This is a genomic window from Oceanobacillus sp. CAU 1775 (genome assembly GCF_054482815.1).
The window spans coordinates 115,343-173,013 of sequence record NZ_JBTLRO010000005.1 but is presented as its reverse complement, the minus strand read 5'-3'; the positions used below and the strand labels follow the sequence as shown (position 1 = coordinate 173,013).

The following is a 57,671-nucleotide window of genomic DNA, read 5'->3' as shown; positions in this document are numbered from 1 at the left end:
CTTTTCTGGGTTTGAACATTAGAAATAAAAATAAACAAGAGAAGATGAAACGAAGTTTTATTTTCCGTCTGAGTACGCTAATTGTTATTTTATCAGCCATCATCTATGTGCTGTTTATGAATATAACAAGTGACAGCAGTAAGTTGAAGACTGGGAGTAAAACATCTGATTTTGAGTTAACTCAGTTAAATGAGAATCATGAAGAAACGCTTATGCGGCTTAGTGAATTAGAAGGCACAGGTGTCGTGATTAATTTCTGGGCAAGTTATTGCGAGCCCTGTGAATCACAATTGGCTTATATGGAAGCATTATATAGAGAATACCAAGATGATATTGAGCTCAACTTGTTTGCAGCAACAGGTTTTGTTATTGTCTCTACCACATTTAATGCTTTGGATTATAATGTTTCGTTTTTAGTCCCAGAAGAAGGGGATGTGAAAATAGAAAAGTATAATATGCCAGCAATCGTCAGTCCAACTAATGGTGAGATGGCACAAGACAAAATGGAACCACTATTTGAAACACCTAGCCGGTTTAAAGGAGAAAACGCAGCCAGAAAACTAAATACAATTATATGGTCATTTTCAATAGGTTTTATTATGTACATCATCACCCGACTTATTTTACGAAAAAGAGTGGCGGCAGGTATACAACCACTTCTTAAAGGATTAGTCCAAATTTAATGGATGAGATTGTTTATCGTTCCGTCGCGATTGGTTTCCCACTATTCACATTGGGAGGATTAATCTTCGCCTCCATTTGGGCAGAAGCTGCTTGGGTGCGTTTTTGGGGATGGGGTCCGAAAGAAGTATGGGCGCTTATCACCTTTTTCTTCTATGCTGCATTCTTTCATCTAAGATTATCCAGAGGATGGCATGGGAAAAATCAGCTTGGTTAGCGGTTATTATGTTTAATATTATTGTTGTTAACTTGGTGCTGGCTGGTATACATTCATACGCTTAATTTAAATTTTATCGAAACTAAGTGATGTGGCTTTGCTAGAGAAGAAACGACAAAAATTAAAAAGTAGTACACCAAAAAGGGTCGTACTACTTTTATATTCTCTTTTTCTAAAAAGAATAGAATAAATCAGTTGACAACTTACCCGTGGGGGTATATTCTAGGTATTGTATTAATAATACCGAGGGGGGTAATTTTATGATTAAGGTGAATCATCATCTAGATACAAAAGGGCTTGCTTGTCCAATGCCAGTTGTAAAAACTAAAAAAATAATCACAGATATTGAAAATGGTGAAGTTTTGGAAGTTCAGGCAACTGACAAAGGTTCAAAAGCAGACTTAGCTGCCTGGGCTCGTTCGGTTGGCCATCAATATCTTGGAACAGTGGAAGAAGGCGAAACTCTTCTTCACTACATTCGCAAGGGCTCGGATGAGCTAGAAATTGAAGAACCATTTGATTCTACTATCTCACCTAGTGAATTAGATTCTCGTACTGGATTAATTTTAGATGTACGCGAAGCAGCCGAATATGCATTTGGTCATATTGAAGGTGCACATTCCATTCCTTTAGGAGAACTAGAATCTCGCATCGTAGATCTGGATAAAGAGCAAGAGATTTATGTGATTTGCCGAACAGGAAGTCGCTCTGACTTAGCGTCAAAACTTTTAGCAAATAATGGATTTACAAAAGTGTATAACGTTCTACCAGGCATGAATGAGTGGAACGGTAAAATAAAAAAAGAAATCTAGGAGGAATTTATTATGTCAGAAAAAGTAGCGATCATCGCATCAAATGGTGGATTGTTTGATGCATATAAAGTATTCAATATTGCAACAGCGGCGGCAGCGTCAGAAAAAGAGGTACAAATCTTTTTCACGTTTGAAGGGCTGAACTTAATACACAAAGAGGGTATGAACCATTTAGAAATGCCAGAAGGAAAGGAACACTTTGCTGAAGGTTTTAAAAAATCTAATACACCTACCATTCTAGAACTAGTTGGTATGGCGCAGGATCTCGGAGTTACATTTGTTGCATGTCAAATGACAATGGACGTAATGGGGCTAACAAAAGAAGACTTCGTTGAAGGAATTAAAGTTGGTGGAGCAGTAACATTTATTGAATTTGCCAAAGACGCTGCACCATCATTAACATTCTAATTAGATAAATAATTTTATGCAGTGGGAATATACCCACTGCAACTTATAATTTATATACTTGAGGGGGTATCGGTAAAGATGGTACTACAAAAGTGGAATGCTTCACAAATTGCTAGAAAAGTTATTAATAATGAAGCGCTTTTTATTTTAGATGTACGCAATCAAGACGCTTTCCATGATTGGAAAATTGAAGGGGCTAACTTCGAATATTTAAATATTCCATACTTTGAACTATTAGATGGTGTAGAAGATATCATCACACAACTTCCAACTGACAAAGAAATTCTAGTTGTTTGTGCAAAAGAAGGATCTTCCGTCATGGTAGCCGAAATGATAGCTGAAAAAGATTTTGAAGTGGCTTATCTCGAGGGTGGAATGAAGTCTTGGAGCAGTTATCTTGAGCCAGTAAAAGTAGCTGATTTAAAAAGTGGCGGTGAACTGTATCAATTTGTTCGTTTAGGAAAAGGGTGCTTATCTTACATGGTTATCTCTGAAGGGGAAGCGTCGATTATCGATGCGGTCCGCTTTACAGACGTATTCATTGATTTTGCACAAGCAAAAGGTGTGAAAATTAAACATGTATTTGATACACACTTACACGCAGATCATATCTCAGGTGGCCGTCATATCGCGGCTGCTACAGGAGCAACTTATTACCTGCCACCAGAAGATGCAACGGAAGTAACATTTGAATATAGCGAACTAACAGATGGTTTGAATGTAAAAATTGGTGCATCAGAAATGAATGTAACCGCAATATACTCACCAGGGCATACAATCGGTTCCACATCGTTTATGGTTGATGATACTTTCTTGTTAACAGGTGATATTTTATTTATTGACTCGATAGGTCGTCCAGATTTAGCAGGGGCTGCTGATGACTGGGTAGGCGACTTGCGTGAAACATTATATTCTCGTTACCGAAAATTATCTGAAGACCTAATTGTTTTACCTGCACACTTTATGATAATTGATGAATTAAATGAAGATGGTTCAGTAGCAAAGCGTTTAGGAGATTTGTTTAAAGAAAATCATGGATTAAATATTGAAAATGAACAACAATTCCGTCGTGCTGTAACAGATAACTTGCCACCACAACCAAATTCACACGAGCAAATTCGCCAAGTGAATATGGGTAAAATGATCCCTGAAAATGATGAACAGACTGAAATGGAAATCGGCCCAAATCGATGTGCGGTCCGATAAAGATTACAAATAGTTGTATTCCAAGATTTTTATAGAAGGAGAAATGCAAAATGGATATTAAAAAAACAGTAGATGCAAAAGGGCTTGCATGTCCAATGCCTATCGTACAAACAAAGAAAGCGATTGACACAATTGACTCTGGAGAAATACTTGAAGTACTTGCAACGGATAAAGGTTCGCAAAATGATATTGCAGCATGGGTGAAATCTGGTGGACATAATTTATTAGAGCAACGGGCAGATGAAGATATTTTCTATTTCTACATTAAAAAAGCGTAAACAGAATTTAATATCAAGTAGAACCCCAATTCGCTTTTAGAATAGAAGATTTTAGAAATTGTAGCATTGTGGCTAACGTATACCGTCAGTGGTTTCTATCCCCATGACCTATGGGGGTAGAATGTACGCTACTGAACGGGCGAATATGCCTTTGTTCATTTTAGAGAGAAGGTTGTTCCATGGATATAACGTTTATCATCGTTGTATTTGCAATTGGATTTTTTGGATCATTTTTATCTGGAATGTTAGGTGTTGGTGGTTCTATTATTAAATACCCGATGCTTTTATATATTCCACCATTATTTAGTTTAACTGCTTTTACCGCACACGAAGTTTCAGGCATTAGTGCTGTCCAAGTATTATTTGCTTAGCTTGCTGGGGTTTGGGCGTATCGAAAAGGCGGATATCTTAACAAGCAATTAATTATGTATATGGGTGCAGCAATCTTAGTTGGCAGCCTAATCGGTAGTTATGGTTCTGTTTATCTCGCAGAACAATCCGTAAATGTCGTGTATGGTACGCTTGCAATAATTGCCGCTATAATGATGGTTCTACCTAAAAAGCAATTAGACGATATAGAGCTAAATAAAGTGACTTTTAATAAGCCACTTGCAGCAATATTAGCATTGCTAGTTGGAATCGCATCCGGGATTGTAGGGGCTGCAGGCGGATTCTTGCTCGTACCTATCATGTTGACAGTACTACACATACCAACAAGAATGACAATCGCAACGAGTTTGGCAGTAACCTTCATATCTTCAATTGGTGGAAGTGTAGGAAAACTCGCTACCGGTCAAGTAGATTATTGGCCAGCAATTATTATGATTGTGGCAAGTATACTAGCAGCACCACTCGGAGCTAAAATGGGTAAAAAAATGAATACAAAAGTTTTACAAGTAATTTTAGCATTTATGATTGCAGGTACAGCAGTAAAAATCTGGTTTGATATTCTATTGTAAAATAAAACAGCATATGGTCTCATTTATATAATGATAGAAACAGTTGATTAGGAGGTATTTAAAATTGAACGAAATTACAGCAGAAGAATTAGAGGGAAAATTAGCATCAGGTGAAAAACTACTTATTATTGATGTTAGAGAAGATGAAGAAGTTGCCTCTGGAATAATTCCGGGTGCAATGCATATTCCTCTAGGGGAAGTTCTAGATCGCTTACATGAATTAGATGAAAGTAAACATTACTATATGGTATGTCGTTCAGGTGGAAGAAGCGGTAAGGCATGTCAGCTTCTTAGTCAAAATGGCTATAATGTAACAAATCTAGCAGGTGGTATGCTCGATTGGAACGGGGAAGTAGAATAATAAAATGACTACCATTCAATGGATTTTACTCATTCTAATTATTGCATTTTTCATCTACCGGTTAATGCCAGCTAAAGGAATTATGAATATAAGTGTTCAAGACGCAAAAAATAAGTTCAAGGATAAAAACGTAGAGTTTATTGACGTGCGTACGCCTGGAGAGTATAAAGCAAACCATAAAAAACCATTTAAAAATATTCCGTTGTTTGAACTGGCAAGTAAAATAGATAAATTCGATAAAGAAAAAGAGTTTGTTTTAGTTTGCCAAAGTGGAATGAGAAGCTCTAAAGCAGCAAGAATTCTTAAGAAAAATGGTTTTGAAAAAATTTATAATGTTAAAGGCGGCATGGGTGCATGGTTCTAAGAGAAGAATAACATCCAATTTCAAACCAGTTTAATTTTCGAGAAGATGGCATACTACATTTTTTGCCCTGTTGCTAACTAACATATTTTTGTGGATGAAAAAGGTGTGGCTATTTCCTGATTAGTAATCAATTGGGTACCATGCCTTTTTTAGCCTTACAGATTGATTTAACTATTACCCAACCTAATGTTCTGATACTATTTTCAGGTCCTCGACTATAACATCCATTTCCTCAGACTTCACAGCGCTATACCTTTTTATGACTTCCCCTTCTGGATTAACAAGAAAGAAGCTTGTTCCGTGGGTTACTTGGTCACTGCCAGGTGGTGCATCCTCAACAGCAGATCGGAACGAATTCCTTGATGGATCTCTAATTGTATTGAAATCATATCTTGTAAGGAAAAACCAATTACTAAGGTCTGTACTATAATCTACAGCGTAACTTTTAAGTACTTCTGGTGTATCATAATCAAGATCCACGCTAAACGTTACGAGTTTAACATTTAAATCTGCTTCATTAATCTTAGGTTGCAGGCTTGCCATATTTGTTTCGATTTCTTTTCCGCCACATGAGGCAAGGAAAATAATAGCAAAAAATATAAAAGTAAAAAGTATTTTCTTCATAGCAATATTTCTCCTAATCAAATTGCTTTTCTTTCTAATAGGTGAATATATCCAAATCATTCCCTAACATTAAATTAGTTTCACTTTATTACGTAGTGTAGGTGAGACTGTCTTTTTCTTTTCTATATACTGTTTTAATGCATCCATTGTGTGTATCTCAAGATGACGATGATTTTCGCCGTATTTCTTAGGGACAGCTTGTGCAGTACCGAACGCCGCCAAATAGGTTCTGTTCTTTTCAATCCGTTCGTTGCCAATAAACAAGTCTTGAATCCGCATATTTTTTGGGTTTTCTAATTTGATAAACAAGTTCATTCTAAGGCAACGTTTAAGATATCCTACTATTTGATTGTAGGGGTTACTAGAAAATGTATTTTCAATATTTTCTTCTAAAATCAGAAGCATCTCTTCACCAGTAATCTCCACAATCATTCATAATGGGAATGATGGACTCTCCTTCTGTAGCTACTGCAGGATACGTTCCATGGAATGTGTTTCCATTATCTTAAGCTAAGACTTTATTGGGGTAGGCTTGTCTTAATTCGTTAAAAATAGTTGCAATTCGTGCATAGCCACCAGCTTTTCGATATTTTTCAATACCGTTTTCAATGAACATTTCGGAATGTTGTTCTAAATAAGCGTGGCTATCATTAATTTGTAGAATTGTTAATTGTTTTGTCTTATCCATAAAATTCACCTCTATTATAGTATAAAAAACATTTATGAAAGTTGTACGAAAGAAGTGGGATAAAGAATTTTATTAGAACCCCTAGGTATTGCATACCAAAGAAAAACGAAGCGTTAGTAGTTACCTAACGCTTCGGTATGAAAAAAATCTGATTTTAGATCTATTACTATTTAAACCAGATGAATCTAGAAATCCAATTATCATTTAATTAAAATTATATGCAGTTACGATCTTTTCTCTACCAGTAACTTGGTCATTATAATATTCGTATAAATTGATGCCTAGATAGGAACCAGAGATATTATAAACATTTTCATATCCTAAATTATTTAGGGCGGCAACCATGTTATAGCTACGCTGACCAGAGCGACAATGAATAAATACAGGCTCTTCTCTAGGAATTTCATCTAATCTTTCTCTAAACGCGCTTAATGGAATGTTGATAGCATTTCGTAAATGACCTGCTTCGAACTCTTTTTTCTCTCGAGCGTCTATGATAAAAGCATTCTTCTCAACTAAGCTGCGTACCTTAGAAACTTTCACTTCTTTAAAACGTCCGTCTAACTTGTTAATAGCAACGAGAGCAGCATGATTCACAACATCTTTAGCTGTTCCTAGCATTGGTGAATATGATAATTCAAGTTCTTTTAAATCTTCGACCGTACCATTCATTGTAATCATCGCCGCTATGACATCAATCCGTTTATCTACATTTCCTTTACCTATCGCTTGAGCACCAAGGATACTCCCAGTCGGGTATTCATATACTAATTTAAAATGTAGTGGATGACTATCAGGCATGAGTCCAACTTTGTCTCCAGGCATTACGTAAACAGAATCAAAGGGAATTCCTGCCTGTTGTGCAGTTTTTGCATTTAACCCAGTTGAAGCTGCATTCAAATCAAACAACTTGATAGAAGAAGAACCGATAACACCTTGGTTTCTATTTGGAATGCCATATATATGATCGGCAGCTGCTCGAGCTTGTTTTTGTGCTGGTCCAGCAAGTGCAAGTTTTGTTGGCTTATGCAGAATTTTGTGGAATACTTCAATTGCATCTCCTACTGCATAAATATTTTTATCACTTGTTAAATAATTGTGGTCTACTTTGATTGCACCAGTTTCACCTATTTCAAGTCCTGCTTTTTCTGCCAAATTCGTATTAGGTTTAACACCAATTGCAAGGATAACTGCATCTGCTTTTATTTTTTTGTTTGCATTTGTTTCAATATAATCTTCTTTTATTCTTTTCAGTCCATCATCCAAAATCAGATTAATCCCCTGATCTGTCATTTCTTTATGAAGAATTTGTACCATATCGTAATCATAAGGAGCCATGATCTGATCTGCAAATTCAACAATTGATACATTATATCCAGCTAACTTCAGATTTTCAGCAACCTCTACACCAATGAAACCACCTCCGATTACAACAAGGTCTTTCATATTTTCTTGAGTAATAAAGTTACTCAAATTTTCAATATCAGTTACATTGCGAACGGTAAAGACATTGGTGTTGTTTATCCCCTCCAGATTTGGCTTGATCGGTGCTGCTCCTGGTGAAAGTATTAATTTATCATAGGATTCTTCGTAAGTTTCTTCAGTGTTCAAATCTTCTATCGTGATTGTTTGTTTTTCTCTATTTACTTGAAGGACTTCTTGATTAGTTCGAGCATCAATATTATAGCGTGTCTTAAAAGTATCTGGACTTACCATGATGAGTGATTCACTATCTGCTACAATTCCACTTAGATGATAAGGCAAGGAGCAATTTGAATAGGAAACATGAGGTCCTTTTTCGAACATAATTATTTCTGCATTTTCATCTAATCTTCTAACTCTGGCAGCAACAGATGCACCACCTGCAACACCGCCAACAATAACAATCTTTTTATGCATAAAACAACACTCCTTTTATATTCATTTATAAAAAGTACCTTAGTTGCAAATACTTCATAATATGTGTTAATCTACATGCTTACTTCTAGTGAAATAATATACCCTACGGGGTAATAAGTCAAACATGGTTATTTAAGAGAAATCCAAATAAGCGGTTATATTGACAATATACCTCGGGCGGTATATTCTTTTAGTAGTTATCATTAATTATAGAGGAGAATTATCATGGAATATACTAATCAAATGAAAAATAGAATAAAGCGCATGGAAGGTCAACTTCGAGGGATTTTAAAGATGATGGAAGAAAATAAGGATTGTAGAGATGTAGTTACACAACTATCTGCTGTTCGATCAGCAACTGATCGAACGTTAGGCGTAATTGTGAGCTCAAATTTAATTGAGTGTGTTCAAACTGCAGAAGCTGACGGGAAAAATGAAGAAGATCTAATTGCTGAAGCAGTCAACTTGCTTGTAAAAAGCAGGTAATACTTTTAATTTAATATTTTATGATAATCCTAGACACATGTCATCCAATCTGTAATCAAAAGGATGTTAATTTATAATTTCTGCATCTCTTCATATGATCTCCATATTAGAAAACTACTGTAGTTGCCAAGGGACAAACACAAAAATTCAGAGTTGGGATGCTTGATTACTCAGAAATGGAATACGTGGCCCAAAATGAATAGGGACATGAAAAAATACACAAAAATTAGCTCTCTATGTCGTTTTGTCTAGAGAGCTTTTGTAACGTAAATGTTTCTCTATACTCTGTGATTGTCTGCTCGCCAATTTTAAATTTCTTGTTTTATTTCATCTTTTGATAAATCTTCTTTTAGAGTCTTTTCAACGATGGAAATAAATTCTTCGTCTAATGCAAAGCGTAAACTAATTAATTGATCTGTAGCAATTTTTGCATCGATTCTTTTCTGTGTCATCATATAATATCTCAACTTTTCTTGGATAAGCCAATACGGTCAGTGGATCCTCAATAATCAACTGTAGGAATTCATAGAAGAATAAAGAGAGTAGAAATATATAAGTGAATCCGGAACAAATCCCTCATTAACCAGGTGTATTTCTATTTTAATATCGCAATAAACATTTTTTTTAAAAAATTGAATTAAAATAGAAGCATCTAAAAGCTAACCGTCAAATTTTAATAAATTTCTGTTCAATTCCTGTATGATAAATTTACTCTTAAAAGGGTTATCCTTTTTTTATGTCACAGGTTACGATTAGTCGAAGTTATACACGATTGATGAAAATGACCAACGAAAAAAAGAATGCTTCTATTTAAGTCACGTTCATCTAGTTGTCATTGCTCAACGTATAGTGTTATTATTAAAGAGACTAATTGTATTGATTTTACTCGAGGAGCGTATAATATATGGCAAGTATTTTGACGAAAATTTTTGGTGATGGTAACCAAAAACAAGTAAAAAGATTGCAAAAGCAAGTTGATGAAATAGAAGCATTAGAACCTGTAATCGAAAAGCTTTCCGATGAAGAACTTGGTGGAAAGACAATTGAATTTAAAGAACGAATTGAAAATGGAGAAACAATTGATGATTTATTAAATGAAGCATATGCTGTCGTTCGTGAAGCATCACGACGTGTTTTAGGCATGCGTCCATTTCAGTCACAAATAATGGGAGCTATCGCGCTTCATGAAGGTAATATTGCAGAGATGAAAACGGGTGAGGGGAAAACTTTAGCTTCAACGATGCCCGCTTATTTGAATGCATTAGAAGGTAAAGGCGTTCACATTATCACGGTTAACGAATACCTAGCAGATCGTGATGCTCGTGAAATGGGTAAACTTTATGATTTCTTAGGAATGACGGTTGGTTTAAATACAAATAGTATGACCAAAGAACAGAAGCGCGAAGCTTACTATTCTGATATTACCTATGGTACAAATAATGAATTTGGATTCGATTATTTAAGAGATAATATGGTTTTATATAAAAACCAAATGGTACAGCGTCCACTTAACTTTGCTGTAATTGATGAGGTTGACTCGATTTTAATTGATGAAGCAAGAACACCATTAATTATTTCGGGATCTGCAAAAAAATCAGCTTCTCTTTATACACAAGCAAATAGTTTTGTAAGAACTTTAAGTCAAGAAGCAGATTACACTTATGATGTAAAAACAAAAGGCGTACAGTTAACAGAAGAGGGAATCAACAAAGCAGAGAATTACTTTAGTGTTGAGAACTTATTTGACTTGAATAACGTATCGCTAACACATCATATTAACCAAGCACTTAAAGCTCATGCCTCTATGGCTCGCGATACGGACTATATGGTTGAAGAGGGCGAAGTTGTTATTATTGACCCATTTACGGGTAGAAAAATGAAAGGACGTCGCTATAGCGATGGACTTCATCAAGCAATTGAAGCAAAAGAAGGCTTACAAATCCAAAATGAAAGTATGACACTAGCTTCAATTACCTTCCAAAACTATTTCCGTATGTACAATAAACTATCGGGGATGACAGGTACAGCGAAGACAGAGGAAGAAGAATTCCGTAACATTTATAATATGGATGTTATCGCAATTCCAACAAACAAGCCGATCGTTCGTGATGACCGTGCAGACTTGGTTTATAAAACAACAGAAGCTAAATTTAATGCAGTAGTTGAAGAAATTAAAGAACGTAACAAGCTTGGCCAACCTGTACTTGTAGGTACGGTTGCAGTTGAAACTTCAGAGTTAATTTCAAAAATGTTGAAAAAAGCTGGCGTTCGTCATGAAGTTTTAAACGCGAAGAATCACTTCCGTGAAGCAGAGATTATTGAGAGTGCTGGTCAAAAAGGATCTGTAACGATCGCAACGAATATGGCTGGTCGTGGAACGGATATTAAACTTGGGGAAGGCGTTTTAGATTTAGGTGGACTTGCGGTTGTTGGTACAGAAAGACATGAATCCCGCCGAATTGATAACCAGCTTCGTGGTCGTGCTGGGCGTCAAGGGGATCCAGGGGTGACTCAATTCTACCTATCGATGGAAGATGAATTAATGCGCCGCTTCGGTTCAGATAACCTTAAAAATATGATGGACCGTCTGGGTATGGATGATACACAGCCAATCGAGAGTAAGATGGTATCTCGTGCTGTTGAATCTGCACAAAAACGAGTAGAAGGTAATAACTTTGATGCTCGTAAAACAGTTCTATCATATGATGACGTATTACGTGAACAACGTGAAATCATTTACAAGCAGCGCTTCGAAGTTATTGATTCAGAAGATGGCTTATCGGAAATTATTGAAAATATGATTAGCTCGTCACTTGATAGAGTTGTCTTTACACATACACAAGATGAAGATGAGGATAAATGGAATCTAGATGCAATTGTCGAGCATGTACATGGAAACTTACTTGACCAAGGCACCATAACGACAAATGATTTAAAGAACAAAGAACCTGAAGAGATTTCTGCATTTATTATGGAAAAGGTTCTTGAAGTATACAATAACAAACGTGAAGAACTTGAGCCGGAGCAATTCAAAGAGTTTGAAAAGGTTATTTTATTACGTACAGTAGACCAAAAATGGATGGATCATATTGATCAGATGGAGCAGCTAAGACAAGGTATTCATTTACGTGCATACGGACAAAATGATCCGTTACGTGAATATCAAATGGAAGGTTTCCAAATGTTTGAGGAAATGGTTCAGAGTATTGAAGATGAAGTTGCTAAGTATGTAATGAAAGCTCAGATTCGAGATAACTTACAAAGACAAGAAGTAGTTAAAAATACTACTGCTGGTCTTGGTGGGCAAGATGGCAAGAAAAAAGTTAACAAACCAATTGTAAAGAAAGATAATGTAGGCCGTAATGATCCATGTCCATGTGGTAGCGGGAAGAAATATAAAAATTGTCACGGAAAGAATTAATTAAGAGGTGAAGAGTATGGATTTAGTTGAAATTAAAAATGAATTAGATGCAATATCTACAAGAGTTGAAACTTTTAGGGGGTCTCTTTGACCTCGATTCAAAGCGTTCCCGAATAAAAGAGCTAGAGCTATTGATGTCAGAACCAAGCTTTTGGGATGATCAAACATCAGCGCAAAAAGTAATAAGTGAATCGAATGTACTTAAAAGAAATGTAGAGCTTTTTGAGGAATTAGAAGAAACATTAGATAACCTTGAAGTTTCTTATGAACTAGTTAAAGAAGAAGACGACCAGGAATTATTTGAAGAATTGAATGAACAGCTTGAGGCATTCATGAAAACAATCAATGACTTCGAGTTAGAAATGTTACTAAGTGAACCGTATGATGCGAATAATGCTATCTTAGAACTTCATCCAGGTGCTGGTGGAACAGAGTCACAGGACTTTGCGAGTATGCTTTTACGTCTTTACCAACGTTGGGGTGAAGATAAAGGATTTAGTGTCGAAACTTTGGATTATCAACCAGGTGATGAAGCGGGTGTGAAAAGTGTTACCTTGCTTATTAAAGGACATAACGCTTATGGCTATCTGAAGACCGAAAAAGGTGTCCATCGTCTTGTACGTATTTCACCATTTGATTCATCAGGACGACGTCATACATCTTTTGTTTCTTGTGATGTTACGCCAGAAATGACCGATGATGTTGATATTGAAGTCTTACCAGAAGATATTAAAATCGATACGTACCGTGCGAGTGGTGCTGGTGGTCAGCATGTTAACAAGACGGATTCAGCAGTTAGGCTTACACATTTGCCAACAAATATTATTGTTACATGTCAGACAGAACGTTCTCAGATTAAGAACCGTGAAACAGCAATGAAAATGTTGAAATCAAAGCTCTATCAATTAGAGATTGAAAAGCAAGAACAGGAATTAGCAAGTATCCGTGGAGAACAAAAGGAAATCGGTTGGGGAAGCCAGATTCGTTCGTATGTTTTCCATCCATATTCGATGGTAAAAGATCATCGTACAAATGTGGATGTAGGAAATACACAAGCGGTAATGGATGGCGATATCGACATCTTTATTGATGCCTATTTACGTTCTCAAATTAATTAAGTTGAATGCAACCAATAATTCATTAAAATGACATAAATAGGTAACCCCTTGATACGAAAAGCTTTGCGTAATATTTTGTTATGGAAAAAGCTTCCTAATCAATGAAACCGCTGTTACAGAAGGTTTTAAAAATGTTGGAATAGGTTATAATAATATTGAGCTTTAAAAACATTTTAGATTGGGGGATTTAAACATGAAGAAATGGTTACTAGCAGTTCTTTTTATGGCAGTTCTAGTACTTGCAGCTTGTGGCGGGGATGACGGCGCAGCTGATGAGCCAGCTGATACTGGTGATACAGGTACAGAAGAAGCAACAGATAACGGAGATGGCGGATCTGTTGATGCTGCACATGCAGAAGAAGTTTATCAAGCAAACTGTGCAATGTGTCACGGTGCTGACTTAAGTGGTGGTGCAGGTCCTGGACTAACAGATGTTGGAAGCAAATATTCTGAGGAAGAAATTGCTGACATCATTGTTAATGGTATTGGTTCTATGCAACCTCAAAACGTTTCAGGTGACGATTTAGATGCAATCTCTGCATGGTTAGCTGAAAAACAATAATTTTAATTTTACATAACAGCTTGGCTTACATTATGTGAGTTAGGCTGTTTTTGTTTGTTTTTTTCTTTTCTATCTGTTGCGTTCTGTAAAAAATACTATTATTTATTTAGAATAAGAAAGTTTAATCCAATAAAACCTCCAAAAATATAGTACTAAACTCCCTATTTGTAAGTAAAAAACATATTATACCCTATATTTTCCTTAAAAATTACAAGATATCCCTTTTGAAATATAAATGTAATAATTTTATGTCTAAAAAAGTAGATAAATGATGTTATAATGACTAGAGAAAAGTCTATTACTTTCGTTTGCATAGAAAACAATAGATTTATTTAAAATAATTTAAAAGGTGATTCAAATATGATTCTTATGGAAGACGTACATAAAACATACCCCAATGGAGTTTCCGCTCTAAATGGTGTAAATGTTACGATAGATCAAGGTGAATTTGTTTACATAGTTGGGCATAGTGGCGCAGGTAAATCGACCTTCATTAAGTTGATGTATCGCGCAGAAAAACCGACATCAGGGAAAATAGTAGTTAATGAAACAGAACTAGACAAGATTAAGGAAAAAGAAGTCCCTTTTCTTAGGCGTGAGATAGGGGTAGTTTTCCAAGATTTTAAATTGCTACCAAAACTAACAGTCTATGAAAATATTGCTTATGCATTAGAAGTTATCGAAGAATCACCAAAGACAATTCGTAAGCGGGTGATGGAAGTATTAGAAGAGGTTGGATTGAAAAATAAATCACGCTTCTTACCTGAAGAACTTTCTGGAGGAGAGCAGCAGCGTGTTTCCATTGCGAGGGCAATTGTAAATCGCCCACGTATTGTTATTGCCGACGAGCCGACGGGGAACCTAGATCCAGATACGTCTTGGGAAATTATGAAAACTTTTGAAGATATTAATGATCGTGGAACAACAATTATCATGGCGACTCACAGTAAAGATATCGTAAACACTATGAAACAGCGTGTGATTGCTATCGAAGACGGTGTAATTGTTAGAGATGAGCAACGAGGTGAATACGGTTATGAAATATAGAACTTTTACAAGACACGTCAGAGAAGGAACAAAGAACATCTTTAGAAATGGCTGGATGACAATTGCTTCAATCGGAGCAGTTACCACAACATTAATTTTAGTCGGTGTATTTCTAGCTATCGTATTTAATTTAAATGAATTCGCAAAAAACATTGAAGATGATGTTGAGATAAAGATATTAGTAGATTTAACGACGAGTGATGAAGATGTAATTGCACTCGGAAATCAGGTAGAAGAAATAGAGGGCGTTGAGTCCGTTTACTTCTCTTCCAATGATGAGGAACTTGAAAATCTTATTGAGAGCATGGGTGAATATGGAGAAGCCTGGCAGCTAATGGACCAAGACAACCCATTAAACCATGCATTTATTGTCCGGGCAATTAATCCACAAGAAACGGAAGCAGTTGCTGCAGAGGCTGAGCAGTTAGATCATGTTTCAGCTGTACAGTTTGGTCAAGATATTGTTGATAGTCTTTTCCAATTTAATAATTACGCAAGAATAATAGGTATCGTGCTTATTTCAGCTCTAGTATTAACAGCAGTATTCTTAATTTCAAATACAATAAAAATCACAATCATTGCTAGACAGACAGAAATATCAATTCAAAAGCTAGTTGGGGCTACAAATGGCTTTATTAGATGGCCATTTTTCGTTGAAGGATTGTTACTAGGAATCCTAGGTTCAATTATCCCAATGGCTATCGTACTCTTTGGTTACCACTATTTATACAATAATTTAGCAAGCCAGATTACTATACCTTTCGTACAATTTTTACCGTTTAACCCATTTGCGTGGCAGCTTGCAGCCATCGTTCTACTAATTGGAGCGTCAATTGGTGTATGGGGAAGCGTAATGAGCGTCCGTAAATTCTTGAGAGTATAAATAGCAAGTTATAGCGTGAACAGTCACGGAGTTTTTGAAGGGAGAATACGAATTGAAGGCATCTATCCGAACTACAATTATTGTAATGATTATTGCACTAGTTACACTAACAGCTGGTCCAGCAGTTTCTGCAGAATCTATCCAAGATTTAAAGAAACAAATTAATCAATACGAAAACGAAAAGTCAAACGTATCTAAGGAGAAAAACATCCTAGATGGCGAGAAGAATAATACAGAGAAACAAATTGAGGAAAATATTAACGAACAAAAAACGGTGGAAAGTGAAATCAATGCGATCGAGTTAGAATTAAACAAGACGCAAGATGAAATTTCCAAAAAAGAAAATGAAATCACAACAACAAATGAAGAGATAGAGGAATTAAATAATAGAATTGAAATCTTGATTGAAGAGATTGCTATTTTAGAAGATAAAATTGAGAAACGTGATGCATTGTTAAGAGATCGACTACGTACGATTCAGCAGAGCGGTGGACAAATTAATTATCTAGAAGTTATTTTTGCCGCTAAAAGCTTTGGAGACTTCATTAGTCGTGCAACAGCAGTAAATACCATTATGGATCAAGATAAAACCATTATGGAAGAACAAGCAGCAGACCAAAAACTTCTAGAAGAAAATAAAGTAGAAGTTGAAGAAAGTAAAAATACAGTTGTTGCTAAAAAAGAAAACTTAGAATCACAAAAACAAGAATTAGTAGGTTTAAAAACACAACTTGATAGCCAAAAAGCGGAAAGAAATACGTTAATGGCTCAATTAGAAAAAGAAAAAGAAGAACTAGAAGAAATCAAAGTATCAATCGAAGACGAGCAAGCAATTCTAGCAGCAGAAGAGCAAGCACATGCAGCAGCGATTGCAATGGCTCAAAAGCAAATTGGAGAATTAGAGCAGTTAGCTAGAGAAGAAGCAGAAAGAAAACGTCAAGAAGAAGAAAGACAAAGACGCGAAGCTGAACAAGCAAGAGCGGCTGCAGCACAATCAAATAATAATAATAATAATAATGCAAATCAACCTGCAACAGAAAACAAGAAACCAGCAGTATCTGCCCCACCATCAAGTGGAGGAAGTGGTATCTTTATTCACCCAGCAAGCGGACGTCTTACATCTGGCTATGGAATGAGAGTACATCCAATTTATAACGTTCCACGTCTACACGCTGGTGTTGACTTTGGAGTAGGAACAGGAACACCTCTTGTAGCTCCAGCAGATGGAATTGTAAGTACAGCTAGATTCATGGGTGGATTCGGAAATGTAATTATGATTTCTCACTACATAAATGGTAAAAGCTATACAACGGTTTCAGCTCATTTAAGTAGTATAAACGTTTCACCTGGCCAGCAAGTTAGCCAAGGACAAGTTATCGGTGCAACTGGTAATACAGGAGATTCAACAGGACCACACTTACACTTTGAGGTGCATGCAGGTGGTTACGGAAATCCAGTTAACCCATTACCATATTTGAGATAATTTAAAATGTATAATCTATAAATCAGTGAAGTTTTTACAAGCTTCACTGATTTTTAATTTGTTTTTAAGATGCTGTTTGATGATACATATCAGGATAAATTGTGTCTATATCAGGAAAAGTTGTGACAGTATCAGGATATGATGTGTCCATATCAGCATTTATCGACATATATCAGTATCCACACACATTCACTCCAATATTTGACTGAGAACCTTTTTACAATTTTAAAGACATTTACATAGTCACGATAAAAAATTAATGGTATGCTTTTCTACAACGGAGTTAAAGATAATTGAGGTGGAAATATGAATAAAAGAATTCAGGTCGTTCTCTTAGGTTTAGGAGCATTGTTACTAGGTTTTATTGGCGCATATGGAGCTATGATGTTAACCGATTCAGAGAATGAGCCAACTGTTAATGAATCAACTGTGTCTAGTCCAGATACAGAAACTAACGAATCAAATGCTTTACCAAAAGAGTTACACAAAATTGCTCAAACATTTGGCTTAATAAAAGAAAATTATATAGAAGATGTTGAGGATATAGATTTAATCGAAGGTGCAATTGAAGGAATGCTAGCCACTTTAGAAGATCCACACACATCTTACCTAAATCTGGATTCAATGGCAGAATTCAATCAACAAATTGAATCTTCTTTCCAAGGAATCGGTGCAGAAGTGAGTATGATTAATGGTGTTGTCACGATTGTTTCTCCAATAAAAGACTCACCTGCAGAAAGAGCTGGATTACGTCCGAATGACCAAGTATTATCTGTAGATGATGAGAGCTTAGAAGGGCTGAATTTAAATGAAGCTGTAGCTAAGATACGCGGGGAAAAAGGAACGGAAGTAACATTAGAAATTATGCGAGCAACTTCTCCAGAACCATTTAAAATAGTAATTGTCAGAGATGAGATTCCAGTCGAAACGGTTTACAGTGAGACAGAGGAAGTAGATGGAAAACTTACTGGCGTTATCCAAGTAACGAATTTCTCAGAAAACACAGGTGACGAATTTGCAGAGCATCTAGAAGCACTTGAAGCTGAAGGTATGGAAGGGCTCGTTATTGATGTTAGAGGGAATCCAGGCGGCTTATTGAATGTTGTAGAGGAAATGGTTAGTCACTTTATTCCTAAAGAACTTCCATATTTACAAATTGAACATGCAAATGGAGAAAGAGATGTATTCCATTCTACTTTAAGTGAGAAAAAAGCCTATCCAATAAGTGTACTTATTAATGAAGGTAGTGCATCTGCTTCAGAAATTCTTGCAGTCGCATTAAAAGAAAATGGTTATGATATCGTCGGTCACACCAGTTATGGAAAAGGTACGGTGCAAACAGCACTTCCTTTAGGTGATGGTAGTTCAATTAAAATGACTACCTATAAGTGGTTATCTCCTAACGGCGAATGGATTGACGACGTTGGGGTAGAGCCAACGATTGAGGTTGACCAGCCTGAGTATTATTATGCTAACCCAATTACGAGTGAAGAACCGATGGGCTTAGACGATACAAGTCAGATGATCGCAAATGTTCAATTGATGTTAGATGGATTAGGTTATGATCCAGGTAGACAAGATGGTTATTTCGATGTACAGACAGAGCGTGCTGTAGAAAGCTTCCAAGCTGATAATGATTTAGATGTAACAGGTATTGTCGATAATCAAACAGCAGGAATGATTGATACAAAAGTAATCGAAAGAATCCGAAGCGGTGAAGACGATTTACAATTAGAAGAAGCGTTAAAAGCACTATACAATTAATTGGAATACAATTAAAACAGGATGGATTTTACGAATCATCCTGTTTTTTCATTTAGATTTAAATAATATCCTTGAAAATGTATGAAAAATTATTTTTTCTATCGACTTATAATTGAAGCATGTAAACAAACTTTATGAAGCTATGAATTTCATTTCCGATAGTAAAATAACTTAGAATTCATGGTATACTGTCTAATACATAGTTTTATATTACATAGGAACGGAATTTTAATAGACTATACATAGAAGGTGATGCACATGGTCGAAGATTGGTTACTTGAAGTCGGAAAAGGGGTTGGTAGATTATTCCTTAATCCTTTATTTTATTGGGGGATATTTATTCTATTCCTTGTTGGATATCGCCGAATTAAACAGGAGAGATATCACTTTGGCAGGAAAATTTTTGGACTTTTTAGTGAAATAAGACATACCTTGCTGCCCTCACTCATATTTGGTCTCCTTTTTTCAGTTATTATTTTGGGAGCGGGTGTTATATTCTCTGTAGATAGTCTCATCATGTTAGTTATTGCAATAATAATACTTAGTCTTAGTATGCGTTTTTCTTTGCTTTCAGCTAGTTACACTATAGGGCTCGCTTATATTTTATTGCTATTTGCACCAATTATAGTAGAAAATATCGATACCATCGATAATAATATGTTCTCAGAAACGAACTATCTAGCACTTAGTCTTTTACTTGGTTTTATGCTACTAGTAGAATCATATTTTTTGAAACAAACAAAGAGAAAGTCAACCTATCCAAATCTTGTATTAAGTGATCGGGGCTATTGGATTGGAAATCATTATATTAAAAAACTTGGTATCATCCCAATTTTTCTTTTAGTTCCGGGAGGATTAATAGAGTCGTTTGCTCCTTACTGGCCACTATTTTCCATTGGCGAGGGATCATACGGAATTGTTTTATTTCCATTTGTACTAGGAATCTCTCAAAAAGTAACAGGCAGCCTAGCACCGATTGCTGGTAAAATGTTGAGTAAGAAGTTAATGATGGTTGGGATTTTAGTTATCCTAGTGTCTGTTCTTGGACTGTATGTGAATGGCATGTCCCTTGTGGCGTTATTAATCGGACTACTCGGTCGGGAATTTATTATCTACCGTTTTCGACTTCAAGATAAACAAAAACGTCCGTACTTCCAGCCACACGCAAGAGGAACACGTGTGTTAGCTATCATTAATGACTCCCCAGCAGAACGATTGGAAATTTTACCTGGTGAGATTATTTCAAAAGTAAATGATAGAAAAATAAGTAATGCAGATGAATTCTACGAAGCATTGCAAGGAAATGGTGCTTACTTTAAACTAGAAGTACTAGATGACAACGAAGAAGTTCGATTTGTCCAAGGAGCCTTTTACGAAGGCGATCATCACAAACTAGGACTCATCTTTGTAAAAGAACCATTTAAATTAATAGCAAAGAATTAAAGGGAGAGGAGATCGTTTCCTCTCTTTTTCTAGATATAGAGTAGAAAGGGGAAGATTAGAATGAAGATTTTCCATACAGCAGATTGGCATTTAGGAAAACTTGTGCATGGAGTTTCAATGACAGAAGACCAAGAACATGTATTAAATAATTTTATAAACATCATAGAGGAAGAAAATCCAGACGCAGTTATTATCGCAGGAGATTTATATGACCGCGCTGTGCCCCCAACAGACGCAGTAAAATTACTAGATAATACACTCGAAACGATCGTCCTCGACTTTCAAATTCCAGTTCTTGCAATTGCAGGAAACCATGACAGCCCAAGTAGATTACATTTTGGAAGTAGTCTGATGAAAAAAAATGGTTTTCATGTTGCAGGTCATATAGAAGAAAAGATAGAACCAATTATTCTCCACGATCAACACGGTGAAGTTCATTTTTATTTAATTCCATTTTGTGATCCAAGTGTGGTTAGAAATATTTATAAAGATGATTCGGTTCGTAACCATAACGATGCCCAAGCAAGAATTATAAAAAGTATAAATGAAACAATGGATAAAAATGTGAGAAATATTGCTGTGGCACATGCATTTGTGACGCCATCTGGTGTGGAGAAAGAAAATACAAGTGAATCTGAACGCCCGCTTTCAATTGGCGGCTCTGAATATGTAGAAGCACAACATTATTTGCCTTTTGATTATGTAGCACTCGGACATCTCCATCAAGCACATTATGTCTTCGATGAAAAGATTCGCTATGCTGGTTCTCCTTTGAAATATTCTATCTCAGAAGAATTCCATAAGAAAGGTTTCTTTAGTGTGGAATTGGATGGCACTGGTAAAGTAGAGATAGAAAAACGTTTGCTTGAGGCAAAGCGTGATATGAGAACAGTTGAAGGATATATTGATGACCTTTTGAAAGAAGAAGTGAGCGATGACTATGTGTATGTTCAGCTTTTGGACAAAACACCAGTTATTTCTCCAATGGAAAAAATTCGTTCGGTGTTTCCAAATGCGATGCATGTTGAGAGGAAGTTTTACAATCCACTGCCATTGGCAAATCAAACCAATGAACAACAAGACCGCAAAAAAATGTCAGACGTTGAACTATTTCGTGCATTTTACCAAGAAGTAAAAGGAGCTTCACCTACAGAAGAAATGGAAAGCCTTTTTGCTGAGGTACTAGATACATTAGAGAACGCAGAGAAATAACCATTCATTTTCTAATAGAAAGGAGAAGCTTTTTTGAAACCAATTAAACTAACAATGACGGCCTTTGGTCCATATAAAAATACAGAAGTAATTGATTTTACTGAGCTTGATGATCATCATTTATTCGTGATTTCTGGGAACACTGGTGCGGGAAAAACGACCATATTCGATGGAATTAGTTTTGCTTTATACGGTTCTGCAAGTGGGCAAGACCGCGGGGAAACAAAACTATTGCGCAGTGATTTTGCTGATGACGATGTACATACAGCTGTAGAGCTTGAATTTTTACTTAAAGGAAAGCATTACCGAATCCTCAGACAGCCTGGACATATAAAAACAGGAAATAAATCAAAGACTGGCGAGAAATATGAATTTTATCAAATCAATGGAACGGAAGAAATTTCATGTGTGGACCGTCAAATAGTGTCAGAAATAAATGAAAAAGTAGAAGAAATTATCGGCTTAACGCAAGATCAATTTAAGCAAATTGTTATGCTCCCACAAGGAGAGTTTAGAAAGCTTTTAACTTCGGATACGGAAAATAAGGAAGCTATTTTAAGAAGACTTTTTAAAACGGAAAGCTATAAAGCAATTAACGAAACACTTAAGAATAAGCGAAGTGAAGCAGACATAACTTATAAACAAGACGTCCATCAAAGAGATGAGCTGATAAATAATATTCCAGCCATTTTACCAATTCGTGAAGATGCTATCCTTAAGGAAGTTCTTTCAGCTGATTTTTATAATTCATCACAGGTATTAGAAGCTTTAGCAGAAGAAGCAGTGTATTTTGAGAATAAAATAACAATTGATGATGCGAATTATAAACAGGCTGTTGAGAAAAGCTCAAAAAAACAAAAAGAGCTTCATGAAGCATCACGTCTAAATGAACAATTCCTAGAACTAGAAGCAAAGGAAAAACAACTGACAGAGTTAGAGTCTAAGCGTGAAGAAATCGAAGAAAAAGAGAAAAAACTTATCGCCGCTGAAAAAGCGAATGCTATTTATATGTACGAACATGCTCGCAATCAAGTTGTTGAAGATGAGAAAGAAAAAACGAAAGAGTTAGAATCAGGGAAAGATAACTTTCAGAAAGCTGAAATTGCACTTGATAAAGCAAAAGATACTTATACTTCTGAAGAAAATAAGAAAGACGAAAGAGAAGAAATCGCTAAAACGCTAAGCAATCTGGAGAGTTATCTTCCAATTGTGAAAGGGTTAGAAGAGAACAAACAAGAAGTTGCTCGACTGCAAAAAAATGAAACAGATTTAAAAGAAAAGCTTAAAATTCTACAGGAAAAACTTACGGAATCAGAAAAATTAACGGATGAAAATAAAAATGAAATCAAACAATTAACGCTGGAGATTGATAAATTAGCAGATAAAAAACTTGAATTAAGAAATCTGCTGGATCAGGCAAAAGTTTTTGAGAAATATCGTAAACTATTACAAGAAATCACTGAAGCTGAAAAAGAATACCGACAGCAATTAAATACCTATGAAGCGTTAAAATTTAACTATAATAACAAGGAAAGTATGTGGCTAGATAACCAAGCTTTTGTACTTGCTGAACATTTAGAGGATGGAAAGTCTTGTCCTGTTTGCGGGAGCACACATCATCCACATAAAGCACCGAGTCACACAGAGTCTATTTCAAGAAATGAACTAGCCAAGTTGAAAAAAGAGCTAGAACTTGTTGAAGCGTCCTATCAGAAAGTTAGTATTCATTTGCAATCAAGAAAAACTCAATTTTTAGAAGTGAAGGAAGAATTGACAGTATATACAACGGATTTCGAGACAATCGACAAGCAGTTTGATGATTTAGTTCTTACTGGAAAAGAAGTTAGAGCTGCGGTTGAAAAGTGGGAACAACTTAAAGAGACTTTGGTTAAAAAGAAAGAAAAAGAAGAAGAGCTTTTCAAACAAAGAACGGGATTTGAGCAAAATTATAAAGCAATGCAAGAGCAATATCAGCAAGAAAGTATCGCACTCTCTTCAGCACAAGCAGTTTTAAATGAAAGAAGGAGTAAAATACCTGAAGAATTACAAACGCTGAAAATTCTTGAACAGAGAATAGAAGCTACAAAGCTCATTAAAAATAAATTAGAAAATGCTTGGGAAACTGCCCAAAAAGAATTACAGGCGAAGAAAGAAGCATTTACAAAACGAGAAGCGGACTTTATTCATTTAAGCAAGCAGCTTGGTGAGCTAGAGACGAAACGCATACAAGCAACCAAAGAATTTGAGATAAAATTGGTTGAGCAAGACTTCAAAGATGAAGCAGCATATTTAACAGCAAAAATGTCTGAGCAAGAAAGAGCAAATCTGAGACAAGAAATTGAAACATATAAACAAACACGTCTACTAATCACTCAATCAGTAAAAGATCTACAAAAAGAATTAGAGGGCAAAAAACAGATAAATCTTGAGGAATTACAACTAGAGGTCACACAGTTACAGGAAAACTATGAAAAAGCCCTTCAGGAGCTTAATCAAACCAAGAATAATTACAAGGAAGCGACAGATTTACAAAGCAAGATTATTCTCGCTGAAGAAAAACTTATGGAAAGTGAAGCTTATCTATCACTTCTAACAGACCTATACGATACATTACGTGGGCAAAACAGTAGAAAGATTTCATTTGAGCGTTTCTTGCAGATGGAATATTTGGAGCAGATTATTCATTCAGCTAATTTGAGGCTGCAAAAGCTTTCTAATAATCAATACTATCTCACAAGAAGTGATCGCCAAGAATCTCATGGAAAACAAAGTGGACTGGCTCTTGATGTGTATGATAGTCACACAGGACAAACAAGGGATGTGAAGTCGTTATCAGGTGGGGAGAAATTCCATGCTGCACTATCGCTTGCGCTTGGAATGTCAGATGTTATCCAAAGCTTCCAAGGGAATATTTCTATCGATACAATGTTTATTGATGAAGGTTTTGGCTCGCTTGATGAAGAGGCGCTAACGAAAGCAATTGATGCATTAATTGAATTGATGGAGTCAGGAAGAATGATTGGCGTTATTTCTCACGTCAAAGAGCTCAAAGATATCTTCCCAGCCATTCTAGAAGTAAAAAAATCCAAAGAAGGACATAGCCAGACAGCGTTTATTTTGAAATAAAATGGGAAGCTATTTATGTAGTAGCAGCACTTCCTTACTCTGGAATAAATATAGTTGTGTTAAATCGCTTATGAATCTATACTTAATAAGTAATGTTAATTAGATTATAGAGGTGTATACATGGAGATTAGTATCGGTCCACGGATGCTTAAGACTGGGATTGCTGTTACTTTAACACTTGTGATCGCAAATTTACTAGAACTTGAAATGGAGATTGTTGCGGCAATCGCAACTGTTCTTGCAATGCAGCCATCAATTATGCGCTCATTCAAATATATGAAAGAAGTTGTTTTCGCAAATGCGATTGCAGTTGCCTTTTCACTTCTGGGTATCTTTCTATTAGGCACACATCCACTTTCTGTTGGACTAGTCGTTATTGTCTCGATTGGAATCAACGTTCGTTTAGGTTTAAATAAAACGGTCAGCCTAACAGTATTAACAATCATGGCAATGATGCTTGCAAGTACAGATGGAATTAATTTTGTCTATATTGTTGAAAGAGTTTCACTTGTGGTAATTGGTGTCTTATCAGCTTTTATTGTAAATATCCTTATCTTTCCACCAAACCACCAAAAAATGTTATTTAGTATGATTGAAAAAGCAATTAAACAAACACAATTTTTATTGAGAGTTATCCCTAATAAAACAATGAGTCTTCCGACGATTAAAGGGGAAGACCGTGAAATCGAAAAACAAATCACGAAAATTAAAGATTACTTTGATATTATATCTGGTGAGAGAACGCGCTTTTTCATGCGGAGTAAACTAAGTTTCCTCAGGAGTATTGTTATTTATAAACGAATGATTGCGGTTCTTGAAAAGCAATATACTTTAATTGGTCAGTTAGAAAAAAACATTGAAGTAATTGAACAGCTAGGTGGCGGCAAAAGTGACGTCATTAAAAACTTAATTAACGAAATTACGAATTATAGTGAGAACGTGTTCCTACTCTATCAGGATAAAATTATTCTTGACCTAGATTTACAAAGGGAAACGAAGAAAGCAATGCAAGTAACAATCAATAACTTAATTGATGAACTACAAGGATCAGGATTCGAAAAATGGGCTTACGTTTTCCCGATTGCGAATAGTTTAATTGAATTGTATGCAGAGCTGGATAAATTAGAGAAGTATGTAAGAAAAAAAGAAAACAAGCCAAAATATATGGAGTAATCTACTATAAAAAGCACGTGAAGTTTGTTGGTAACAGACTTCCCGTGCTTTTTTCATACCAATTTTCGAAAGGGATGACGATAAAGGCGAATAAATAAGATGAAAAATATTCCTGATGAAATGGCGAACAGTATTGGGATTGGTAACCATTCTGCCCATAGTCCTGAAATGAACAAGCCAAATGGAAGTGTTAATTTCATGAGCATGGAAGATGTACCAGCTACACGTCCCAATAGATGATTCGGAGTAAATTCCTGTCTAATTGTAAAATAAACGATGTTTGAAAGAGTCGTAGAAAAGGCTCTGATAGCAAGCGCAATTCCAATTGCCCACCAAGTAGGAGCAATTACAAGATAGCCAATTCCAATAACGTCGATTAAGAGACAGAAAGTGAAAATATTTCCACGTCCATATTTTTTTCGAATTCTACTTATCAACGTTGCACCTATAAGCCCACCAATCGCAGAGATACTAAACATTAAACCAATTTGTGCTTCAGTTGCCCCTAACTTATCGATTGTATAAAAAGTGAGTACACCAATGACAAGGCTAGAAGCAAAATTGATAAATAGCACCGTAATGGTAGGTGTAAGCAAGGTTTTATTTACTAGTAGTGCTTGAATTCCTTCTTTCATATCTTGCCAAATACTAGTTTTCCCCTGTCTTTTTTCGATGTGGATCGGGACTTGTACTTGATGAACACAAAGAAATAAAATAAATAGGCAAACTAAGTAAATAGACAGAGTCGAAGTAAAAGAAAAGAGGACGAGAAACGTTCCTGCTAAGCCTGGACCAACTGTTTGAATTAGCGTGCCTACGAATGATAATTTTGCATTCGCAGATGTGAGTTGCTCTTTGGTTACTACTTGTGGAATGACTGAATGATGTGCATTTCCAAAAGTATACCCAGCACTTGATAGAATGAACCCAAGAATATATAAATGCCATATTTCTATTTGGTCCGTCCATAAAAGAGTGACCATTCCAAACACGGAAGCAAATTGGATAAAGCTCATCCATTGCATCATTTTCTTTCGGCTAAACCTGTCAACAAGCACGCCGGCTAGCATGCCAATTAGAATGTTTGGGAAGAATTCAATCGCACGCATCGTACTCATTGCTAATGCTGATTGGCTAATTTGGTAGATTAATAAAGGAATTGCTATCGTATACATTTGCGATCCAAAGCTAGAAATAATACTGCCAAACCAAATAAGTAAAAAGTTTTTATTGCTCCAGAGGGAAGTGACTACCTCTTCGTCATTCGGTACATGCATCTTTATTCTCCATTCTTTTGTTGTTCCTGATATGGATAAAGTCTATAATATAAAAAGAGGAACATAAAGTGAATAATTTTAAAATTAGCTGTTCACCTATTGGAGGATACGATGAGATATAGCAAGTACATGAAATTATTAACGAATCACTTTGTTAAAAGCGAAGCGAGAGAAACAACCATTGAATATTTAGCAAATCTTTTTGACTGTTCGGAGCGACACGCAAAAACAATTATCAATTATTTGGATAAAGAAAAATTTGTTGATTGGAAGGTAAAAAGAGGCCGTGGCAAGAAGCCAAAACTTAAACTCCATTATACTTTCGATGGCATTCTTTTAGAGGAAGCAAAGCATTATATCAAGCAGGAGAAATATCAAGAAGGATTTACTATTATGGAGCAACTTGAAAAATCTTCACAAACGGAATTTCAGGAATGGTTAAATACATATCTTGGATTAATGAAAAAGACGGAAACGAATCAGGACTTAGATGTTTTACGATATCCCTTTTACGAAACAAAGCTACAAATGGATCCTTTGCAAATTAGATCACGACATGATGGACATATGGTTCAGCAAATCTTTGACCGCTTAGTAGAATTTGATCCTAAGTCTGGGAAGCTAACACCACGTATTGCGCATCATTTTGAAAGTAAAGATGGAATGCGTTGGATTTTTTATTTGCGTAAAGGAGTATTCTTTCATCATGGTAGAGAATTAAATAGTGCTGATGTTAAAGCTACGTTTGAACGTTTTCCAAGCACAAATCCTTTCATGAAAAATGTAAAGGAAATTACTTGTGCATCTGATTATGTTGTAGTTTTTCAATTGAAAGAAGTAGATTTTATGTTTCCACGCTATTTATCAAGTATTGCTACATCGATTATTCCTGTAGAAATGTTAGAGAAGAAAAAGAAGTTCAGTGATAATCCGATTGGAAGCGGACCTTTTCAGTTAACAGAGCAAGATAAAGAGACCATTCGATTAGAGGTTTTTCCAAGATATTATGGATTGCGACCATGGTTAGATCGAATAGAAATAATTAAAACACCTGCATCATTTCAACATGAAGAGACACATCCATTATTACTTTCTGCACCGAATACTTCTTGGAAAGAAGTGAAAGTAGTGGAAGAGGGAGCAGACTTTATAGTTTTTAACTGTGCGAAAAATGGACCTCTACAAGATTCAAAAGTTAGAGCAAAAATTACTGAGTGGATAAATCCTCAAGCATTTTGTTTGGAGGGTGAAGTCGTTGCTCATAGTTTCCATACAAAAGCTTCTGCTGAGCAAAAAACTCCAGTAATAGATTATTCAGTACAGCCAGTCCATTTAGATATGGAACTTCTAATTGGTGCTCAACAAATTCGTGAAGGCGTAAATCATGAAAGGGAAGCACTTATTTTAAAGGAGCAGCTAGAGAACGCAGGAATTTCTACTAAGGTAGAAATAGTTAACGCTACAGACTTTAAAAATCCTGTAGTCATTCATAAATATGACATCCTCGTTTCAGGAGTCGCTTTATCAGAAGATCATTTATTATCTTCCATTATTACACTGACATCATCTCAATTAGCACTTTATTATTGTTTAAGTGATGAAATGCGTGGATATATAATGGAGCAGGAAAGACGATTAAAAGAAACAAAGGATGAAAGAGCGCGTTGGGAGATATATTTTGAAATGGAAATATTTTTAAAAGAGCAGCACCTACTTTTCTTTTTGAACCATCGTTCGCATAATATTTTTAAACCTAGTAATAGCACTTACATGAATATCGAACTGGATAGCAATGGTAGGATTGACTATCGTAATGTTTGGCAGCGAATAAAATAGCGCAGGTGATTTTTACCAAAAAGATATAAATAATTGAAACATTTTTCATTTTCATCCGTAATACACGGTATACATGTTTAATAGAGGTGTTTCACCTCGAATTCTGTTATGATTAAAATAGAAAAATATTTAAGGGAGGGTCACTTTGAGTACACAACAGCCAGAACTAACCCCAGAACAGTTAGCAAAATTTAAGAGACTGGGTAAAATATTCGGTATTATTTTTGGTATTTTACTTGCTATTGGAATTATCTTTCTTATTAGCTTTAATTGGATTACAGACTATATTTGGATGGATAATTTAGACTTTGGCAATATCTTTACAACGATACTTGGAACAAAAGCAATTTTAATTGGTGCAGGGTTTCTATTGTTTTTCGTCGTATCATTTGTCACTTTACAATGGATTCGAAGCTCTTATGTAAGTCAATTACATAGTAGTCAACTGCCACCGATTATTAAGGAAAAGAAGTATAGCAGACTTATTATTGTTGGTATTTCTTTCTTTATCGGTATTTTAGGAAGTACGATTGTTCAAGGTATTGGTTGGGAACCAATGCTGAAGTTCATTCAGCATGAACAATTTGGTCTGACAGATCCACATTTTAATATGGATATTTCATTCTATATGTTTGTCTTACCATTTATTGAGTTCATTATTTACTTGGTATTAACTTTGGCAGTACTTGCTTTATTTGTAGAAATTGCAGCATATTCACTATTTAACATGTACCGTCTGAATAGAAGAGCACAACTGCATATTGGTTTTACGATTTTAGTGATCGGTTTAATGGTTGCGGGCATCCATTACTTAGCACCGTATCATACACTGCTTTCTAATAGTGTAAACCTATTCCAAAATAGTGTTGTGCACGGTTTGAGTTATACAGATGAACTTATTAATATTCCAAAAGCGTATATACTTGCTGTAGTTGCGTTACTTGGAGCAATCTGGACGATTGTTTCTTTATACCGTGGGAAAATTAATTCAGCAATTATTCCTATTGCTGTTTATCTCGGACTTCTCGTTCTCGGACAAGGTGCTTCTATTGTTGTACAGAACTTCATTGTTTCACCAAATGAGTTCTCTAGAGAATCACCATACCTTGAAAAGAATTTAGAGTTTACCCGTGCAGCATATGATTTAGATGGAATAGTGGAAGAAGAACATCCAGGAAATTATTCTTTAGATGAAGCAATGGTAGAGAGAAACGCACTAACAATCGATAATATTCGAATCAATGATTCTCGTCCACTATTGGATATTTATAATCAGATCCAAACATTTAGAACGTATTACCGATTTAATGATATTGATATTGACCGTTATGAAATTGATGGGGAATATCAACAAGTATTTATCGGTGCAAGGGAATTAATCACTGAAGATTTACCTGAACAAGCACAAACATGGGTAAACCGTAACCTTCGTTATACGCATGGTTATGGCGTAGCAATGAGTCATGTAAATGAAATTACATCTCAAGGGCAACCAGAATATTTAATGCGTAATATTCCTGCAGAGGGAGCAATTGAATTGTCTCGACCACAAATTTACTTTGGGGAAGAGGATTACAATGATGTTATTGTAAATACTGAAGTGGATGAGTTTGATTACCCTTCAGGTGATGAAAATATTTCTACTCGTTATGAAGAAGAATCAGGTATCCAATTAAATGGTTTAAATAGAATTCTATTTGCCATTGACCAGGGTTCTTTCCGATTCTTAGTTTCGGACCAATTGGACGGAGATAGTAGATTATTAAAAACGCGTAACATCGTTGAACGTGTGAATAAGATCGCACCGTTTTTCGATTATGATAATGATCCATATATTATCATTCGTGACGATGGCAGCTTAGCATGGATTATGGATGTTTACTTAACTGGAGAAAATTATCCATACTCTGAACAATTTAGTGAGAATCACAATTATATCCGTAACTCGGTAAAAGTAATGGTTGATGCTTATACAGGAGAAGTTGATTTCTATATCGTTGAACCTGATGAGCCACTTGTACAGACATACCAGGCGATTTTCCCTGATTTATTTACAGAGGAAATTCCAGAGGATGTACAAAATCATTTCCGTTATCCAGAACAATTATTTGAAATTCAAGCAAAAATGTATGGGACATATCATATGTCAAACTTAGAAGTCTTCTACAACCGTGAAGACTACTGGGAATTTGCGACTGAACGTTTGCAAGATAATGATGTAGAAATGGATCCATATTACATTACTATGAAATTACCTGAGTATGAAGAGGAAGAATTCATTCTCATGGTTCCATACACGCCACGTAACAGGCAGAATATGATTGCTTGGATGGGAGTAAGGAATGATGGCGAGCATTACGGTGAAATGTTTGTTTATACCTTCCCGAAACAGCGAAACGTATATGGGCCTCAACAAATTGAGAACCGAATTAACCAGGATAGTACGATTTCTCAGCAGTTGAATCTTTGGTCACAAGGTGGATCAGAAGTCATCCGTGGAAATCTAATCGCAATTCCAATCGAAGATACGATTATGTATGTTGAACCGATATACATTGAGTCTTCAAACGAAACTTCATTACCTGAAGTGAAGCAGATTGTTATTGCATATGAAGACCATATCGTGATGGAGAGTAATTTCGACAAAGCTTTAGAAGCGATGTTTGACTTGATTGATCCTAACAGGGAAACACCAACTGTTGATCCGGGTGCTGATACAGAAACAGACCCTGGAGCGGATCCTGAAGAAGATATTGATGAGGAAACAACGGATTCAGGTGAGCCAACAATTCCGATTGAAGCAGCAGAAGCTCTTCAGCAATTCTCAGACCTATTTGATGCTTACCAAGATGCATTATCGAATGGTGACTGGGGAGAAGCAGGAAGTATAATGGAAGAGATCGAAGAAATTTTAGCTAATATGCAAGATTAACTTTATAAAAAAGACTGTGTAACCTATTATGGGTGCACAGTCTTTTTTCTATTATTAAGCATAATTTTGCTCATTGGCTTTCGTACTCTGAAATTAGAACATCCACTTACACCTCAACTAATATGTATATTTCATTGAAAAGTGGGCATCCTTATCAGGTGTGGCAGAAATATTGCCAAAACGTATGTCCAAAGAGGTGTAAAAATGTATAAAATTTATGAAAGACTAGGAATTATTAGCTTAGCTTTTGCCATTTTCCTAGCAGCAGTAACGCTCATGACTAATGATACACAGGTTAGCGTTCTTGCAGAAAAACATATACAACTAGACAATCCCTCAATAGCTATAGAAGGGCAAAGCGAACGTGAAGTCGCGCTTCAAAAGAAAAAACTTAACCATCATGGAAAGCCAACAACATATATTTCAAGTGATAGTATTGAAGCTCCAGAAACATTAGAAGAAGCAATTGATTTTGAACAATATCCTAAAGTGAATGTAGTTGCAACAGGCTATACTGCAGGATACGAATCGACAGGGAAGACTGCTGCTCACCCGCAATATGGAATAACTTTCTCCGGGATTAAAGTAAAACGTGATTTATACTCGACAATCGCAGCAGATTTAAATCGTTACCCGATAGGTACAATCTTTTATATTCCATCTTACGGGTATGGCGTTGTTGCGGATAAAGGAAGTGCCATTCAAGGAAATAAGATTGATCTCTACTATGAGACGGTAGAAGATGTTTATAATGAATGGGGTAAACGTCAGCTTGATGTTTATTTGATTGAAATGGGTAAGGGGCATCTTACAGAAGAAGTACTTGTAGAATTAAATGAAAATGAAGCATTACAAGTGTTTCGAGCAGATTATCAGTAAGAACAAAGGCGCAAGCGCCCGTTCAGCGACTATTCTTCACACAAAAAGTTATCCATAAAGTTCAAATTCTATAGTTTCATATGTAAACAAAAAATCAGAATGCTTATTTAGGCATTCTGATTTTTACTTTATGGCTGATATTGAACTTAAATGTTGTATTAAGAACTAAGCTCTTTAAGATATTTACTGTTTTATTTAGTAGAACCATGCGTGAATCGCAAAGGCTACTAAGATACCTGTGATTGCACCGAAAAACACTTCGATTGGTTCGTGTCCGAGTAGTTCTTTTAAATCTTCACGTCGTTCTTTTTCTTCTTTTTTATTCCAATCCTTTGCTTCCTCGAAGAAGGTCTGGAAATCCTTCATTAGTTGGTTAAGAATAGCAGCGTGCTCACCAGCTTGTCTTCTAACACCAGAAGCATCATACATTGTAATTACACTAAAAATACAAGCAAGTGCAAAAATACTTGAAGTAACTCCCTCTACAATCCCAATTGCAGTTGTAAGTGCTGTAACGGCTGCAGAATGACTACTAGGCATACCACCAGTACTAAATGCAATTTTAAAAGAGAATTCTCTAGCAAAGATAAGTTTTATTGGGACTTTAATAAATTGGGCAAAGATAATCGCAGAAAAAGCAGCCCATAACGGAAAGTTCGATAGTATTTCCATGAAAGTAGTCTTCCTTCCTATACTTTATGCCAAAGCTGCTATTAGTTTAACATAAGGAGCAACCCGCGTAAATATAGAAGAAATCTACAAATATCATGGTAAAATGCTACGCTCTCGCCTTAATCCAAGAAGTTGGAACACGTTTCGCTAATTGAACCATAAAGAATGCCGCTACAAATGTAAGTACAGTGTCTTTTATGAGGAAAGGAATCATTCCTGCCCATGCTACGACAAAGTTAATTTTAAGCTCTAACCATGTGTTCATTGCAAGATACATATAAGATACTCCGATTGTATAGTTTATTCCCAGTCCAATCATTGCGGCAGTTGTATAAACGCTGATAGATTGTTTTTCGAATTTCTCTACAAACCAGCCACAGAAATATGCAACGAAAATAAATGAAAGTAAAAATCCACCAGTCGGGCTAATCAATGTGAATGGTCCGCCTTGTAACCCTGCGAAAATTGGTAGTCCAGCTGTACCAACAAGAATATATGTAATGATTGCAAAAGATCCTAGACGTTTACCAAGCATGAAGCCAGCAATAATTGCAAAAAACGTTTGTAATGATACAGGTACACTTGTGCCACCAATTGGTACTGCTAGCATTGGGAACCATACGGTAATATTTGCTCCTACTGCCATTAAACAAACAAAAACAGCGCCAAATGTTAAATCAATTGGTTTATAACGACTCATTTTTCTCACCCCTATATTTCGATAATATAATTAAAAGTATTTAATGTCAACTTAATATTATTTAGGGTGACAAAGAAAAAGATGCAGTAATTTTAAAATTACTACATCCTTGTTTGCTACTTTTATTTAATTAAAGAGCGGTTTGTAATGCAATTTCAATCATTTCATTAAATGTTGTTTGGCGTTCTTCTGCAGTTGTTTCTTCACCTGTAATAATGTGATCGGAAACAGTTAAAACGGATAGTGCTTGGCGGTCGTACTTGGCAGCTAATGTATAAAGCGCTGTTGTTTCCATTTCAACTGCAAGTACTTTATATCTTGCAAGCAGGCTATTCACTTCCTGTGCATTGTCACGGTAGAAAGTATCACTTGTAAATACATTACCGACACGAAGGTTCAAGCCTTTTGCAATACCAGCATCATAAGCTTTCTTTAGAAGTTCGAAATCCGCGATTGGCGCATAATCAATACCATCGAAGATTAGACGATTCATTTGTGAATCTGTTGTTGCAGCTTGTGCAAGAATAACATCACGAACTTTTACGTCTTTTTGAATGGCACCACAAGTACCAACACGTATTAATTTTTGGACATCATACTCATTAATTAACTCATTTGCATAAATCGAAATTGATGGTACACCCATCCCAGTTCCCATCACAGAAACTTCTTTTCCTTGATATTTTCCAGTAAAACCATACATTCCGCGTACTTCGTTAAATAGTTTTATATCTTCTAGAAATGTTTCAGCAATAAATTTCGCACGTAACGGATCTCCAGGTAATAAAATCGTCTCAGCAATATCGCCTTTTTTCGCTCCAATGTGTACACTCATTTTAAATATCCTCCTTCAAATACCAATGTAAAACGCTCTCATGATAAACCTATCATAATCAAAAATGATTGACAAATTTAGAGATAATTCATGTTTTTAGTTAGAAAAGACGGTTTTCAGGGGAATTGGTTTAAATAATGTAGTATATTGTTTATAATGAACAAGTAGAGAATGAAGTGTATGCTTTTCTTTTTAAATTGTTTGAAGGGATGCGAATGAATGAAATCACAGACGTTTACAATTACTGTTGAAACTGGTGTTCACGCAAGACCAGCTACATTATTAGTAAACAAAGCGGGGCAATATGAATCGGAAATTGATATTGCTTATCGTGATAAAAGAGTAAATTTAAAATCAATCATGGGCGTGATGTCCTTAGGAATTCCAAATGGTGCAGAAGTTGAAATAACGGTAAATGGAATCGATGAAGACAAAGCATTAGAGGGAATTACTAGAGTAATAAAAGAAAATTTAGGGAACTAATAGATAAGAAAGCTGATTAATAACTGGTTAAACCTTGTTAATAATCAGCTTTTATTTAATATAATTTACGGTAGACTTCATCTTCTAGTTTATTAAGCGTTCGTAGCGCTTGCACATTATATGCGGAAGTTTCTTTTTCTAACTTTTCGCGATAAATTCGAACCGATTCTTTTAAAGATGGAATATATTCAGGCACCTTTTCATCATAAGGATGAACGGCAGCCTTTTTAATATTCGTTTTTTCATGATGAGCAAGTGCTTTTCGTTCATGAAAGAAGACGTCTTCTAATTTATTTAAATTATGCAAGTCTCCTTGAAGTGGATGCTTTAATACAGCTAAAATCTCAATCAAATATCTATCGCCACGGTCTTCTATTACTTTACCTACATATGTACCAGATCTTGCATGTGCTTTCACTATTTCTCCAACATTTCCTTCTGCCATGTTATCAACCTCCTGTCTTTATATTGCCAAATAAATATAAAAGATGCTAATAAACGTCCTTATTTAATTTAAATTAGAATTTTGATATACTTACTTTTAGAAGGATGTGAATCAAAATGTTATATATGCCTTTTTTATATTTCCCAGAAGATAAATCAGAATATCTAATTCCTGGTATTATGTTAATTATTTTTATGATATTTGCTGGAATTGCCTTATATTTTGTGTACAAGCGTTCAAAGAAAGATGAAGAAAAATTCACTGAACAATACAAAGAACAATTACAAGAAATCGAAAAAGATTCCGATTCTAATAAATAAAAATTACCCTTTTTCATGTTTAGAAATGCTCGAGTGAGACATACTATTGGCATGAATAATAAAGGGGTAAGGCAAATGAATAAGTTGTTTTTTGTGTTAATGTTTGTATTATCTGCATGCTTACAAAGTGATAGCGATGCTGTCATGGAAGTAGAGGTACGCGATACTGCCGGTGACTCTTTAGGAACAGCAACCTTTACAGAACATCCTGAAGGCGTCCAAATAAAACTTGAGTTAGAAGGAATTCCGCCTGGACCGCATGGTATTCATGTCCATGAGAATCCTAAATGTGACCCACCTGATTTTACAAGTGCAGGTGAACACTTCGATCCGGGAGACATGGAACATGGCTTGATGAACCCTAAGGGCCCTCATTTAGGTGATCTGCCTAATATTGAAGCAGACGATTCTGGAAAGGTTGATGTTGAATTAATTCTTGCTGAAGCGACATTGCTTGATGGGAAAAACTCCATTACAAAGGGTGAAGGCACTTCGCTAATCATTCATGAATCGGCAGACGACGGTTTTAGTCAGCCAAGTGGTAATTCCGGCCCGAGAATTGCATGTGGAGTTATTTCAAACAGTGCTGAATAAATAGTAAAAAAACAAGCGTTCAGCTGACGCTTGTTTTTTTAGTGTTTATAAACTTATTTTCTAATATAATAGACAGCTCTTACAATCCTATTTACAGCCTCTTCAAGCGTTTCTCTTGGACAACCAATATTCATACGCATAAACTGTCCGGCCTCTTCACCATAGTCAAGACCAGCGTTAAGTCCTACTTGAGCTTCTTTCACAAAGAAATCATTAAGTTCTTTGGGATCTAGACCAAGTGCGCTACAGTCTAACCACAATAAATAAGTCGCTTCTGGCTTAATGACTTTAATTTCGGGAGCATGCTTTTCAAATGTCTCTTTCACAAACTCATAATGACTTTGTAAGAGCTCTTTTAATTCATCCAACCATTCTGCTCCATGCGTATACGCCGCTTCTGTAGCGATATTTCCCATTGTATTCAACATATTATGAAATCCTTGCTTTTCAAAAGCAGTTTCCAGAGCTTTTCGTTTCTCTTCATCAGAAGTCACGACATAAGAAGCATCAAGACCAGCTAAGTTGAATGTTTTTGAAGCTGCCGTACATGTAACTGTCTGGTTAGCAATTTTTTCTGAAAGTGATGCAATCGGAATATAGTTCTGTCCAGGTAGAGCGAGGTCTCCATGAATTTCATCAGAAATAATTACAACATCATATTTAATACAGAGTCTAGCGATTTCTTCTAACTCTTCTTTTTTCCACAAACGTCCAACGGGATTATGTGGAGAGCAAAGAATAAATGCTTTTACTCCGGATTTTAACTTCGCTTCAAAATCCTCAAAATTAATTTTATACGAATCATCTTCATATTGAAGTTCATTTTTAACTAATTCTCTATCATGTGCCTCGATAACATTATAGAATGGAGGATAAACAGGTGTTTGAATGAGCACCTTGTCCTTTGGTTTTGTAAAAGCCTGCACAGCCATATGTAAGCTAGTCACAACTCCATTACTAAACGTGATCCATTCTGGTTTAATAGTCCAGTTATTTCTTGATTGGTTCCAGTTAATGATTGCATTCTTAAGCTTTGTATCGGCAATGGTGTATCCATATATCCCGTGATCCGCTTTTTCTTTCAGAGCATCATTTACCTCTTTCGGCGCTTTAAAATCCATATCAGCAACCCACATCGGCAGACAATCTTTTGATTGATAAAGCTCATCAAGCATGTCCCATTTCACCGATTTTGTATTAAAGCGATTTACTACTGTATCAAAGTTTCCCATATAATAGCCTCCTATCCAATCTACCTTCATTATAGCAAACAATGATTGATTAAGAAATTCGTTAGTGGTTTGGTGATTAGTTGTGATTGTGTAAAAGATTGAGTTTCTTACGTTAAATATCTCCTCAAATATTCAGTATTTTTCTAAAACACTTGATTTAAGTAAGAACAGTTAGATAGAATTGGTAAAAGACACAAAAAAAAGAAGCAAAGCGTCTAAACGCTCTGCCTACAGGGGGAATACGAGAAAGTCTTACAGTTTTAGTATTACCCATTTAGGAAAGTAATAAACATTTTATTAATATTATTGTAACTTTTATAATAAAACCTTCGTTATATAGATAGTTGAGAAGGGGAGAGAGGGCAGATTGGATGGATGAGAGAGAGATAATTAATCTTGCAAAAAACGAGGATAAAGCTTCCTTTGAAAAACTTGTAATGAAGTATAAGCCTTACGTCGAAAAGCTTTCCTATCAATTTGGAATAGCACCAGAATATATCTCTGATACAGTACAAGAAACATTCATAAAAGTTTATCAGAATTTAGATCAATTTCAAGACGGGAAGTTTTCCACCTGGCTATACAAAATAACCTTGAATGTCACGCGTGACTTCTTTCGTAAAAAACAGAGAGAAAAAAAGATCATGAACAAAGCAGTAAATACGCATGAAAAGCATGTGTCAGGTGCTTATTATTTTGAAAGTGATGCCACGCTACTATTACATTTAGCCATTCAAGAATTAGAAGAAAAATATCGCTTACCACTTATTCTTTTTTATTTTCATGACCAGACATATGAGGATATCGCGAGCATCCTGAAAAGTAGCCTTTCATCAATAAAGACGAGAATGCACAGGGGCCGCGAAAAATTAAAAGAACACTACATAAAGTTAGAGGAGGAAGGAGATTCAAATGGACGACAAACATTTGGATGAGTTGCTCGGCGAATTAAAGGATAACTACAACAGACTTCCTGAATATGCCGATACAAATAATATAATGAGTGAACTACCAACAAAAAAACAGAAGAAACGTCGTTTACATATCATTCCTCTTGTTGCTATCATCGCGGGATTCTTTCTCTTTTTCGTTCTGGCACTACCACAAATGGACGAAAATCAGCAAGCAGATGAAACTGCTGCTGAAGCAACCGTAGAGGAATCGGGAGATGAAGATGCAAAAGACGAAGCAGATGATGAAATGCTAGAGTATGCAGACATGAAAAAAGAAGAATTTCGAAAAGCGTTGGGCGTAGATTCAGTTGAAAATTTTGCACAAGTGGAACATGTGGAACACCTAATCAGAGAAAGAGGAATGTACCATTTTGATGATGAAGAACTCATAGCAATGATTGATGAGATTTATATAATCCCAGAACAGATGATTGAAGCGTTGGATCAGATGGAAGGGGAAGAAAGAATCCAGCAGTGGGAACTTGTTATTCAGAGTTATATGTATTTAGGGATGTCCCTGACCCAATACGTTGAAACAACTATACGGGAATTATCATTAAACGTTCAAGAACAGAGGGACTTAGTTGAAAATCAGTTTGACTATACAGGGCCGATTGAATTAGTAGAGCTTTTACAGTTGATTCATGGCAATGGGTACTTTTTGGAACGGATGGCAGATATGGCAGATTATATAGAAGTTAGTACTGATTATAGTTATTTAGTTGAAGAAGTGGAGCATAAAGAAGAAGACGAAGGGATTCTGAGGTTTTTGACGTTTATATCGGAGGATATGGATTTACGACACTATGGTTATCCATCGCCTACAATGGAAACACCTTGGTATGAGTATGATGATATTATATTAGAAATGGAAGATATCTATAAAAGCTACCCAGAATATCGAGGGTTATTTAGTCATTATACGGGAGCGTTACATGCTACTTCTGAATACTTAACTATATATTTACAAGGTGGTTTTCGTGCACCAGTTGATGAAGTACGCGAACAATTAATTGAAGAATTACGTCATTTTACTGAAAACCATCAAGACTCTACTTTTTGGCCTATTGTCTCTAAAGAATTAGAAAAATATGAATCAGGTGACTATCGATCAAATATGGAAGATTATTATAATACGCAATTCTATAATGCCTATTTTCTCTTTAACAATATCGATTCAAAATTAAGCTATGACTCACTTCACGAAGTATACAGTTGGCCGATGGACCATACGACAGAAATGGACTATAGAAACTATGAAAATTTTGAGAATCCTAAGGTATTAGTAGATATGTCTCCTCTAGAATTACTTTCGATGTATACTTTTGCGGAAGAAAGAGATCAAGATTTATATGAATTATTATATATTGGAGAAGGTGAGCAGGAACGTATGGATTGGCCTTCAATAATCTCGCAGTCTGAAACTTTACTCGAGAATGTAATTGAAGAAAACACGATTGAATTTTCATTTGTAAATTCGCATATTGAGCAATTTACAAATACAATTATTGCAACTGTTACACTCCATAATGATGGTGAGGGATGGAATGTAATTTCACAGGAAAAGATGGATATAAACAATAATTCTCTCAACATTAATTAATTTTAAAGAGTGCTGCCGGTTTGCAGCACTCTTTTCTTTATAAATAATATACTTGGCATATAAGTAATCTGAATATTTATGTTAAAATGAATATAGTTTTTAGTAAGCTTGAGCGTACATTTGTGTGAAGGAGAATGGGAGAGAATATAAAATAGATGGATGAGAGAGAGATAATTAATCTAGTAAAACAAGAAAATAAGGCTGCTTTTGAAAATCTAGTTATTACATATAAACCTTCTGTTGAAAAGTTTTCCTATCAATTTGGTATTGATTCTGAGTCTATACCTGAAGTGGTACAGGAAACTTTTAATAAGGTATACCAAAATATCGACCAATTTCAAGAAGGTAAATTTAGCACATGGCTTTATAAAATTACGTTAAATGTAAATCGGAATTTTTATCGTAAAAAACAAAAAGAAAATAAAAGTATGAAAAGATCAAGCACAGCTAAAGAGAGAAATTATTCGGGAGCTTATTATTTTGAAACCGATGAAAATTTTATATTGCATCTAGCAATTCAAGAATTAGAAGAAAAATACCGTTTGCCACTAATCTTATACTTCTTTCATGACCAACGATTCGAGGAGATTGCGAGCATCCTGAAAAGTAATCTTTCATCTGTAAAATTGAAAATAGATTCGGGTCTTGAAAAATTGAAAGGAATCTTTGAAAGAATTGAGAAGGAAGAGGGAAGTTTAAATGGACGGCAAACGGAATCTCTAGATGTGCTATTAATCGAATTAAAAGAGAATTATAAGCTGCTCCCGGGGTACGTTAGTGTTAATAAGATTATGAGCGAATTACCATTAAAGAAACAGAAGAAACGCCGTTGGAACTTTATCCCTGTTATCGGAATCGTTATAGGATTCTTTATCATTTTCGTGATCGCGTTACCTGAAGCTGAGAAAAGTGAACAGGCCAGTTTACCTGTTAGTGACGAAGAAGAAGAACCGTTAGACGAAATAGAAGAGTATGCGAATGACAAGAAGGAAGAATTTCGAAAGGAATTGGGGGTTCAATCGTTAGAGGGTTTTTACGAAGTGGACTATGTTCAACAATTAATCTGGGATAGGGAAAGTCATTATTTTACCGATGATGAGCTTATTGAAATGATTGATGAAATTTTTGTAACTCCAGAACAGTTAATGAAAGAACTTGAACAAACCAAGGGTGAAGAAAGATATCAAAAGTGGATGATGCTTCTACAAAAATATACGAATCTAGCATGGTCGTTCTCGGAAAACCTGCAAAGGATTTTAAATGATTCTTCAATTAGTCTGAGTGAACAAGCAGAGTTATTAGAAAATCAATATAACTATAATGGTCCTCTAGAGATTGTAGAGTTTCTGAACATGCTACACAGACATGGATACAAACTCGAAAAAAATGGTGACTTCTTAGAGGTAGGTAATAACTATATGTATTTGGTTGATAATATAGAGCATGTTGAAGATGACGAGGGTATTATAAGATTTTTAACCTTTATATCTGAAAAGATGTATGTACATCAATATGTTTATATACATGATTCAAATGATATTCCTTGGCAAGAATATGACGATATATTATTAGAAATGGAAGATATTTACCGAAGTTACCCAGAATACCGTGAATTATTTAGTTATTATACAGGAGCCATTCATGCAACTTCTAATTATTTAAATGAATATATTCATGGTGGGTTTAGATCTAGGAATAATGATGTAAAAGAAGAAGTGATAGAGGAATTAAGGCATTTTACGGAGAATCATGAAGACTCAATTTTTTGGCAAGTTATTAATAATGCACTAAAGAAATATGAGACAGAGGCATCGGAAGAACCAGAAGTTTATCGCTCGATGATGCTGCATAATGCCCAATTTTTCTTTAACAATATCGAGTCAGAATTAGGTTACGACGAGATCCATGAATTATATAACTGGCCGTTTATTAGATCTACACAGGTGACCTATAGAAATATAGAGAAAGAGAATAACGGAACTGAAGAAATCTTAGCAGAAATGTCTCCTGTTGAATTACTTTCTTTGTATACTTATTCCCAAGCTTCAGTTGAGGATCCTGCTCTATACGAATCGTTATATTTTGGCGAAGAGGAGCAAGAAAGTATCGATTGGTTTTCAATTTTTGAGCAAGCTGAATTATTACTTGAAAATGTAATTGATGAAGATACGGTTGAGTTTTCCTTTGTGAATACATACTACGGTGATTTTGAAAATACAATCATAGCTACAGCAACTCTGCATCATGATGGGGAAAGCTGGAAAGTAATATCACAAGAAATGATTGATATGTATTAATGAACTAATTTAGCTGGTAGCAAAACCTCGGGTGGATTGAAGTTACCTTATAAAGGGAAAGAAGAGTTTGTAACATCCCTGTGAGGGGATCCTCTAAAAGCTAGATAAACAAGGAGGTATAAAAATGTTGGGAGTTATTTTTTCGTTTTTTATGATCCTTATTGTTAGTATCATCGTTTATCGAATGATTTCCGGAAAAAAACCGCCTGATAATAGTTATACACCGTTTGATCATATTACAGGCCATAGTAGTTCGGAGTTTAAAGAAGAAGTTGAAGAAGAAAATAGAAAAGATTAAAGACAAGAGGGTGCATTTCTTGAAGAAGGAGATGTGCCTTTCTTGTTGAATATATACAGTAAAGGTGAAACATGGGAAAATTAAGAGAGGAAGATAACTAGTGATGAAATTACAAATCACAACTTTTGTGATAGTGGGTGCATTTCTTGGTTTTCTAACAGATGGCATTATGATTGGAGCTGGAGTGGCAGCTATTATTTTCATTGGGTATCGATTAGAGAAGTATTTAGATAACAAAAATATATAAAAAAGGAAAATCAGAAATCAAAATGAAAATGATAGCAAAAGCAATTATTTTTTTAAGTTTTATCATTTATGTAACGGTCTTAATGTATATCTTGTTTTTTGACAGTAGAAGTTTATACATAGCAAAGGGTGTACCATTTGCACAATATCTGAAGTTCAATTCCAACTTTATTCCGTTTAAAACAATAGCCATTTACGTAAATGCTTTATTTGATGGAAGCTTAAATATTAATATACCAATTAGAAATCTTGTAGGAAATTTATTGATGTTTTTACCAATGGGTGTTTACCTTCCGTACTATGTTAAAAGAGTAAATAAGGTGAGTGTATTTATAATTGCCATGCTTATATTGTTACTCCTTGTGGAGAGTTTTCAAATGATTACAGGATTAGGTAGTTTTGATATCGATGATATTACTTTAAATTTGAGCGGAGCTTTGATTGGATATGGAATATGGAAATTAAAACTTGTGCAAAAAGTATTGATATAGAGTGTTATTATCCCGCCTAATTAAAATAATGAAACTTATTAACAAGCTTTAACGTAAATAGAAATAGTGCTTATTAATTCTAGGGGGGATTATATGTACACAACTATAAATAATCAATTAATCAATATCAGAGGCGTAATTAAGAAGAAGCAGAAATGGGAAAACCAACTAACGGATTATAACAAGGAATTATTAGAGATGGAAGCAGAAATTAGAAGGGTAGAAAAGCAACTTATTGCTGAAGAGAAAGATGTTCGCAAACTAGAGCGCATTGGCATAACTAATCTTATTCAAACATTTTTTGGCTCAAAGCATGAAAAACTAAATAAGGAGAAGCAGGAAGTTATTGCAGTACAAATTCAGCTTGAAGAAGCGGAAAAGACGAAACATGAAATTAATGAATCAATAAATGAGTTGCATGATAAATTAGCAGAAGTTATGGATGTTGATCAGGACTACAAATTTCTTTTAACTGAAAAAGAAAGAATTATGAAAGAAAAAGATGCTATATTTGGAAATCGGTTGTTCGAATTAAATGAGAACGAAGGAGATTTGGCAGCATACATAACAGAACTCGAGGAAGCAATTGAAGCGGGGAATAAAGTAAAGGATGCCCTTATCAATGCTACAAAATCACTAGAAAGCGCTGAAGGCTGGGGCACCTTCGATATGTTTGGCGGTGGAATGATTTCAAGTCTTGTAAAACACGATCATATTGATAAAGCAACCAATCATATTCATCAAGCACAAACGGCCATGCGAAAGTTTCAAAAGGAATTATTGGATGTTGATGAGGTTTCGAATTTGGAAGTCGATATTTCAGGAATGCTTAAGTTCGCCGACTTTTTCTTCGACGGTATCATCGTGGATTGGATGGTACAAGGGAGAATTAAAGATTCGTTACAGCAAGCTAGGGATCAGCAGAGTAGTGTCTTAGATATTATTTGGAAGTTAGAAAAGAGTTTAAAAGCAAAAACTACGGAGTTATCTGTGATACAAGAACAGAAAATAGAATTGATAGAAGGAGTTTGAGGTTCAGTCAACTGTTTTGACTGCGGATACTGATATAAGTTGATAAATGCTGATATGGACACATAATATCCTGATACTATCACAACTTTTCCTGATATAGACACAGTTTATCCTGATATCTACCAAACAGAAACTTAAATACAAATAAAAAGAGTGTAAATCCGCAATTGAATTTACACTCTTTATTTTATTCATTTAGCGTTTTTCTGACTGGTCAATCCACTCTTGTAGCTTGTCTTTCAAAGTATTAAATCCAGCAGCATTATCATCTTCCATTTTGAATGCTTGCTGTACTTTTGGTTTACTGTTTGTTTTTTGTTCAGGTTCTGTTGCACGAATAGAAAGAGAAACTTTGTTTTTCTCTTCATTTACTTCTAGCACTTTTACCTTTACATCGTCACCAACTTGTAAATGATCGTTAATATCTTTTACAAAACCATTTGTAACTTCTGATATATGAACCAAACCTTGAACCTCTTCATTCAAAGCAATAAATGCTCCATAGGGTTGAATTCCAGTTACCTTACCTTCAATGATACTTCCACTTTCAATCTTGCTCACCATGCTGAACACTCCTATATGTTTAATCGATTCTTTATACACAATGAATGATTATAACATAGAAAATCGATCTAGCAAAGTTATTCGAAGATAGGGAAATTATATTTTAGCTAATTCCGCTCTCAAACTGATATAAACATCTTTCCAAAAATCATGGTTATCACGGAAGGATTTACTAATGAACATATACATTTCTTTTGCTTTTTCCTTGTGATCTTCAGCTTCAGCTGGTGGAAGATTTGCTCTTGATTCATCGACGAACTCTTGGATACTCGCCGCTCTAGGTCCCCATTTGCCAACTTCTTTTCCATTTTCATCAATGAAAATGATGATAGGAATCGCACGGGATTTTCCATTCGTTAAATATTGATCCATTAATTCTAAGTTCTCATCACGTAAAAGCATTCGAACATTTATGTTTCCTTTATCAGCGATTTTAAGAAGAATTGGGATGTTCAGCATTGCATCTCCACACCAATCCTCTGTCAAAACGATAGCTCTTAAATTTTTAGCTTGTAATTGATTGAAAAATTCCTCGTCTTCAGGTGTTTCAAATTGATCATAAATATGAAGCAGGTCTTCTTTATTTTGTGTCATAGCTTCGATATAATCATTTGCTGTCATTGCTTTTTCAAACCATTGATCTAACGACATGAAATCCTCTCCTTAAAGGGTTATATGAAAATCTTACCCGAAAATTTACACTTTAGTAAACTTATATGCCTATTATTTGGTACTATAGTAAATATGATAGTGGAAAGAAGGGAAAATACATGACTAACTTTGATAAAGATTTTTTATTAGAATTATTAGAAACGCCTTCACCATCAAGTATGGAAATGGAAATTCAAAAAAAGTGGATGAATTATGTAAAGGATTTTGCTGATGAAATTAGAACGGATAACGCAGGGAATGTTATTGGTGTTCTGAATCCTGAAGCACCTTTTAAGGTTTTACTAGCGGGTCATAGCGATGAAATTGCATTAGTTATCAACCGTATCGATGATCAAGGTTTTTTGCATTTCGATAAAATGGGTGGGATTAATCCAAAAGCGGCTGTAGGGATGCGTGTTCATGTACTCGGATATAACGGCAACGTGACAGGTGTGATTGGTGTAAACGCCCAGCATCACGGTGGTTTGAAAAATGACTTTACGCTTGAGGATTTATTCATTGATTGTGGCTATCAATCGAAAGAGGAAGCTGCCAAAGTTGTTCAAATTGGTGACCTTTGTGTATATAAAACAAATCCAGAAATTTTACAAGAGCGCTATATTGCAGGGAGAGGCTTAGATAATCGGACAGGCTCTTTTATTGTTGCAGAAGTTTTAAAGCGACTTGCAGGTAAAAATCTTCAAGTAGGAGTTTATGCGGTCAGTACAGTAAACGAAGAGACAAATATGGGTGGTGCTTACTTTGCGGCTGCAGGTATTGAGCCAACGATGGCAATAGCTTGTGATGTTACTTTTGCAACAGATTATCCAGGTGTGAATAAAAATAAATACGGTGATATAACGCTTGAAGGTGGTCCTGTTTTAGCAAAAGGCGCGCCGATTAATATTAAAATTAATAAACTTTTAGAAAAAGCTGCAAAAGATTTAGACATGAACGTACAGTACGAATTAACACCAAGGATGACTGGCACAGACGCAGATAGAATGCGTTTGACAGGGAAGGGTGTGCCTGTTTCACTTGTATCACTACCACTTCGTTACATGCACTCTCCAGTGGAGACCGCAAGTATGCAAGATATTGAAGAAGAAATTACTTTACTCGTGAAAATGATTGAAAACCTTACAGGAAATGAAAGTTTGAATCCATTAGAAGACTAATTTCTCTTCTGGAAAATAGACCTACTCCTAATAGGATCATAAGCCAACAGTCTTATTTTTCATTAATATGTATTGATTTTTCTTAGTTTTAAAGACCTTACTTTCTTTTAAGAAGAAAATAAGGTCTTTTTTTATTTTTAAAACTAGGTTATTCTAATCAAATTTTACTAAATAATTTCGAATTTAAATCATCCCGCTATTACCGCCTCTTTAGAAACCCTCTTCCTTTAAGCTTTCTTTAAAATAAAATAGCCCAGTAGTCGTACAAAGACTTAGATGAAAAACAGGAAAATATGAGACTAATCTATTAATTTAGAAAATTCAGTTTTAGTTCGACATTGTTCGACACAGTTTCGCTTTCTAATCTATTATACTTACCTCAACTACATGAATCAACACCACGGACTATCATCATTATAAACTTTTATAAAAGGAGGGCTGGTTTTATTAGAAGCGTTTTGCAGCAGGTTTAGACATAAAGCATTATAAAATAAGGGAGGAATTGCTTTGAAATTAAAGAGGAAACGAAGAGTGAAAGCATTTAGTATAGCTGCTTCGGTGTTAATGACATTTTCCTTATTTGCACCAACAGCAGCTTTAGCTCAGCCAAATGGGAATGTTAGTTATTCTTTAAATGATTCCAAGCAAATTGTTGAACAAAAGGTTAGTAATCGATTACTTTCTAACTTTAAGAACGATGACTTTGTTACGTTCTTAGTAAAGTTCAATGATAAAGCAGATGTTCAAAAAGCTGCAAACGAAGCGGTTGCCAAAGCAAATAGTCTCAACCAGTCGAATCAATCCATTGAGCATATTCGACGTTCTGCAGTAATAGCTGAACTAAAAGAAACTTCCTTCAATTCACAACAAAATGTAAAGGCATATATTGAAAAGGAAATAGCTAATGGTAACGCTAAAGATATTCGCTCTTACCATATTGTAAACGGGATGGCCGTAACAGCTACAAGGGAAGTGGCAGAAAAAATTGCTACTTTCACTGAAGTAGAAAAACTATTACCAAATGAAATGCGAGAATTATATACAACAGTAACAGAAGATGCCAAGCGTCCAGAAGCAGAAATTGCAAATGTGGAATGGAACGTTGAGCGTGTCGGTGCCCCTAGTGTTTGGGAGATGGGGATTGATGGTTCGGGCGTTGTTGTTGCAAGTATTGACACAGGTGTACAGTGGGATCATCCAGGTTTGAAAGAAAAATACCGTGGATATGATGCAGCAACTGGAGAAGTTGATCACACGTATAGCTGGTATGATGCTACAGGAAGCGCACAGGTACCATTTGATGATCAAGGCCATGGAACGCACGTAACTGGAACAATGGTCGGATCTGAACCAGATGGGTCAAACCAAGTTGGTGTTGCTCCCGGTGCAAAGTATCTATCTGTAAGAGCATTCACCGCAGCTGGTGGTTCTGACGCAGATTTACTTGATGCTGCAGAGTGGATTCTTGCGCCTGGTGGAGATGCAACAATGGCACCAGATGTAGTAAACAATTCATGGGGCGGTGGGCCAGGTCTGGATGAATGGTACCGCGATGTCGTTATTAACTGGCGAACTGCAGATATTTTTCCAGAGTTCTCTGCTGGTAACACGACATTATTTAACCCAGGTGGTCCAGGATCGATTGCTACTCCAGCGAATTATCCTGAATCATTCGCAACTGGTGCAACAGATATAAATGATGCTTTAGCAAGTTTCTCTCTACAAGGGCCTTCACCATATGAAGGAGATGTGAAGCCAGATATTTCTGCTCCAGGAGTAAATATACGTTCTACTGTACCTGGAAGTGGTTATGAAGGTGGTTGGAATGGAACTTCAATGGCAGGTCCAGCAGTTTCAGCTGTCGTTGCATTAATGCTGCAGGCTGATTCAAGTTTAACCATTGATGAAATTGAAGATATTATAATGATGACTGCTTCGCCATTAACAGATAGCACATTCCCGAATGCCCCAAATATGGGATATGGCTATGGTTTAGTGAATGCATATGATGCTGTATCTTCCCTGATTTCTGGATTAGGTTCCCTACAAGGAACAGTAACGGAGGATGGAGAGGATTTTGATGCTCCAACATACACGCATGAAGCAGTAGATACTACTTTTGAAGGAATGGATTTAGAACTAAGCATTCATGCTGAAGATAATGTTAGTGTTGTTTCAGTAGAAGTAGTTTATAGTGACAAAACAATCGAAGCAGATTTAGTAGATGGCGATTATCGTTCTGGAGAATATACTGTAACAATTCCAGGAGAAGACATTGAAGGAGATGCTTTCACGTACCATTTTGTTATCAATGATTTTGGTGGAAATGAAGTGACGACAGATAGTTATACGATTGATGTTCAACCAGGAATAACAGTTGGTTACTTCCAAGACTTTGAAGGAACACCAGCGGGTTGGACAATCTTTGGTACAAATAGCAGCTGGGAACGTGGGATTCCGACAAGTGGACCTGGTTCAGCTGTTTCAGGTGAAAATGTTTATGCTACAAATTTAAATGGTGATTACAATAGCTCGGAAAACTCGACGTTATTAATGCCACCAATTGATTTACCTGAAGGTGAGTCTTATTTACAATATAGCGAGTGGTTTAATCTTGAGAACAATTGGGATTTCGGCCATGTCTATCTATCAACAGATATGGAAAATTGGACACAGCTCGTTCAGATTACAAATCTTTCGAATGGTTGGTTAGATTCCGAAATAGATTTATCAGCCTATAGTGGCGAAAGAGTTTATATCGGATTCAATATCACATCAGATAGTATTATTAACCGCTCAGGTTGGTATATTGATGATGTGGGGTTATCTGATACGTCACTCGAAGCGACGTCTAACAGAATCTCTCCAGTTATCGGTGGCCCGTCAATCGGTCTTCATGGGACAGGCTTATCACTAGGAGTTATGAATAGCGATTCTCTTAGAGGTGATGCGAACCGAGAAAGAATAGATCCAACAAAATTAACGCCAGCACTACCAGTGAAGAAAACGCCTATTAAAACAGAAGATTTAGCGCCACAAGCATTACCGCTTGGTGCGACAGTTACTGTTTTAGAGAGTGGTCGTTCGGTAAATACAAATCCTGCTGACGGTAGTTATTCATTCTTGCATGCGGCTGGGGAATTCACTGTAGCTGCACATGCATATGGTTATCACCAGAGTGAACAGGCTGTAGAAATTACTGCAGATGAAAGTACTACTGCTAATTTCTTACTTGAAGAGTTAGAGGAGTATACCGTTTCTGGAACAATTACAAACGAAGTAACAGGAGAGCCTGTTTCAGAAGCAACTTTACTACTTGTAGAAGATGCTAACATTACACCAGTTTCTACAGATGAAAATGGAAATTACTCGATCACTGCATATGAAGGTGTGTATACAGTGAAAGTGATGGCAAGCGGTTATCACGGAAAAGAAATCGAAGCGGACTTTACGGTTGATGGAACGTTAGATATCGAGTTAGAACCATTTTACACAGTGCCTGGTGGAGAGATTGGATATGATGATGGTACTGCAGAAAATGCACGTGCTTTCTATGATCCAGGTAATGGTTGGGCAGTAAAAATGTCACTTGAGGAAGGAAGAGAAGCAGCAGTCGTCACAGATGGTGTCTTCCAATTCCATGATTCAGATTGGCCAGTTCCAGGAGGCACAGGGTTTGCCGTTGAAGTCTGGGATGCAAATGGTCCAAATGGAACTCCTGGTGAAAGAATTGCTGGTCCAGTACAAGCAGAAGCAACTCGAAGCCTAGCTGAATGGACAGTTGTAGATTTAAGCGAGTATGGAATCGTTGTAGAGGGTGACTTTTACATGGTTTACATCCAAACAAGCGCAAACACTTCAGCACCTGGTCTAGCAACAGATGAGGATGGACCAAATGCGGAACGAAGCTACCAATACGTTTCAGGCGCATGGACACCATCACCAGCAGCAGAAGGTAATTATATGATCCGCGCTCGCGTAAGCTATGAAGTAGATGAACCAATAATTACTTCTCCAGAAAGCGGGTTAATCACAAATGAAACAGAAATTACGGTTGAGGGGAAAGCATCTCCTGAGACAACTGTAAAATTAGTAAATAACGGTGAAAAAGTATCCACTGTGGAAGTTGCGGGAGATGGCAGCTTTGCAATCCCTACAGAACTAGAAGAAGGAAATAATGAGCTAGTAGCGATTACGATTTTAGATGGGGTAGAAGTGATGGAATCTGAGGTGGTATCTGTAATATTAGATACAGAAGCACCAGAGCTTTCCATTGATTCTCCAAGGAATGGAGATAAGTCGAATCGTGAAACAGTAACAGTAGAAGGTACTGTAGCTGATGCTCATCTTGATTTTGTCGAAGTAAATGGTCAGCGTGCACAAGTGACTGACGGATTTTACTCGAAGCGTATTCTGTTAGATGAAGGACAGAATTCAATCGAAGTAGTTGCTACAGACTTAGCTGGAAATATGGCTACAGAATCAGTAACGCTAAATGTAAAATTCACTGCACCAGAAATTGAAAACATAACTCCTGAAGAGGATGTTTATCTAAATGCTGGTCAAAGTGTGAAATTTGAATTTGATAGTGAGCCTGGATTAAAAGCAACATTCTTTATCCATATGCCACTAACAAATATGACAACAAATGCAACAGAACTTCCAATGATGGAAACAGAGGAAGGGCACTATGTCGGCTACTGGACTGCGATAAGTAATGTGTCTGCAAAAGGCGCAGTAATTGAAGTCAAGGTAGTTGATGCTTATGGAAACGAAGCAAGAAAACAAGCAGATGGTAAATTATTCATTAACATTGAATAATTAACATACCCTACATGATACGAGAAGCCCCCCTTCTCGTATCTTTTTTTGTGCTGGGATTGAGAAGTCACCAGCTAGTAATCCATGATTAGCGATAACTTTATTTTGTTGGTCCCAAAATCGATAACTTCGAAATAGTGACCGATAAACTTATTTTATTGGTCTCAAAATCGGTAGGATTGAAATTAGTGACCGGTAAACTTACTTTATTGGTCCCAAAACCGGTAGCATCGAAATAGTGACCGATAAACTTACTTTATTGGTCTCAAAATCGGTAGCATTGAAATAGTGACCGATAAACTCTATAAGTCAGCTGTTAATCCAACGTTAGCGCTCTTTATCTTACATTTAAAGAGGTGGAAGATTAAAGAAATTGACACTTACCTTTTCTTTCTTTAAAATTGATAGGATAGAAATTTTCAGGGGGAAGAGGAATGCAGACGGTGAAAGACGTGAATGTAAAGGAAGCATTGAATGAAAGATCAGGCTTTAATGTATGGTGGCGATTGATGCGTCCGCATACATTGACAGCTTCTTTTATTCCAGTTTTTGTTGGAACAATGCTGAGTATGATAGATGGACAAATCAATTGGTTTTTATTTGCGGCAATGCTTATTGCTTCAATGTTAATCCAAGCAGCAACAAATATGTTCAATGAATATTATGATTATAAATTAGGTTTAGATACAGAAGAATCCGTTGGCATTGGTGGAACAATTGTACGCGATGGAATAAAACCAAAAACAGTACGAGATTTAGCATTTATATTTTATGGTATTTCGATATTATTAGGAATCTATATTTGTATGGCATCTAGTTGGTGGATTGCGGTTATCGGGTTAGTTTGTATGGCAGTCGGCTATTTATATACTGGAGGGCCAATTCCTATTTCTTATACGCCATTTGGTGAATTATTTTCGGGAGTGCTAATGGGGACGGTAATTATTGCGATTACTTACTTCATTCAAACACTTACATTAACTACGGAAGTGATTTGGATTTCTATTCCAGTTAGTATTTTCATTGGAAGTATAAATTTATCGAACAATATACGTGATCGAGATGGGGATCAATTAGGTGGTAGGAAAACAATCGCCGTTCTTATCGGTAGAGAAAAAGCAATTACATTACTCGCAATCTCATTTGTTGTTGCATACGCGACAACGCTGGGCTTAATTATTGTTGGCATCTTGCCGATTTGGTCAGTAATAACTTTCCTGAGTGGGATTGTAGCGATTTCAGTAATTAAAAACTTCAGAGGAAAAACAGAACCATTAGAAATGATGCCTGCCATGAAAGCAACGGGTAAAACAAATACTTTCTATGGAATTTTATTAAGTATCTCACTGATTTTAAGTATGTTTTTCTGAAATAAATGGTAAAAATCAAACATTGTAATGCTATTGAGGGCAGATACTGATATATTTCGATAAATGCTGATATGGACACAAAATATCCTGATACTGTCACAACTTATCCTGATATAGACACAACTTATCCTGATATCTGCCAGTCAGCATCTTAAAAAATATAAAAGGGTTCATCTCCTCATCTGGAGACGAACCCTTATTTTTATATTGCATTTATTTGTTTTTGTTCGATCCAACTGCGCATTTTGATAAATAGCGGAACGAATAAAATCGCAACGACTATTCCTTTAATAACATTAAATGGTAACACCCCGATAAGGATTGCACCCCATGCTATTTCACTACTCATGTCCCAACCCATAAACCAAGAATATGCTGGTAGGAAAACATAATAGTTCATGACGCTCATTCCAATTGCCATAACAACCGTTCCAGTTATTAAACCAGATACGATACTTTTAACTCCTTTATGGAACTTGTGGTAAATCAATGAAACTGGAAGGACAAACATCACTCCAGCGGCAAAGTTAGCCATGATTCCAATAGGGTCACCGGCACCAGTTACAATTAGGTAGAGCAAGTTCTTAATTAAAACAACAAGCACTCCTGCTAAAGGTGAGAAAATCAGACCAGCCATTAATGCAGGTACATCACTAAAGTCGATTTTCAAATACGGTGGTAAAAATGGTAATGGGAAGTTTAAGAAAAATAATATGAGCGCGATCGTTCCCAGGAGCGCAATAATGATTAACTTAGATAATTGCTTACTTTTTTGCATTATCTATTCCTCCTTCATCTTTTTTAATCGATTCTAACTCGTGATGAAGGATAAGCCTCGCCTAAAATACATCCATAACGCTGTCCAATCTTAAAAGACAGAAAAACCCTAAAGCTAATAGAGGCTTTAGGGCAAAATAAATGCAATAGTAAATAAAGGTACAGAAATAAGCACCAGTATTTGGCTTTACATCTTCTCCCATCCAGACTTTAACTGTCGGTTCTGGAATCACACCAGATCAACCATCATGTATCGCAATGGCTCGTGGACTTAAGTTGTGAAACAACCTATCACCACCGGTCGGGAATTGCACCCTGCCCCGAAGATTAGAATCGATTATTTAGTTACTAAAAATAAGTATACTACAAATTTTATATTATGCAATAGGTTTGCTTGCACAAAAAATTAACGCAGAAATTTAGCATTAATTTTATCAAATAAAATTTTTTTAAGAATTATTGTCGAAAATACAGTCCTTTCCTTGAGAAGTTGGGGAAAAGAGCATAAAATATAATTGGACATTTTTTATTGTGTTTTTTTATCGGAGGGTACCTAAAATGATCGACATAAAAATGGAACAGCTAGAAGCGCGCTTGACTCATGCGATTAAACAGATCAAAGCAAATGAGCGTTATAAGCTTGCTAGCTTTACGAAAGAAATAGATAATAACAATCTGCTTCATGTATTTGAAGCAGCAAAAAGTTTAAATAAAGATAGATTTTTCTGGAGAAGTTCATCGCGTAAATTAACTTTTACAGGTGTAGGAAAAGCAGACACGCTGGAAACGAATGAAGATAGATACACGCAAACAGAAAACCAGTGGAAAGAGTTACTTGATCATGCTTTTGTAGACAATCCATTCGAAGGCATTCCTGGAACAGGGATAGTCGCTTTTGGTGGAATGTCTTTTGATCCATTAGAAGAGAGAACACCGCTTTGGGCAAAATTTAAACAAAGCCAATTTTATATACCAGAAATCATGTTAACGGAATATGAGAATAACTTTTATTTAACTTTAAATATTGTCCTAACGAAAATAGATGATGTAGATAAAGTAGCAGACAAACTTAGAAAAATGAGCCAAGACTTTTTACAAGGTGAACCTTTTGAAGAACAGGATCTAAAGATTGATAAGAAAATTGAAATCAATCCTGAAAAGTGGAAGGAATCTGTAAAGGTTGCGACCAAAGAAATTCAAGAGAAAAAGGCGGAAAAAATCGTGCTTGCTCGTGAAATTAGACTTCACTTCAATGAGGAAGTAAATATCGCATCTGTGTTGGAACAGCTTATTGAAACACAACAGACAAGCTATATCCATGCATTTGAAAGTGATGGCGATTGCTTTATTGGTGCAACACCTGAACGTCTTGTAAAGGTAGAAGATAAAGATTTACTATCGACATGTTTAGCTGGAACTGCGCCTCGAGGAAAGACTGAGGAAGAAGATGCGAAGATTGGTTACCAGCTACTTCATGATGAAAAAAATCTAAGAGAACATGATTTTGTTGTTCAAATGATAAAAAATGCACTGATTAATTCTTGTACGAATGTCGTTATGCCAGAAAAGCCAGTACTTTTCCCATTAAAAAATCTTCAACATTTATATACGCCTGTGACAGGTCAATTAAAAGATGGCTATACGATTTTTGACGTTGTAGCAGCATTGCATCCAACACCTGCACTTGGTGGAACGCCGACTGTAGAATCTCTCGCATTTATTAGAGAACATGAGCTTTTAGATCGTGGTTGGTATGGTGCGCCACTTGGCTGGGTTGACAGTAATAATAACGGAGAATTTGTTGTAGCTATCCGCTCAGGACTTATTCAAGGAAATGAAGCATCATTATTTGCTGGTTGTGGGGTTGTAGCGGATTCTGATCCTGAATTGGAATATGAAGAAACAAAAATTAAATTACTGCCGATGCTAAATGTATTAGGGGGCCAACCTGAATGAATCATACAGAAGTGATAACAAGATATACGACAAACTTTGTCGATGAACTGGTGAAAAGTGGTATTACCGACGTGGTCATATCACCCGGTTCTCGTTCCACACCTTTAGCATTGGCATTTGCTGAACATGAAGCTGCGAAAGAATGGGTCATTATTGATGAAAGATCCGCAGCTTTTTTTGCGCTTGGAATTGCTAAAAAAACGAAGCGAGCAGTTGCCCTTGTCTGTACTTCTGGTACGGCTGCAGCAAATTATTTTCCGGCAATTGTGGAAGCACATTATAGTCGTGTGCCCCTTGTTGTTCTTACGGCAGATCGACCACATGAATTAAGAGACGTCGGAGCCCCACAGGCAATTGAACAAATTGATTTATACGGAAAATATGTTAAATGGTTTCAAGAGATGGCAATTCACGAGGCATCAAGGGAAATGCTGGCATACGTGAGAAACAAGGCAGCTCGAGCCGTCTATATGGCAATGGAAGGAAATCCAGGCCCAGTTCATATGAATATTCCTTTCCGTGAACCATTGATGCTTGATTTTTCCCTAGAAGGACTATGGGAGCATCCAGATTTTAGTACGAAAAACTATGAGCCACCGTTTGACGGAAAAAAACAATTATCAGAAGTGGAAATCGAGAACTTCCTAAAACGCATTGAAAATAAGGAAAGAGGCTTAATTATTTGTGGCCCGCAAACAGATTTTATTGATTTTCCAAAAGCAATAACAACTTTTGCCGAAAAATTAAACTTACCGATATTAGCAGATCCACTTTCCCAATTACGTTCTGGAAAGCATAGCAAAGCAAATATCATTGAAACATTTGACGCTATTTTAAAAAATGAAGAAATCCGAGAAAAATACCAGCCAGACTTTATTATTCGCTTTGGTGCGATGCCAGTTTCAAAACCATACTTGTTCTTTATCAAAGAAAACCGCCATGTACCACAATTCATTGTGGAAAATTATAGTGGCTACAGGGAACCTACAGGGAATGTAACAGAATTTATCTTTT

At 35.9% G+C, this 57,671-nt stretch carries 52 protein-coding genes, 1 pseudogene and 1 riboswitch (1 of these 54 cut by a window edge); of the genes and pseudogenes, 39 read left to right on the top strand and 14 right to left on the bottom strand.

The window, feature by feature from the left end; translation table 11 throughout:
- Nucleotides 1–44: 44 nt before the first annotated feature.
- The 9 genes and pseudogenes from ACXYMZ_RS10430 (at nucleotide 45) to ACXYMZ_RS10390 (ending at nucleotide 5,286) form a co-directional block, all read left to right on the top strand.
- Entirely contained in the window at nucleotides 45–683 is a 639-nt protein-coding gene (locus ACXYMZ_RS10430; protein ID WP_458948342.1) for a redoxin domain-containing protein, read from the top strand.
- A complete protein-coding gene (gene ccsA / locus ACXYMZ_RS10425; protein ID WP_458948341.1) occupies nucleotides 683–898 on the top strand; it encodes a cytochrome c biogenesis protein CcsA in 216 nt (71 codons plus the stop codon). Before ACXYMZ_RS10430 ends, ccsA begins: the two co-directional genes overlap by 1 nt.
- A 260-nt stretch (nucleotides 899–1,158) precedes the next feature.
- On the top strand, nucleotides 1,159–1,710 hold the full coding sequence (locus tag ACXYMZ_RS10420) for a rhodanese-like domain-containing protein (protein ID WP_458948340.1): 552 nt from the start codon (nucleotides 1,159–1,161) through the stop codon (nucleotides 1,708–1,710).
- A gap of 12 nt (nucleotides 1,711–1,722) precedes the next feature.
- Nucleotides 1,723–2,118, top strand: a complete 396-nt coding sequence (locus tag ACXYMZ_RS10415; RefSeq protein ID WP_458948339.1) for a DsrE/DsrF/DrsH-like family protein — start codon at nucleotides 1,723–1,725, stop codon at nucleotides 2,116–2,118.
- 78 nt (nucleotides 2,119–2,196) lie between these two features.
- Nucleotides 2,197–3,324, top strand: coding sequence for an MBL fold metallo-hydrolase (locus ACXYMZ_RS10410; RefSeq protein ID WP_458948338.1), 1,128 nt, complete (start codon nucleotides 2,197–2,199; stop codon nucleotides 3,322–3,324).
- 50 nt (nucleotides 3,325–3,374) lie between these two features.
- Nucleotides 3,375–3,602 (top strand): sulfurtransferase TusA family protein, encoded by a 228-nt coding sequence (locus ACXYMZ_RS10405; RefSeq protein WP_458948337.1) that lies wholly within the window; start codon nucleotides 3,375–3,377, stop codon nucleotides 3,600–3,602.
- Nucleotides 3,603–3,781: 179 nt separating this feature from the next.
- Nucleotides 3,782–4,561 (top strand): annotated as a pseudogene (locus ACXYMZ_RS10400) (sulfite exporter TauE/SafE family protein).
- Nucleotides 4,562–4,625: 64 nt separating this feature from the next.
- Complete coding sequence (locus tag ACXYMZ_RS10395; protein WP_458948336.1) at nucleotides 4,626–4,922, top strand: rhodanese-like domain-containing protein; 297 nt, start codon at nucleotides 4,626–4,628, stop codon at nucleotides 4,920–4,922.
- 4 nt (nucleotides 4,923–4,926) lie between these two features.
- On the top strand, nucleotides 4,927–5,286 hold the full coding sequence (locus ACXYMZ_RS10390) for a rhodanese-like domain-containing protein (protein ID WP_458948335.1): 360 nt from the start codon (nucleotides 4,927–4,929) through the stop codon (nucleotides 5,284–5,286).
- A gap of 183 nt (nucleotides 5,287–5,469) precedes the next feature.
- On the opposite strand, the gene ACXYMZ_RS10385 is transcribed toward ACXYMZ_RS10390, so the two are convergent.
- The 4 genes from ACXYMZ_RS10385 to ACXYMZ_RS10370 all read right to left on the bottom strand — a co-directional run bounded on the left by ACXYMZ_RS10385 (nucleotide 5,470) and on the right by ACXYMZ_RS10370 (nucleotide 8,497).
- The gene (locus ACXYMZ_RS10385) at nucleotides 5,470–5,910 is read right to left on the bottom strand and encodes an SCO family protein (RefSeq protein ID WP_458948334.1); all 441 of its coding nucleotides are present in this window, start codon (nucleotides 5,908–5,910) and stop codon (nucleotides 5,470–5,472) included.
- Between the two features lie 69 nt (nucleotides 5,911–5,979).
- Nucleotides 5,980–6,342 carry a hypothetical protein gene (locus ACXYMZ_RS10380; protein ID WP_458948333.1) on the bottom strand — a complete coding sequence of 121 codons (363 nt, stop codon included), beginning with the start codon at nucleotides 6,340–6,342 and terminating at the stop codon, nucleotides 5,980–5,982.
- 73 nt (nucleotides 6,343–6,415) lie between these two features.
- The gene (locus ACXYMZ_RS10375; RefSeq protein ID WP_458948332.1) at nucleotides 6,416–6,598 is read right to left on the bottom strand and encodes a hypothetical protein; all 183 of its coding nucleotides are present in this window, start codon (nucleotides 6,596–6,598) and stop codon (nucleotides 6,416–6,418) included.
- A gap of 204 nt (nucleotides 6,599–6,802) precedes the next feature.
- Nucleotides 6,803–8,497 (bottom strand): FAD-dependent oxidoreductase, encoded by a 1,695-nt coding sequence (locus ACXYMZ_RS10370; RefSeq protein WP_458948331.1) that lies wholly within the window; start codon nucleotides 8,495–8,497, stop codon nucleotides 6,803–6,805.
- Nucleotides 8,498–8,722: 225 nt separating this feature from the next.
- Here ACXYMZ_RS10370 and ACXYMZ_RS10365 point away from each other — a divergent pair, with 225 nt between their 5' ends.
- Nucleotides 8,723–8,983: a metal-sensitive transcriptional regulator gene (locus tag ACXYMZ_RS10365; protein ID WP_458948330.1), complete on the top strand. Its 261-nt coding sequence runs from the start codon at nucleotides 8,723–8,725 to the stop codon at nucleotides 8,981–8,983.
- A 308-nt stretch (nucleotides 8,984–9,291) separates the two neighbouring features.
- Here ACXYMZ_RS10365 and ACXYMZ_RS10360 read toward each other — a convergent pair whose 3' ends face one another.
- Nucleotides 9,292–9,450 (bottom strand): DUF6526 family protein, encoded by a 159-nt coding sequence (locus ACXYMZ_RS10360; protein ID WP_458948329.1) that lies wholly within the window; start codon nucleotides 9,448–9,450, stop codon nucleotides 9,292–9,294.
- 437 nt (nucleotides 9,451–9,887) lie between these two features.
- On the opposite strand from ACXYMZ_RS10360, the gene secA reads away from it, so the two are divergent.
- From secA to ACXYMZ_RS10305, 11 genes are all read left to right on the top strand, one after another.
- A complete protein-coding gene (gene secA / locus ACXYMZ_RS10355) occupies nucleotides 9,888–12,404 on the top strand; it encodes a preprotein translocase subunit SecA (RefSeq protein ID WP_458948328.1) in 2,517 nt (838 codons plus the stop codon).
- 16 nt (nucleotides 12,405–12,420) lie between these two features.
- A protein-coding gene (gene prfB / locus ACXYMZ_RS10350; RefSeq protein ID WP_458948327.1) for a peptide chain release factor 2 occupies nucleotides 12,421–13,522 on the top strand; the annotation gives its coding sequence in 2 pieces (ribosomal slippage) (nucleotides 12,421–12,492 and nucleotides 12,494–13,522; 1,101 coding nt in all).
- Nucleotides 13,523–13,715: 193 nt separating this feature from the next.
- Nucleotides 13,716–14,084 (top strand): cytochrome c551, encoded by a 369-nt coding sequence (gene cccB / locus ACXYMZ_RS10345; protein WP_458948326.1) that lies wholly within the window; start codon nucleotides 13,716–13,718, stop codon nucleotides 14,082–14,084.
- Between the two features lie 360 nt (nucleotides 14,085–14,444).
- Complete coding sequence (gene ftsE, locus ACXYMZ_RS10340; RefSeq protein WP_458948325.1) at nucleotides 14,445–15,131, top strand: cell division ATP-binding protein FtsE; 687 nt, start codon at nucleotides 14,445–14,447, stop codon at nucleotides 15,129–15,131.
- Nucleotides 15,121–16,014 (top strand): permease-like cell division protein FtsX, encoded by an 894-nt coding sequence (ftsX, locus tag ACXYMZ_RS10335; protein ID WP_458948324.1) that lies wholly within the window; start codon nucleotides 15,121–15,123, stop codon nucleotides 16,012–16,014. Before ftsE ends, ftsX begins: the two co-directional genes overlap by 11 nt.
- Before the next feature lie 52 nt (nucleotides 16,015–16,066).
- The gene (locus ACXYMZ_RS10330; protein ID WP_458948323.1) at nucleotides 16,067–17,497 is read left to right on the top strand and encodes a murein hydrolase activator EnvC family protein; all 1,431 of its coding nucleotides are present in this window, start codon (nucleotides 16,067–16,069) and stop codon (nucleotides 17,495–17,497) included.
- Between the two features lie 306 nt (nucleotides 17,498–17,803).
- On the top strand, nucleotides 17,804–19,261 hold the full coding sequence (locus tag ACXYMZ_RS10325; protein ID WP_458948322.1) for a S41 family peptidase: 1,458 nt from the start codon (nucleotides 17,804–17,806) through the stop codon (nucleotides 19,259–19,261).
- Between the two features lie 258 nt (nucleotides 19,262–19,519).
- Entirely contained in the window at nucleotides 19,520–20,704 is a 1,185-nt protein-coding gene (locus ACXYMZ_RS10320; protein ID WP_458948321.1) for a PDZ domain-containing protein, read from the top strand.
- A 60-nt stretch (nucleotides 20,705–20,764) separates the two neighbouring features.
- Complete coding sequence (locus tag ACXYMZ_RS10315) at nucleotides 20,765–21,916, top strand: exonuclease SbcCD subunit D (protein ID WP_458948320.1); 1,152 nt, start codon at nucleotides 20,765–20,767, stop codon at nucleotides 21,914–21,916.
- 33 nt (nucleotides 21,917–21,949) lie between these two features.
- Complete coding sequence (locus tag ACXYMZ_RS10310; protein ID WP_458948319.1) at nucleotides 21,950–25,042, top strand: AAA family ATPase; 3,093 nt, start codon at nucleotides 21,950–21,952, stop codon at nucleotides 25,040–25,042.
- 120 nt (nucleotides 25,043–25,162) lie between these two features.
- Nucleotides 25,163–26,215 (top strand): FUSC family protein, encoded by a 1,053-nt coding sequence (locus tag ACXYMZ_RS10305; RefSeq protein WP_458948318.1) that lies wholly within the window; start codon nucleotides 25,163–25,165, stop codon nucleotides 26,213–26,215.
- 53 nt (nucleotides 26,216–26,268) lie between these two features.
- Here the strand turns inward: ACXYMZ_RS10305 and ACXYMZ_RS10300 are convergent, their stop codons facing one another.
- Entirely contained in the window at nucleotides 26,269–27,492 is a 1,224-nt protein-coding gene (locus ACXYMZ_RS10300; RefSeq protein ID WP_458948317.1) for an MFS transporter, read from the bottom strand.
- Nucleotides 27,493–27,603: 111 nt separating this feature from the next.
- Here ACXYMZ_RS10300 and ACXYMZ_RS10295 point away from each other — a divergent pair, with 111 nt between their 5' ends.
- From ACXYMZ_RS10295 to ACXYMZ_RS10285, 3 genes are all read left to right on the top strand, one after another.
- Nucleotides 27,604–29,328: an ABC transporter substrate-binding protein gene (locus ACXYMZ_RS10295; RefSeq protein ID WP_458948316.1), complete on the top strand. Its 1,725-nt coding sequence runs from the start codon at nucleotides 27,604–27,606 to the stop codon at nucleotides 29,326–29,328.
- Nucleotides 29,329–29,473: 145 nt separating this feature from the next.
- Nucleotides 29,474–32,260, top strand: coding sequence for a UPF0182 family membrane protein (locus ACXYMZ_RS10290; protein ID WP_458948315.1), 2,787 nt, complete (start codon nucleotides 29,474–29,476; stop codon nucleotides 32,258–32,260).
- A 204-nt stretch (nucleotides 32,261–32,464) separates the two neighbouring features.
- On the top strand, nucleotides 32,465–33,139 hold the full coding sequence (locus ACXYMZ_RS10285; protein WP_458948314.1) for a 3D domain-containing protein: 675 nt from the start codon (nucleotides 32,465–32,467) through the stop codon (nucleotides 33,137–33,139).
- A gap of 195 nt (nucleotides 33,140–33,334) precedes the next feature.
- Here the strand turns inward: ACXYMZ_RS10285 and ACXYMZ_RS10280 are convergent, their stop codons facing one another.
- From ACXYMZ_RS10280 to deoD, 3 genes are all read right to left on the bottom strand, one after another.
- On the bottom strand, nucleotides 33,335–33,811 hold the full coding sequence (locus tag ACXYMZ_RS10280; protein ID WP_458948313.1) for a divergent PAP2 family protein: 477 nt from the start codon (nucleotides 33,809–33,811) through the stop codon (nucleotides 33,335–33,337).
- Between the two features lie 106 nt (nucleotides 33,812–33,917).
- A complete protein-coding gene (locus ACXYMZ_RS10275) occupies nucleotides 33,918–34,511 on the bottom strand; it encodes a biotin transporter BioY (protein WP_458948312.1) in 594 nt (197 codons plus the stop codon).
- A gap of 130 nt (nucleotides 34,512–34,641) precedes the next feature.
- Entirely contained in the window at nucleotides 34,642–35,346 is a 705-nt protein-coding gene (deoD, locus tag ACXYMZ_RS10270) for a purine-nucleoside phosphorylase (protein ID WP_458948311.1), read from the bottom strand.
- Nucleotides 35,347–35,565: 219 nt separating this feature from the next.
- Here deoD and ACXYMZ_RS10265 point away from each other — a divergent pair, with 219 nt between their 5' ends.
- Entirely contained in the window at nucleotides 35,566–35,829 is a 264-nt protein-coding gene (locus ACXYMZ_RS10265; RefSeq protein WP_458948310.1) for a phosphocarrier protein HPr, read from the top strand.
- A 55-nt stretch (nucleotides 35,830–35,884) separates the two neighbouring features.
- Here ACXYMZ_RS10265 and kapB read toward each other — a convergent pair whose 3' ends face one another.
- Nucleotides 35,885–36,274 carry a sporulation phosphorelay system protein KapB gene (gene kapB / locus ACXYMZ_RS10260; protein ID WP_458948309.1) on the bottom strand — a complete coding sequence of 130 codons (390 nt, stop codon included), beginning with the start codon at nucleotides 36,272–36,274 and terminating at the stop codon, nucleotides 35,885–35,887.
- A 125-nt stretch (nucleotides 36,275–36,399) separates the two neighbouring features.
- Here kapB and ACXYMZ_RS10255 point away from each other — a divergent pair, with 125 nt between their 5' ends.
- Together ACXYMZ_RS10255 and ACXYMZ_RS10250 are read left to right on the top strand one after the other, a co-directional pair.
- Nucleotides 36,400–36,594, top strand: a complete 195-nt coding sequence (locus ACXYMZ_RS10255; protein ID WP_458948308.1) for a hypothetical protein — start codon at nucleotides 36,400–36,402, stop codon at nucleotides 36,592–36,594.
- 75 nt (nucleotides 36,595–36,669) lie between these two features.
- Nucleotides 36,670–37,188 carry a superoxide dismutase family protein gene (locus ACXYMZ_RS10250; RefSeq protein WP_458948307.1) on the top strand — a complete coding sequence of 173 codons (519 nt, stop codon included), beginning with the start codon at nucleotides 36,670–36,672 and terminating at the stop codon, nucleotides 37,186–37,188.
- Between the two features lie 53 nt (nucleotides 37,189–37,241).
- Here the strand turns inward: ACXYMZ_RS10250 and ACXYMZ_RS10245 are convergent, their stop codons facing one another.
- Nucleotides 37,242–38,420 carry a MalY/PatB family protein gene (locus ACXYMZ_RS10245; protein ID WP_458948306.1) on the bottom strand — a complete coding sequence of 393 codons (1,179 nt, stop codon included), beginning with the start codon at nucleotides 38,418–38,420 and terminating at the stop codon, nucleotides 37,242–37,244.
- A 371-nt stretch (nucleotides 38,421–38,791) separates the two neighbouring features.
- Between ACXYMZ_RS10245 and ACXYMZ_RS10240 the strand changes: the two genes are divergently transcribed.
- From ACXYMZ_RS10240 to ACXYMZ_RS10210, 7 genes are all read left to right on the top strand, one after another.
- The gene (locus ACXYMZ_RS10240) at nucleotides 38,792–39,355 is read left to right on the top strand and encodes an RNA polymerase sigma factor (protein WP_458948305.1); all 564 of its coding nucleotides are present in this window, start codon (nucleotides 38,792–38,794) and stop codon (nucleotides 39,353–39,355) included.
- Nucleotides 39,333–40,976 (top strand): hypothetical protein, encoded by a 1,644-nt coding sequence (locus tag ACXYMZ_RS10235; RefSeq protein ID WP_458948304.1) that lies wholly within the window; start codon nucleotides 39,333–39,335, stop codon nucleotides 40,974–40,976. The genes ACXYMZ_RS10240 and ACXYMZ_RS10235 overlap by 23 nt, the downstream gene beginning before the upstream one ends.
- A gap of 155 nt (nucleotides 40,977–41,131) precedes the next feature.
- Nucleotides 41,132–43,273 carry an RNA polymerase sigma factor gene (locus tag ACXYMZ_RS10230; RefSeq protein ID WP_458948303.1) on the top strand — a complete coding sequence of 714 codons (2,142 nt, stop codon included), beginning with the start codon at nucleotides 41,132–41,134 and terminating at the stop codon, nucleotides 43,271–43,273.
- Nucleotides 43,274–43,397: 124 nt separating this feature from the next.
- Entirely contained in the window at nucleotides 43,398–43,571 is a 174-nt protein-coding gene (locus ACXYMZ_RS10225; RefSeq protein WP_458948302.1) for a DUF3951 domain-containing protein, read from the top strand.
- Nucleotides 43,572–43,674: 103 nt separating this feature from the next.
- Nucleotides 43,675–43,818 (top strand): hypothetical protein, encoded by a 144-nt coding sequence (locus ACXYMZ_RS10220; protein WP_458948301.1) that lies wholly within the window; start codon nucleotides 43,675–43,677, stop codon nucleotides 43,816–43,818.
- Nucleotides 43,819–43,840: 22 nt separating this feature from the next.
- Nucleotides 43,841–44,308 (top strand): VanZ family protein, encoded by a 468-nt coding sequence (locus ACXYMZ_RS10215; RefSeq protein WP_458948300.1) that lies wholly within the window; start codon nucleotides 43,841–43,843, stop codon nucleotides 44,306–44,308.
- 93 nt (nucleotides 44,309–44,401) lie between these two features.
- Nucleotides 44,402–45,340 carry a hypothetical protein gene (locus ACXYMZ_RS10210; RefSeq protein WP_458948299.1) on the top strand — a complete coding sequence of 313 codons (939 nt, stop codon included), beginning with the start codon at nucleotides 44,402–44,404 and terminating at the stop codon, nucleotides 45,338–45,340.
- A gap of 195 nt (nucleotides 45,341–45,535) precedes the next feature.
- Here ACXYMZ_RS10210 and yugI read toward each other — a convergent pair whose 3' ends face one another.
- Together yugI and ACXYMZ_RS10200 are read right to left on the bottom strand one after the other, a co-directional pair.
- Nucleotides 45,536–45,904: a S1 domain-containing post-transcriptional regulator GSP13 gene (gene yugI, locus ACXYMZ_RS10205; RefSeq protein ID WP_458948298.1), complete on the bottom strand. Its 369-nt coding sequence runs from the start codon at nucleotides 45,902–45,904 to the stop codon at nucleotides 45,536–45,538.
- Nucleotides 45,905–46,000: 96 nt separating this feature from the next.
- On the bottom strand, nucleotides 46,001–46,555 hold the full coding sequence (locus ACXYMZ_RS10200) for a thioredoxin family protein (protein WP_458948297.1): 555 nt from the start codon (nucleotides 46,553–46,555) through the stop codon (nucleotides 46,001–46,003).
- A gap of 119 nt (nucleotides 46,556–46,674) precedes the next feature.
- Here ACXYMZ_RS10200 and ACXYMZ_RS10195 point away from each other — a divergent pair, with 119 nt between their 5' ends.
- From ACXYMZ_RS10195 to ACXYMZ_RS10185, 3 genes are all read left to right on the top strand, one after another.
- Nucleotides 46,675–47,733, top strand: a complete 1,059-nt coding sequence (locus ACXYMZ_RS10195) for a M20/M25/M40 family metallo-hydrolase (RefSeq protein WP_458948296.1) — start codon at nucleotides 46,675–46,677, stop codon at nucleotides 47,731–47,733.
- A gap of 564 nt (nucleotides 47,734–48,297) precedes the next feature.
- The gene (locus tag ACXYMZ_RS10190) at nucleotides 48,298–52,554 is read left to right on the top strand and encodes a S8 family serine peptidase (protein WP_458948491.1); all 4,257 of its coding nucleotides are present in this window, start codon (nucleotides 48,298–48,300) and stop codon (nucleotides 52,552–52,554) included.
- 434 nt (nucleotides 52,555–52,988) lie between these two features.
- Entirely contained in the window at nucleotides 52,989–53,924 is a 936-nt protein-coding gene (locus tag ACXYMZ_RS10185) for a 1,4-dihydroxy-2-naphthoate polyprenyltransferase (RefSeq protein WP_458948295.1), read from the top strand.
- Nucleotides 53,925–54,126: 202 nt separating this feature from the next.
- Here the strand turns inward: ACXYMZ_RS10185 and ACXYMZ_RS10180 are convergent, their stop codons facing one another.
- Complete coding sequence (locus ACXYMZ_RS10180; protein WP_458948294.1) at nucleotides 54,127–54,702, bottom strand: ECF transporter S component; 576 nt, start codon at nucleotides 54,700–54,702, stop codon at nucleotides 54,127–54,129.
- 186 nt (nucleotides 54,703–54,888) lie between these two features.
- Nucleotides 54,889–55,033, bottom strand: a riboswitch (FMN riboswitch).
- Nucleotides 55,034–55,259: 226 nt separating this feature from the next.
- Here ACXYMZ_RS10180 and ACXYMZ_RS10175 point away from each other — a divergent pair.
- Together ACXYMZ_RS10175 and menD are read left to right on the top strand one after the other, a co-directional pair.
- Complete coding sequence (locus tag ACXYMZ_RS10175) at nucleotides 55,260–56,657, top strand: isochorismate synthase (RefSeq protein WP_458948293.1); 1,398 nt, start codon at nucleotides 55,260–55,262, stop codon at nucleotides 56,655–56,657.
- A protein-coding gene (gene menD / locus ACXYMZ_RS10170) for a 2-succinyl-5-enolpyruvyl-6-hydroxy-3-cyclohexene-1-carboxylic-acid synthase (RefSeq protein WP_458948292.1) crosses the window boundary here: on the top strand, nucleotides 56,654–57,671 show its 5' portion. It continues 728 nt past the right edge of the window; only the first 1,018 of its 1,746 coding nucleotides appear in the window; the start codon lies at nucleotides 56,654–56,656; its stop codon lies beyond the right edge, outside the window. Before ACXYMZ_RS10175 ends, menD begins: the two co-directional genes overlap by 4 nt.

Excerpts from the sequence above, each read along its gene's own strand:
- ACXYMZ_RS10410 (WP_458948338.1), top strand. The coding sequence starts at position 2,197 with ATGGTACTACAAAAGTGGAATGCTTCACAAATTGCTAGAAAAGTTATT.
- ACXYMZ_RS10305 (WP_458948318.1), top strand. The coding sequence starts at position 25,163 with ATGGAGATTAGTATCGGTCCACGGATGCTTAAGACTGGGATTGCTGTT.
- ACXYMZ_RS10295 (WP_458948316.1), top strand. The coding sequence starts at position 27,604 with ATGAGATATAGCAAGTACATGAAATTATTAACGAATCACTTTGTTAAA.
- ACXYMZ_RS10190 (WP_458948491.1), top strand. The coding sequence starts at position 48,298 with ATGACATTTTCCTTATTTGCACCAACAGCAGCTTTAGCTCAGCCAAAT.
- ACXYMZ_RS10200 (WP_458948297.1), bottom strand. The coding sequence starts at position 46,555 with ATGTCGTTAGATCAATGGTTTGAAAAAGCAATGACAGCAAATGATTAT.
- ACXYMZ_RS10210 (WP_458948299.1), top strand. The coding sequence starts at position 44,402 with ATGTACACAACTATAAATAATCAATTAATCAATATCAGAGGCGTAATT.
- ACXYMZ_RS10315 (WP_458948320.1), top strand. The coding sequence starts at position 20,765 with ATGAAGATTTTCCATACAGCAGATTGGCATTTAGGAAAACTTGTGCAT.
- ACXYMZ_RS10405 (WP_458948337.1), top strand. The coding sequence starts at position 3,375 with ATGGATATTAAAAAAACAGTAGATGCAAAAGGGCTTGCATGTCCAATG.
- kapB (WP_458948309.1), bottom strand. The coding sequence starts at position 36,274 with ATGGCAGAAGGAAATGTTGGAGAAATAGTGAAAGCACATGCAAGATCT.
- ACXYMZ_RS10390 (WP_458948335.1), top strand. The coding sequence starts at position 4,927 with ATGACTACCATTCAATGGATTTTACTCATTCTAATTATTGCATTTTTC.
- ACXYMZ_RS10415 (WP_458948339.1), top strand. The coding sequence starts at position 1,723 with ATGTCAGAAAAAGTAGCGATCATCGCATCAAATGGTGGATTGTTTGAT.
- ACXYMZ_RS10280 (WP_458948313.1), bottom strand. The coding sequence starts at position 33,811 with ATGGAAATACTATCGAACTTTCCGTTATGGGCTGCTTTTTCTGCGATT.
- ACXYMZ_RS10230 (WP_458948303.1), top strand. The coding sequence starts at position 41,132 with ATGGATGAGAGAGAGATAATTAATCTAGTAAAACAAGAAAATAAGGCT.
- ACXYMZ_RS10245 (WP_458948306.1), bottom strand. The coding sequence starts at position 38,420 with ATGGGAAACTTTGATACAGTAGTAAATCGCTTTAATACAAAATCGGTG.
- ACXYMZ_RS10325 (WP_458948322.1), top strand. The coding sequence starts at position 17,804 with ATGAATAAAAGAATTCAGGTCGTTCTCTTAGGTTTAGGAGCATTGTTA.
- ACXYMZ_RS10240 (WP_458948305.1), top strand. The coding sequence starts at position 38,792 with ATGGATGAGAGAGAGATAATTAATCTTGCAAAAAACGAGGATAAAGCT.
- ACXYMZ_RS10195 (WP_458948296.1), top strand. The coding sequence starts at position 46,675 with ATGACTAACTTTGATAAAGATTTTTTATTAGAATTATTAGAAACGCCT.
- ACXYMZ_RS10255 (WP_458948308.1), top strand. The coding sequence starts at position 36,400 with ATGCCTTTTTTATATTTCCCAGAAGATAAATCAGAATATCTAATTCCT.
- yugI (WP_458948298.1), bottom strand. The coding sequence starts at position 45,904 with ATGGTGAGCAAGATTGAAAGTGGAAGTATCATTGAAGGTAAGGTAACT.
- ACXYMZ_RS10420 (WP_458948340.1), top strand. The coding sequence starts at position 1,159 with ATGATTAAGGTGAATCATCATCTAGATACAAAAGGGCTTGCTTGTCCA.
- secA (WP_458948328.1), top strand. The coding sequence starts at position 9,888 with ATGGCAAGTATTTTGACGAAAATTTTTGGTGATGGTAACCAAAAACAA.
- ACXYMZ_RS10225 (WP_458948302.1), top strand. The coding sequence starts at position 43,398 with ATGTTGGGAGTTATTTTTTCGTTTTTTATGATCCTTATTGTTAGTATC.
- ACXYMZ_RS10320 (WP_458948321.1), top strand. The coding sequence starts at position 19,520 with ATGGTCGAAGATTGGTTACTTGAAGTCGGAAAAGGGGTTGGTAGATTA.
- ACXYMZ_RS10375 (WP_458948332.1), bottom strand. The coding sequence starts at position 6,598 with ATGGATAAGACAAAACAATTAACAATTCTACAAATTAATGATAGCCAC.
- ACXYMZ_RS10370 (WP_458948331.1), bottom strand. The coding sequence starts at position 8,497 with ATGCATAAAAAGATTGTTATTGTTGGCGGTGTTGCAGGTGGTGCATCT.
- ACXYMZ_RS10175 (WP_458948293.1), top strand. The coding sequence starts at position 55,260 with ATGATCGACATAAAAATGGAACAGCTAGAAGCGCGCTTGACTCATGCG.
- ACXYMZ_RS10185 (WP_458948295.1), top strand. The coding sequence starts at position 52,989 with ATGCAGACGGTGAAAGACGTGAATGTAAAGGAAGCATTGAATGAAAGA.
- ccsA (WP_458948341.1), top strand. The coding sequence starts at position 683 with ATGGATGAGATTGTTTATCGTTCCGTCGCGATTGGTTTCCCACTATTC.
- ACXYMZ_RS10180 (WP_458948294.1), bottom strand. The coding sequence starts at position 54,702 with ATGCAAAAAAGTAAGCAATTATCTAAGTTAATCATTATTGCGCTCCTG.
- ACXYMZ_RS10365 (WP_458948330.1), top strand. The coding sequence starts at position 8,723 with ATGGAATATACTAATCAAATGAAAAATAGAATAAAGCGCATGGAAGGT.
- ACXYMZ_RS10220 (WP_458948301.1), top strand. The coding sequence starts at position 43,675 with ATGAAATTACAAATCACAACTTTTGTGATAGTGGGTGCATTTCTTGGT.
- ACXYMZ_RS10275 (WP_458948312.1), bottom strand. The coding sequence starts at position 34,511 with ATGAGTCGTTATAAACCAATTGATTTAACATTTGGCGCTGTTTTTGTT.
- ftsE (WP_458948325.1), top strand. The coding sequence starts at position 14,445 with ATGATTCTTATGGAAGACGTACATAAAACATACCCCAATGGAGTTTCC.
- ACXYMZ_RS10300 (WP_458948317.1), bottom strand. The coding sequence starts at position 27,492 with ATGCATGTACCGAATGACGAAGAGGTAGTCACTTCCCTCTGGAGCAAT.
- cccB (WP_458948326.1), top strand. The coding sequence starts at position 13,716 with ATGAAGAAATGGTTACTAGCAGTTCTTTTTATGGCAGTTCTAGTACTT.
- ftsX (WP_458948324.1), top strand. The coding sequence starts at position 15,121 with ATGAAATATAGAACTTTTACAAGACACGTCAGAGAAGGAACAAAGAAC.
- ACXYMZ_RS10265 (WP_458948310.1), top strand. The coding sequence starts at position 35,566 with ATGAAATCACAGACGTTTACAATTACTGTTGAAACTGGTGTTCACGCA.
- ACXYMZ_RS10235 (WP_458948304.1), top strand. The coding sequence starts at position 39,333 with ATGGACGACAAACATTTGGATGAGTTGCTCGGCGAATTAAAGGATAAC.
- ACXYMZ_RS10430 (WP_458948342.1), top strand. The coding sequence starts at position 45 with ATGAAACGAAGTTTTATTTTCCGTCTGAGTACGCTAATTGTTATTTTA.
- ACXYMZ_RS10385 (WP_458948334.1), bottom strand. The coding sequence starts at position 5,910 with ATGAAGAAAATACTTTTTACTTTTATATTTTTTGCTATTATTTTCCTT.
- deoD (WP_458948311.1), bottom strand. The coding sequence starts at position 35,346 with ATGAGTGTACACATTGGAGCGAAAAAAGGCGATATTGCTGAGACGATT.
- ACXYMZ_RS10215 (WP_458948300.1), top strand. The coding sequence starts at position 43,841 with ATGAAAATGATAGCAAAAGCAATTATTTTTTTAAGTTTTATCATTTAT.
- ACXYMZ_RS10380 (WP_458948333.1), bottom strand. The coding sequence starts at position 6,342 with ATGATTGTGGAGATTACTGGTGAAGAGATGCTTCTGATTTTAGAAGAA.
- ACXYMZ_RS10285 (WP_458948314.1), top strand. The coding sequence starts at position 32,465 with ATGTATAAAATTTATGAAAGACTAGGAATTATTAGCTTAGCTTTTGCC.
- ACXYMZ_RS10250 (WP_458948307.1), top strand. The coding sequence starts at position 36,670 with ATGAATAAGTTGTTTTTTGTGTTAATGTTTGTATTATCTGCATGCTTA.